General features: G+C 44.2%; 70 protein-coding genes and 2 other annotated features. Of the genes, 2 read left to right on the forward strand and 68 right to left on the reverse strand.

The window, feature by feature from the left end; genetic code table 11:
* Positions 1-219: 219 nt before the first annotated feature.
* On the forward strand, positions 220-912 hold the full coding sequence (locus TY49_RS13795) for a hypothetical protein (protein WP_041966503.1): 693 nt from the start codon (positions 220-222) through the stop codon (positions 910-912).
* A 409-nt stretch (positions 913-1321) separates the two neighbouring features.
* Here the strand turns inward: TY49_RS13795 and rpsI are convergent, their stop codons facing one another.
* From rpsI to rplA, 47 genes are all read right to left on the reverse strand, one after another.
* A complete protein-coding gene (rpsI, locus tag TY49_RS13800; RefSeq protein WP_023626399.1) occupies positions 1322-1714 on the reverse strand; it encodes a 30S ribosomal protein S9 in 393 nt (130 codons plus the stop codon).
* A gap of 19 nt (positions 1715-1733) precedes the next feature.
* Positions 1734-2171, reverse strand: coding sequence for a 50S ribosomal protein L13 (rplM, locus tag TY49_RS13805; protein WP_041966504.1), 438 nt, complete (start codon positions 2169-2171; stop codon positions 1734-1736).
* A 175-nt stretch (positions 2172-2346) separates the two neighbouring features.
* Positions 2347-3111, reverse strand: a complete 765-nt coding sequence (gene truA / locus TY49_RS13810) for a tRNA pseudouridine(38-40) synthase TruA (protein ID WP_041966505.1) — start codon at positions 3109-3111, stop codon at positions 2347-2349.
* Positions 3112-3116: 5 nt separating this feature from the next.
* Entirely contained in the window at positions 3117-3914 is a 798-nt protein-coding gene (locus tag TY49_RS13815) for an energy-coupling factor transporter transmembrane component T family protein (RefSeq protein ID WP_041966506.1), read from the reverse strand.
* Entirely contained in the window at positions 3911-4780 is an 870-nt protein-coding gene (locus TY49_RS13820; RefSeq protein ID WP_041966507.1) for an energy-coupling factor ABC transporter ATP-binding protein, read from the reverse strand. The genes TY49_RS13815 and TY49_RS13820 overlap by 4 nt, the downstream gene beginning before the upstream one ends.
* Positions 4756-5595, reverse strand: a complete 840-nt coding sequence (locus TY49_RS13825; protein ID WP_041966508.1) for an energy-coupling factor ABC transporter ATP-binding protein — start codon at positions 5593-5595, stop codon at positions 4756-4758. The genes TY49_RS13820 and TY49_RS13825 overlap by 25 nt, the downstream gene beginning before the upstream one ends.
* A gap of 423 nt (positions 5596-6018) precedes the next feature.
* Positions 6019-6381 (reverse strand): 50S ribosomal protein L17, encoded by a 363-nt coding sequence (gene rplQ, locus TY49_RS13830; protein WP_041966509.1) that lies wholly within the window; start codon positions 6379-6381, stop codon positions 6019-6021.
* A gap of 79 nt (positions 6382-6460) precedes the next feature.
* A complete protein-coding gene (locus tag TY49_RS13835) occupies positions 6461-7405 on the reverse strand; it encodes a DNA-directed RNA polymerase subunit alpha (RefSeq protein ID WP_041966510.1) in 945 nt (314 codons plus the stop codon).
* A 176-nt stretch (positions 7406-7581) separates the two neighbouring features.
* Positions 7582-7971 carry a 30S ribosomal protein S11 gene (gene rpsK, locus TY49_RS13840; protein WP_041966511.1) on the reverse strand — a complete coding sequence of 130 codons (390 nt, stop codon included), beginning with the start codon at positions 7969-7971 and terminating at the stop codon, positions 7582-7584.
* A gap of 24 nt (positions 7972-7995) precedes the next feature.
* Complete coding sequence (gene rpsM / locus TY49_RS13845) at positions 7996-8361, reverse strand: 30S ribosomal protein S13 (RefSeq protein WP_041966512.1); 366 nt, start codon at positions 8359-8361, stop codon at positions 7996-7998.
* A 23-nt stretch (positions 8362-8384) separates the two neighbouring features.
* Positions 8385-8498, reverse strand: coding sequence for a 50S ribosomal protein L36 (rpmJ, locus tag TY49_RS13850; protein WP_003156543.1), 114 nt, complete (start codon positions 8496-8498; stop codon positions 8385-8387).
* Positions 8499-8532: 34 nt separating this feature from the next.
* Complete coding sequence (gene infA, locus TY49_RS13855; protein ID WP_019157108.1) at positions 8533-8751, reverse strand: translation initiation factor IF-1; 219 nt, start codon at positions 8749-8751, stop codon at positions 8533-8535.
* 226 nt (positions 8752-8977) lie between these two features.
* Entirely contained in the window at positions 8978-9724 is a 747-nt protein-coding gene (map, locus tag TY49_RS13860; protein WP_041966513.1) for a type I methionyl aminopeptidase, read from the reverse strand.
* Complete coding sequence (locus TY49_RS13865) at positions 9724-10374, reverse strand: adenylate kinase (RefSeq protein WP_041966514.1); 651 nt, start codon at positions 10372-10374, stop codon at positions 9724-9726. The genes map and TY49_RS13865 overlap by 1 nt, the downstream gene beginning before the upstream one ends.
* A gap of 58 nt (positions 10375-10432) precedes the next feature.
* Positions 10433-11728 (reverse strand): preprotein translocase subunit SecY, encoded by a 1296-nt coding sequence (gene secY / locus TY49_RS13870; protein WP_041966515.1) that lies wholly within the window; start codon positions 11726-11728, stop codon positions 10433-10435.
* The gene (gene rplO, locus TY49_RS13875) at positions 11728-12168 is read right to left on the reverse strand and encodes a 50S ribosomal protein L15 (RefSeq protein ID WP_041966516.1); all 441 of its coding nucleotides are present in this window, start codon (positions 12166-12168) and stop codon (positions 11728-11730) included. Before rplO ends, secY begins: the two co-directional genes overlap by 1 nt.
* Positions 12169-12199: 31 nt before the next feature.
* Complete coding sequence (rpmD, locus tag TY49_RS13880; RefSeq protein ID WP_023626413.1) at positions 12200-12382, reverse strand: 50S ribosomal protein L30; 183 nt, start codon at positions 12380-12382, stop codon at positions 12200-12202.
* A 13-nt stretch (positions 12383-12395) separates the two neighbouring features.
* Positions 12396-12896: a 30S ribosomal protein S5 gene (gene rpsE / locus TY49_RS13885; protein WP_041966517.1), complete on the reverse strand. Its 501-nt coding sequence runs from the start codon at positions 12894-12896 to the stop codon at positions 12396-12398.
* 24 nt (positions 12897-12920) lie between these two features.
* The gene (gene rplR, locus TY49_RS13890) at positions 12921-13280 is read right to left on the reverse strand and encodes a 50S ribosomal protein L18 (protein WP_023626415.1); all 360 of its coding nucleotides are present in this window, start codon (positions 13278-13280) and stop codon (positions 12921-12923) included.
* Between the two features lie 32 nt (positions 13281-13312).
* Positions 13313-13849: a 50S ribosomal protein L6 gene (gene rplF, locus TY49_RS13895; protein ID WP_041966518.1), complete on the reverse strand. Its 537-nt coding sequence runs from the start codon at positions 13847-13849 to the stop codon at positions 13313-13315.
* A gap of 32 nt (positions 13850-13881) precedes the next feature.
* Positions 13882-14280 carry a 30S ribosomal protein S8 gene (gene rpsH / locus TY49_RS13900; RefSeq protein ID WP_023626417.1) on the reverse strand — a complete coding sequence of 133 codons (399 nt, stop codon included), beginning with the start codon at positions 14278-14280 and terminating at the stop codon, positions 13882-13884.
* 30 nt (positions 14281-14310) lie between these two features.
* Complete coding sequence (gene rpsN, locus TY49_RS24285) at positions 14311-14496, reverse strand: 30S ribosomal protein S14 (protein WP_009499044.1); 186 nt, start codon at positions 14494-14496, stop codon at positions 14311-14313.
* Between the two features lie 25 nt (positions 14497-14521).
* Positions 14522-15061, reverse strand: a complete 540-nt coding sequence (gene rplE / locus TY49_RS13905) for a 50S ribosomal protein L5 (RefSeq protein WP_041966519.1) — start codon at positions 15059-15061, stop codon at positions 14522-14524.
* A 26-nt stretch (positions 15062-15087) separates the two neighbouring features.
* Positions 15088-15399 carry a 50S ribosomal protein L24 gene (rplX, locus tag TY49_RS13910; RefSeq protein WP_041966520.1) on the reverse strand — a complete coding sequence of 104 codons (312 nt, stop codon included), beginning with the start codon at positions 15397-15399 and terminating at the stop codon, positions 15088-15090.
* Positions 15400-15433: 34 nt separating this feature from the next.
* Positions 15434-15802: a 50S ribosomal protein L14 gene (rplN, locus tag TY49_RS13915; RefSeq protein WP_023626420.1), complete on the reverse strand. Its 369-nt coding sequence runs from the start codon at positions 15800-15802 to the stop codon at positions 15434-15436.
* A 40-nt stretch (positions 15803-15842) separates the two neighbouring features.
* Positions 15843-16106 (reverse strand): 30S ribosomal protein S17, encoded by a 264-nt coding sequence (rpsQ, locus tag TY49_RS13920; protein ID WP_041966521.1) that lies wholly within the window; start codon positions 16104-16106, stop codon positions 15843-15845.
* Between the two features lie 19 nt (positions 16107-16125).
* On the reverse strand, positions 16126-16326 hold the full coding sequence (gene rpmC, locus TY49_RS13925) for a 50S ribosomal protein L29 (RefSeq protein WP_023626422.1): 201 nt from the start codon (positions 16324-16326) through the stop codon (positions 16126-16128).
* Positions 16316-16750 carry a 50S ribosomal protein L16 gene (gene rplP / locus TY49_RS13930; RefSeq protein ID WP_023626423.1) on the reverse strand — a complete coding sequence of 145 codons (435 nt, stop codon included), beginning with the start codon at positions 16748-16750 and terminating at the stop codon, positions 16316-16318. The genes rpmC and rplP overlap by 11 nt, the downstream gene beginning before the upstream one ends.
* Position 16751: 1 nt before the next feature.
* Positions 16752-17408, reverse strand: coding sequence for a 30S ribosomal protein S3 (gene rpsC, locus TY49_RS13935; protein WP_023626424.1), 657 nt, complete (start codon positions 17406-17408; stop codon positions 16752-16754).
* A 3-nt stretch (positions 17409-17411) separates the two neighbouring features.
* Positions 17412-17753, reverse strand: coding sequence for a 50S ribosomal protein L22 (gene rplV / locus TY49_RS13940; protein ID WP_023626425.1), 342 nt, complete (start codon positions 17751-17753; stop codon positions 17412-17414).
* A gap of 18 nt (positions 17754-17771) precedes the next feature.
* Complete coding sequence (gene rpsS, locus TY49_RS13945) at positions 17772-18050, reverse strand: 30S ribosomal protein S19 (RefSeq protein WP_023626426.1); 279 nt, start codon at positions 18048-18050, stop codon at positions 17772-17774.
* A 57-nt stretch (positions 18051-18107) separates the two neighbouring features.
* Positions 18108-18938, reverse strand: coding sequence for a 50S ribosomal protein L2 (rplB, locus tag TY49_RS13950; protein WP_041966522.1), 831 nt, complete (start codon positions 18936-18938; stop codon positions 18108-18110).
* A gap of 29 nt (positions 18939-18967) precedes the next feature.
* Positions 18968-19252 (reverse strand): 50S ribosomal protein L23, encoded by a 285-nt coding sequence (gene rplW / locus TY49_RS13955; protein ID WP_041966523.1) that lies wholly within the window; start codon positions 19250-19252, stop codon positions 18968-18970.
* On the reverse strand, positions 19252-19875 hold the full coding sequence (gene rplD / locus TY49_RS13960) for a 50S ribosomal protein L4 (protein WP_041966524.1): 624 nt from the start codon (positions 19873-19875) through the stop codon (positions 19252-19254). The genes rplW and rplD overlap by 1 nt, the downstream gene beginning before the upstream one ends.
* Before the next feature lie 26 nt (positions 19876-19901).
* Entirely contained in the window at positions 19902-20531 is a 630-nt protein-coding gene (gene rplC, locus TY49_RS13965; protein WP_041966525.1) for a 50S ribosomal protein L3, read from the reverse strand.
* 37 nt (positions 20532-20568) lie between these two features.
* The gene (rpsJ, locus tag TY49_RS13970; RefSeq protein WP_009791329.1) at positions 20569-20877 is read right to left on the reverse strand and encodes a 30S ribosomal protein S10; all 309 of its coding nucleotides are present in this window, start codon (positions 20875-20877) and stop codon (positions 20569-20571) included.
* A gap of 862 nt (positions 20878-21739) precedes the next feature.
* Positions 21740-22927 (reverse strand): elongation factor Tu, encoded by a 1188-nt coding sequence (gene tuf, locus TY49_RS13975; RefSeq protein WP_041966526.1) that lies wholly within the window; start codon positions 22925-22927, stop codon positions 21740-21742.
* Positions 22928-23050: 123 nt separating this feature from the next.
* Positions 23051-25129 (reverse strand): elongation factor G, encoded by a 2079-nt coding sequence (gene fusA / locus TY49_RS13980; protein ID WP_041966527.1) that lies wholly within the window; start codon positions 25127-25129, stop codon positions 23051-23053.
* Positions 25130-25177: 48 nt separating this feature from the next.
* Positions 25178-25648 (reverse strand): 30S ribosomal protein S7, encoded by a 471-nt coding sequence (gene rpsG, locus TY49_RS13985; RefSeq protein WP_041966528.1) that lies wholly within the window; start codon positions 25646-25648, stop codon positions 25178-25180.
* Between the two features lie 40 nt (positions 25649-25688).
* Positions 25689-26111, reverse strand: a complete 423-nt coding sequence (gene rpsL, locus TY49_RS13990) for a 30S ribosomal protein S12 (protein ID WP_023626436.1) — start codon at positions 26109-26111, stop codon at positions 25689-25691.
* Positions 26112-26211: 100 nt separating this feature from the next.
* On the reverse strand, positions 26212-26460 hold the full coding sequence (locus tag TY49_RS13995; protein WP_041966529.1) for a 50S ribosomal protein L7ae-like protein: 249 nt from the start codon (positions 26458-26460) through the stop codon (positions 26212-26214).
* A gap of 182 nt (positions 26461-26642) precedes the next feature.
* Positions 26643-30245 (reverse strand): DNA-directed RNA polymerase subunit beta', encoded by a 3603-nt coding sequence (gene rpoC, locus TY49_RS14000; protein WP_041966530.1) that lies wholly within the window; start codon positions 30243-30245, stop codon positions 26643-26645.
* 113 nt (positions 30246-30358) lie between these two features.
* Positions 30359-33922, reverse strand: a complete 3564-nt coding sequence (gene rpoB / locus TY49_RS14005; RefSeq protein WP_041966531.1) for a DNA-directed RNA polymerase subunit beta — start codon at positions 33920-33922, stop codon at positions 30359-30361.
* 245 nt (positions 33923-34167) lie between these two features.
* The gene (locus TY49_RS14010; RefSeq protein WP_041966532.1) at positions 34168-34770 is read right to left on the reverse strand and encodes a class I SAM-dependent methyltransferase; all 603 of its coding nucleotides are present in this window, start codon (positions 34768-34770) and stop codon (positions 34168-34170) included.
* A gap of 158 nt (positions 34771-34928) precedes the next feature.
* Entirely contained in the window at positions 34929-35291 is a 363-nt protein-coding gene (rplL, locus tag TY49_RS14015) for a 50S ribosomal protein L7/L12 (protein ID WP_041966533.1), read from the reverse strand.
* Between the two features lie 58 nt (positions 35292-35349).
* Positions 35350-35850, reverse strand: a complete 501-nt coding sequence (rplJ, locus tag TY49_RS14020) for a 50S ribosomal protein L10 (RefSeq protein WP_041966534.1) — start codon at positions 35848-35850, stop codon at positions 35350-35352.
* 32 nt (positions 35851-35882) lie between these two features.
* Positions 35883-36020: a sequence feature (ribosomal protein L10 leader region), on the reverse strand.
* 50 nt (positions 36021-36070) lie between these two features.
* Positions 36071-36763 (reverse strand): 50S ribosomal protein L1, encoded by a 693-nt coding sequence (rplA, locus tag TY49_RS14025; RefSeq protein ID WP_041966535.1) that lies wholly within the window; start codon positions 36761-36763, stop codon positions 36071-36073.
* A gap of 98 nt (positions 36764-36861) precedes the next feature.
* Between rplA and TY49_RS25425 the strand changes: the two genes are divergently transcribed.
* On the forward strand, positions 36862-36990 hold the full coding sequence (locus tag TY49_RS25425) for a hypothetical protein (RefSeq protein WP_269745746.1): 129 nt from the start codon (positions 36862-36864) through the stop codon (positions 36988-36990).
* 80 nt (positions 36991-37070) lie between these two features.
* Here the strand turns inward: TY49_RS25425 and rplK are convergent, their stop codons facing one another.
* The 21 genes from rplK to TY49_RS14135 all read right to left on the reverse strand — a co-directional run bounded on the left by rplK (position 37071) and on the right by TY49_RS14135 (position 56916).
* Positions 37071-37496 carry a 50S ribosomal protein L11 gene (gene rplK / locus TY49_RS14030; protein ID WP_023626445.1) on the reverse strand — a complete coding sequence of 142 codons (426 nt, stop codon included), beginning with the start codon at positions 37494-37496 and terminating at the stop codon, positions 37071-37073.
* Positions 37497-37669: 173 nt separating this feature from the next.
* A complete protein-coding gene (gene nusG / locus TY49_RS14035; protein ID WP_041966536.1) occupies positions 37670-38203 on the reverse strand; it encodes a transcription termination/antitermination protein NusG in 534 nt (177 codons plus the stop codon).
* Positions 38204-38479: 276 nt separating this feature from the next.
* Positions 38480-38662, reverse strand: a complete 183-nt coding sequence (secE, locus tag TY49_RS14040; RefSeq protein ID WP_041966537.1) for a preprotein translocase subunit SecE — start codon at positions 38660-38662, stop codon at positions 38480-38482.
* A 51-nt stretch (positions 38663-38713) separates the two neighbouring features.
* The gene (gene rpmG, locus TY49_RS14045; RefSeq protein ID WP_439646171.1) at positions 38714-38908 is read right to left on the reverse strand and encodes a 50S ribosomal protein L33; all 195 of its coding nucleotides are present in this window, start codon (positions 38906-38908) and stop codon (positions 38714-38716) included.
* Between the two features lie 110 nt (positions 38909-39018).
* A complete protein-coding gene (gene sigH / locus TY49_RS14050; RefSeq protein ID WP_041966538.1) occupies positions 39019-39669 on the reverse strand; it encodes an RNA polymerase sporulation sigma factor SigH in 651 nt (216 codons plus the stop codon).
* Between the two features lie 68 nt (positions 39670-39737).
* Entirely contained in the window at positions 39738-40247 is a 510-nt protein-coding gene (locus tag TY49_RS14055; protein ID WP_041966539.1) for an NYN domain-containing protein, read from the reverse strand.
* Between the two features lie 2 nt (positions 40248-40249).
* Complete coding sequence (gene rlmB / locus TY49_RS14060) at positions 40250-40978, reverse strand: 23S rRNA (guanosine(2251)-2'-O)-methyltransferase RlmB (protein ID WP_041966554.1); 729 nt, start codon at positions 40976-40978, stop codon at positions 40250-40252.
* Positions 40979-41274: 296 nt separating this feature from the next.
* The gene (locus TY49_RS14065) at positions 41275-41679 is read right to left on the reverse strand and encodes a Mini-ribonuclease 3 (RefSeq protein WP_041966555.1); all 405 of its coding nucleotides are present in this window, start codon (positions 41677-41679) and stop codon (positions 41275-41277) included.
* A 3-nt stretch (positions 41680-41682) separates the two neighbouring features.
* Positions 41683-43080 (reverse strand): cysteine--tRNA ligase, encoded by a 1398-nt coding sequence (gene cysS / locus TY49_RS14070; RefSeq protein ID WP_041966540.1) that lies wholly within the window; start codon positions 43078-43080, stop codon positions 41683-41685.
* Positions 43070-43756: a serine O-acetyltransferase gene (cysE, locus tag TY49_RS14075; protein WP_041966541.1), complete on the reverse strand. Its 687-nt coding sequence runs from the start codon at positions 43754-43756 to the stop codon at positions 43070-43072. The genes cysS and cysE overlap by 11 nt, the downstream gene beginning before the upstream one ends.
* A 243-nt stretch (positions 43757-43999) precedes the next feature.
* Positions 44000-44233, reverse strand: a binding site (T-box leader).
* A 68-nt stretch (positions 44234-44301) separates the two neighbouring features.
* On the reverse strand, positions 44302-45759 hold the full coding sequence (gltX, locus tag TY49_RS14080; protein ID WP_041966542.1) for a glutamate--tRNA ligase: 1458 nt from the start codon (positions 45757-45759) through the stop codon (positions 44302-44304).
* Between the two features lie 85 nt (positions 45760-45844).
* Positions 45845-46327, reverse strand: coding sequence for a 2-C-methyl-D-erythritol 2,4-cyclodiphosphate synthase (gene ispF, locus TY49_RS14085; protein ID WP_041966543.1), 483 nt, complete (start codon positions 46325-46327; stop codon positions 45845-45847).
* A 42-nt stretch (positions 46328-46369) separates the two neighbouring features.
* Positions 46370-47065 carry a 2-C-methyl-D-erythritol 4-phosphate cytidylyltransferase gene (gene ispD, locus TY49_RS14090; RefSeq protein ID WP_041966544.1) on the reverse strand — a complete coding sequence of 232 codons (696 nt, stop codon included), beginning with the start codon at positions 47063-47065 and terminating at the stop codon, positions 46370-46372.
* Positions 47066-47534: 469 nt separating this feature from the next.
* Entirely contained in the window at positions 47535-48632 is a 1098-nt protein-coding gene (locus TY49_RS14095) for a PIN/TRAM domain-containing protein (RefSeq protein ID WP_041966545.1), read from the reverse strand.
* Between the two features lie 250 nt (positions 48633-48882).
* On the reverse strand, positions 48883-49956 hold the full coding sequence (gene disA / locus TY49_RS14105) for a DNA integrity scanning diadenylate cyclase DisA (protein WP_041966547.1): 1074 nt from the start codon (positions 49954-49956) through the stop codon (positions 48883-48885).
* A gap of 4 nt (positions 49957-49960) precedes the next feature.
* The gene (radA, locus tag TY49_RS14110; RefSeq protein ID WP_041966548.1) at positions 49961-51340 is read right to left on the reverse strand and encodes a DNA repair protein RadA; all 1380 of its coding nucleotides are present in this window, start codon (positions 51338-51340) and stop codon (positions 49961-49963) included.
* A 364-nt stretch (positions 51341-51704) separates the two neighbouring features.
* Positions 51705-54143: an ATP-dependent protease ATP-binding subunit ClpC gene (gene clpC / locus TY49_RS14115; protein ID WP_041966549.1), complete on the reverse strand. Its 2439-nt coding sequence runs from the start codon at positions 54141-54143 to the stop codon at positions 51705-51707.
* A gap of 4 nt (positions 54144-54147) precedes the next feature.
* A complete protein-coding gene (gene mcsB, locus TY49_RS14120; RefSeq protein WP_041966550.1) occupies positions 54148-55230 on the reverse strand; it encodes a protein-arginine kinase McsB in 1083 nt (360 codons plus the stop codon).
* 3 nt (positions 55231-55233) lie between these two features.
* Positions 55234-55779 (reverse strand): protein-arginine kinase activator protein McsA, encoded by a 546-nt coding sequence (gene mcsA, locus TY49_RS14125; RefSeq protein ID WP_041966551.1) that lies wholly within the window; start codon positions 55777-55779, stop codon positions 55234-55236.
* Positions 55780-55806: 27 nt separating this feature from the next.
* Complete coding sequence (locus TY49_RS14130; RefSeq protein WP_041966552.1) at positions 55807-56268, reverse strand: CtsR family transcriptional regulator; 462 nt, start codon at positions 56266-56268, stop codon at positions 55807-55809.
* Between the two features lie 363 nt (positions 56269-56631).
* Positions 56632-56916 (reverse strand): hypothetical protein, encoded by a 285-nt coding sequence (locus TY49_RS14135; protein ID WP_041966553.1) that lies wholly within the window; start codon positions 56914-56916, stop codon positions 56632-56634.
* Positions 56917-57154 lie beyond the last annotated feature (238 nt).

The following is a 57154-nucleotide window of genomic DNA, read 5'->3' on the forward strand; positions in this document are numbered from 1 at the left end:
CTTCCTTCCCACATTTTCGGGCAATGCAGACGCTCTCCTTTTACCGTTTTCGCTTCTTTTCCTCATTTCATTCCCTCGTTTTCGGGCAATGTAGTATGTTCTTCCTCTTTGGCGGAGTACAGCAACCTTTCACATATGATTTTCCTCTAATTTACTAACACAGAAAATGTTCGTATTAGGGCAAGCTATTCGAGAATACAGAGGAAGGGATGGATTTCTATGTCTATGGAATGGTTTGATCGTGTAGTTGGAGAGCTGCAGGACCATCTTGAGTCTATTTGCGAAAAATATGATCAGGAAGGCCAGATGGCGGTTGAGAGAGGATCGAAGCATCCAAGGATACAGTTCTTTGTGGATTATGATGATGGTGAAAGAGACTATTTCTATATATTATATTTTGATCCGCATAATGAAGAATTCTATACGGAAACCATTGATGAGGATCTGGAGCAGCCTGCGCGTGTCATTCTTTCGGATATTGATGACATTGTCGATGCGGTTCATGAAGGTTTCCACGATTACATAAACGATGATGAGGATCAGCTTGATGTCGTTTATGCAACGGAAGAGGATGAAACGGTATATTATGAAGACGACGGAATCGATGAAGATGATGAGCTATATGTTGCGGAGCTTATAGACGAAGACGATATCCTTGAGGAAATCGATGTTGAGTGGGAGACACCTGAGGTTACAGCATTTTTAAAAGAGGATGAGGTTGAGGTTACCTACCAGTTCGGCCTTGTTGAGGAGACAGGTGACGGGGTCCTTCGCCGCATCAACCGGATTTGGACCGAGGATGATGAAATGATTAAAGACGAAACGAACTTTATTTTCACTAAGGAAGAGGCTCCAACTATCATCGCGATGATCGCAAGCCATATGGATTCCATGCAGGGATATGAGGATTAAATAGTTTAGGCGGGGGCATAGAATGATGCCTCCGCTTTTTTCGGCTAGTTTCTCACCGATTTTTGCATTTCGGACAACAAAATAACCAATCTACTCATGGATCCGAATTACTTTTATTATGATAACAACAATAATTACGTTTTAAACAGCTCGTCAACGACTGTTTTTAACACTTGAAAAATTTTATTGGCGATTTTCACAATTTTATTGGCGATTTCTTCATTTTATTGGCGATTTTAAATTTTTATTGGCGAAAATCACCCACTTATTGGCGAAAATCAAAATATATTGGCGAACTGGAAATTCAGCCGGTTTTTTCCCAGTTGGAGATCCTCCCTCCCCGCACCTCCCTGCAATAATAAAAAAAGACCCCCAACCAGAGGTTGAGAGCCTTTCCGAAGCGTAAAGATTAACGCTTTGAGAACTGAGGTGCACGACGAGCGCCTTTAAGACCGTATTTCTTACGTTCTTTCATACGAGCGTCACGAGTCAGTAGTCCAGCACGCTTAAGTGTTGGACGGAATTCTGGGTCAGCTTGAAGTAACGCACGAGCGATACCGTGGCGGATTGCGCCAGCCTGGCCAGTGTATCCACCGCCATTTACGTTAACGTGGATATCGTAGCTTCCTACAGTTTCAGTAGCAACAAGTGGCTGCTTAACTACTTCACGTAGAGCTGCGAATGGGATATAGTCTTCAATTTCACGATCATTGATTGTAATTTTTCCAGTGCCTGGTACTAAACGAACTCGCGCAACGGAGCTCTTACGACGACCGGTACCGATATATTGAACCTGTGCCAAGTTAATTACCTCCTCTTAATTATCCGCGAAGTTCGTAAACTTCAGGTTGTTGTGCTTGATGTGGATGCTCGTTTCCAGCATATACATGAAGCTTTTTAAACATTTGGCGTCCAAGAGAGTTCTTTGGAAGCATGCCTTTGATTGCAAGTTCAAGCATCTTTTCAGCGTAGTTAGTACGCATTTCAAGAGCTGTTCTTTGCTTCAATCCACCTGGGTGCATTGTGTGGCGGTAGTAGATTTTATCTGTAAGTTTTTTACCAGTAAGTTCGATCTGTGAAGCATTGATGATGATTACGTGATCACCAGTGTCAACATTTGGTGTGAAAGTTGGTTTATGTTTACCACGTAGAATAGCTGCAACTTCAGTTGAAAGGCGACCAAGAGTCTTGCCTGCAGCGTCAACTACGTACCATTTACGCTCGATATTGTTGGCATTTGCCATAAACGTTGTACGCATGAGTTTCCCTCCTAAATAGTCAAAAAAAAATCAAGTTCATTGTTGGTATATTTTCAAACACGATAAAGCTCTTCCGGGGCTGATCGTGGGTTTAAAATACATACATATGATATCTTAACCTGTGGTTGAGAGATTGTCAACACCAGGATTAGTTGTCATATCATTTTTTTAAAATTTATTTTCGAATTGCTAAAACTTCTTCGTCATAAAAAACCTTCCACAAGTAAAGTCCGTGACCAGGAGCGGTCTTGCCGGCGAGAGTTCGGTCCTGGTTAGCAAGCAGCTGAAGCATGCTGTCAGCGGCTCTCCTGCCTGTCCCTACCTCCAGTAATGTTCCTACAAGTATCCTGACCATATTGTACAGAAAGCCATCACCGACAAACCTGAATACCAGGAACCCGTTCTCCTCGTAAAAATCGATTTCCTTCAGCGTCCTGACCCGGTCTTCTACTTCTGTTTTGGCTGAGCAAAAACTAGTGAAGTCATGTGTCCCTAGCAACTGTTTGCTAGCTTTCCTCATTGCGTCATGATCGAGTTCATACTGGAACTGGTAGGCATAGTTCCGCTGGAAAGGGTCCCGATGCTTGGATAGCAGCAAGAAATAACGGTACTCCTTGCCAACTGCGTCAAAGCGTGCATGAAAATCTGGTTTCGCTAAGTCTACTGAAAGAACGAAAATATCATCAGGCAATAATGAATTTAGCGCTATGTGCCACCTGGCAGGCTCAATTTCAAGCGTTGTGTCGAAATGGATAACCTGGCCGCGGGCATGTACTCCTGCGTCTGTACGGCCAGATGCACTGACCCTGATGCTTGTACCCTTGTTCATCTTTTCCAAAGCCTTTTCCAACTCACCCTGGACAGTCCTTTTGCCAGGCTGCACCTGGTAGCCGGAAAAACCAGTGCCATCGTATGAAATTGTGCATTTGATTCGCGGCATAATGATTACCCTCTTAAAACTATTAATAGAACCGTGACTGCAGCCAGGAACAGAATCATCATAGTATCCGGCATACCCCATGTCAGCAGGCGGTATTTGGTGCGTCCTTCGCCACCCTTGTAGCCTCGTGCCTCCATTGCGACTGCCAGTTCCTCCGCCCGCTTAAACGAACTGATGAACAACGGAATTAGCAATGGAACAATCGCTTTGATTCGGTCTTTGATCGGACCGCTGTTATACTCCACTCCCCTGGCAGTTTGAGCCTTCATGATTTTGTCTGTTTCCTGCATGAGCGTAGGAATGAATCTCAGGGAAATCGACATCATCAAAGCCAGCTCATGGACGGGGAATTTTAATTTCTTTAAAGGATTCAGCAATGTCTCCAGTCCGTCCGTGATTTCGATTGGCGTAGTGGTCAAGGTCAATAGTGACGTGATTAGAATCAGCAGTAGGAACCTTAGAGAAATGAAGATACCTTGCCTGAGACCTTCTTCATATATTTGCAGCCATCCCAATTCGAAGATGACATCGCCTTCTTTTGTCATGAAGATATGGAGTAGGAACGTGAAGATCACCAGAAAAAATACTGGCTTGAGTCCGCCGTATAAGAACCTCAGCGGAATCCTCGACAGACTGACCATAATAAGCGTATAAGCAGCTAACACTCCGTACGTCAAAACATTGTTTGCGATAAATACGACAATCACAAAAAGGAATACGATGATCAGCTTGGAACGCGGATCCATCCGATGAAGGATAGAGTCTCCCGGCACATAACGGCCAAAGATCATTTTTTCCATCATTTTGGACCGCCCCCTTCCATCAACTCTGCCACCATTTCGGCGAGTTCTTCCTCGGAAAGGCTGATTTTGCTGAACTTAGTATTGAAGGCTTCTTCGATCTTCAACTGCAAGCCAACTACTTCCGGTACATCCAGTCCCAATTCCAATAAAGCCTTAGGATCCGAGAAAATCTGTTCAGGCGTCCCTTTTGTAAAAACCTTTCCCTGATGCATGACGACTATATCATCCGCATAGCGGGCAGCATCTTCCATGCTGTGGGTAACAAGTACAGTAGATAGATTTCTTTTTTTATGAAGTGAATAAAATAAGTCCATTATTTCTTTGCGTCCGCGTGGATCCAGACCTGCAGTAGGCTCGTCCAATACAATGACCTCTGGCTCCATTGCCAGCACTCCGGCAATGGCTACACGGCGCATTTGTCCGCCTGAAAGATCGAACGGTGATTTTTCAAGGATTTCTTCCGGTAAACCGACAAGATTGATTGCGGATCTTGCCCGTGCCTTCGCTTCTTTTTCTGTAACGCCAAAATTCATCGGGCCAAACATAATATCCTTTTCGACCGTCTCCTCGAATAACTGATGTTCGGGAAATTGAAAGACAATACCCACCTTCTCGCGGACACCCTTTAAGTTCTTCTCTTTCCGGCCAGCCTTGATTTCCCTGCTTCCGATCAGAACAGAACCTTTTGTCGGCTTCAAAAGCGCATTCAAGTGCTGCAGCACAGTTGACTTGCCTGATCCTGTATGGCCAATAACCGCAAGATACGTTCCTGAAGGTACATCTATGGATACATCTGAAATCGCGAGACGCTCGAATGGGGAATCAGCCTGGTAACGATATTCTACATTTTTGAGTGAGATGTCCATAGTTCCGTCACCAGCTCTTCTTCTGTCAAATATGATTTCGTAAGTGTAATTCCTTTTTCACGCATGATTTTGCTCATTTTTACAGGGAAGGGAATATCCAGACCCAGCTTAATCAGCTCTTCATCCATTTCAAAAATTTCCTCAGGAGTTCCTTCACGGTATAGCTCCCCTTTGTTCATGACGATAATCCTGTCCGCTTTCGCAGCTTCTTCAAGATCATGGGTTATCGAAATGACCGTTATGTTCTCACGATCCTTCAACTCACGAACCGTTTTGATTACCTCTGCACGGCCTTTTGGATCAAGCATGGATGTTGCTTCATCCAAAATAATGATCGACGGCTGCAGTGCAAGCACACCAGCAATGGCAACACGCTGTTTTTGGCCGCCAGACAGATGGTGCGGCTCTTGATTTAGAAAGGTTCCCATATTGACTTTATCAAGTGAAGTCTGCACGCGCTCTACCATTGTTTCTCTAGGTATGCCGTGATTTTCCAGACCAAAAGCCACATCATCGCGAACCGTTGTTCCAACGAATTGGTTATCAGGATTTTGAAAAACCATTCCTACATTTTCTCTTACATCCCATACAGTATCCTCTGACAAAGTGACTCCACAAACCTCAATCGAACCTTGCTGCGGAAATTGCAGGCCGTTTAAAAGCTTTGCAAGCGTAGATTTACCAGATCCGTTATGCCCGACAATCGCAAGCCACTCACCTTCAAATATATCAAAACTGATATTTTTTAACGCGGGAGTATGCTGCCCTACATAACTGAAAGATACATTTTCTATTCTAACTAAGGGTTTGCTCATCTCCGCCCTCCTCTCAACTCTTCTTAACTGGCTCTTCTCTATGTTTTTACTTTTTTATAATATGAAAATTCTTTGTATATAAAAAAAGCCTGCACCTCTCCCCGGGCGGAAGCGATCCGCAACTGCAGGTCCTATTAGGACTGGGGAGAGGTACATGAGCTAGACGAGACAGGCAGAACAGCTCCGGTTATAAATAGATGAAGCATCTATCGCTAACCGATTCAGGAGAGTCCTGAAGTAACCGGCCGATGGGGCCAGTGAACTCTTCTTTCCAAGTGGCCTGCTCATCATAACGCTCGTTTTGGCTTGTGCTGCTTTTTTCAGTTTTCGACAGGGGCTTTTGGCCTCAGTATAAGAAAAAAAGGGGATGAAACAAGTTTGTATAAACTGTCCATCGCCCTTGTTTGAGTGTGTTTAATGGTATTAAACTAACTCGATAATTACCATTGGCGCACCATCACCGCGACGTGGTCCAAGTTTCATAATACGAGTGTATCCACCTTGGCGCTCAGCATAGCGTGGAGCGATGTCAGCGAATAATTTTTGAACTGCATCCTGGTTTGTTTCAGCGTTTGCAACTTCGTTACGAACCCAAGCAGAAGCTTGACGGCGAGCATGAAGATCTCCGCGCTTTCCAAGAGTAATCATTTTCTCAACAACTGAACGAAGCTCTTTCGCACGTGTTTCAGTAGTTTCAATACGCTCATTGATAATCAAATCAGTTGTTAAGTCACGAAGCATTGCTTTACGCTGGGCACTTGTGCGTCCTAACTTTCTGTATCCCATGAGTGTTTCCCTCCTTTGTTGAAGTCATAAACCGGCAGTTTTAGTACTGACAGCAAAATGCCTAGTTAATCTGCATTAACTAGTCATCTTTGCGTAAGCCTAAGCCTAGCTCTTCTAGTTTTGCTTTTACTTCTTCTAGTGATTTTCTGCCAAGGTTGCGAACCTTCATCATATCTTCCTCTGTCTTGTGAGCAAGCTCCTGGACAGTGTTGATACCGGCACGCTTTAAGCAGTTATATGAACGAACAGAAAGGTCAAGTTCTTCAATTGTCATTTCCAGAACTTTTTCCTTTTGGTCTTCTTCTTTCTCTACCATGATCTCAGCATTTTGAGCTTCGTCAGTCAAACCAACAAAAATGTTCAAGTGCTCAGTCAGGATTTTAGAACCTAGTGCAATAGCTTCCTTAGGACCAGTGCTGCCATCTGTCCATACGTCAAATACCAGCTTGTCATAATTCGTCATTTGCCCTACACGAGTGTTTTCTACTTGATAAGTTACGCGTGAAACCGGCGTATAGATTGAGTCGATTGGAATGACACCGATTGGCTGGTCTTCCCGCTTGTTTTGGACAGCAGGATTGTATCCACGGCCTCTTCTTGCAGTGAGGCGCATACGCAATGAACCTTTGCTTGAAAGAGTAGCGATATGAAGATCCGGATTAAGGATTTCAACATCACTATCGTGCGTTATTCCAGATGCAGTTACTGGACCCTCGCCCTGTATGTCGATTTCAAGTGTCTTCTCTTCATCAGAGTAGATTTTCAACGCTAATTTCTTAACGTTTAGAATGATTGATGTTACATCTTCTACGACGCCTTCAATTGTTGAGAACTCATGAAGTACTCCATCGATTTGAATCGATGTGACAGCTGCACCTGGGAGTGAGGATAATAGGATACGACGTAAGGAGTTACCCAAAGTTGTACCATATCCACGCTCAAGCGGTTCTACGACAAACTTGCCGTACTTGGCATCATCGCTGATCTCAACCGTTTCGATTTTTGGTTTTTCTATTTCGATCATCAAATATACCCTCCTTCAAAACGTCGAAACCCCGGCAGGTTCTTTACCTTACCGAAATTCCCCCATGTATACGTTCCCGTTTGTGCACAACAACTGGATTAATGATTTCTGTATACCTAGAAAATATTTGTATCATATCCCATTATAGACAGGACTACAAATTCTATACAGAAAAATTAAACACGGCGACGTTTTGGCGGGCGGCAGCCGTTATGTGGAACCGGAGTTACATCTCTAATAGCTGTAACTTCAAGACCTGCAGCTTGAAGAGCACGAATTGCTGCTTCACGACCTGCACCTGGTCCTTTAACAGTTACCTCTAAAGTTTTCAAACCATGTTCCATGGAAGTTTTAGCTGCAGCTTCGGCTGCCATTTGTGCTGCGAATGGAGTGGATTTACGTGAACCCTTGAAACCAAGCGCACCTGCACTAGACCATGATAATGCATTACCATGTACGTCTGTAATAGTTACGATAGTATTGTTGAAAGTTGAACGAATATGCGCAACTCCACTTTCAATATTCTTTTTGACGCGGCGTTTGCGTGTATTAGTTTTACGAGCCATTTAAATGTTACCCTCCTTTACGTATTATTTTTTCTTGTTAGCTACAGTCTTACGTGGGCCTTTACGAGTACGTGCGTTGTTCTTCGTGTTTTGTCCGCGAACAGGCAATCCACGACGATGACGCAAGCCACGATATGAACCAATCTCCATTAGACGCTTGATGTTTAATGAGATTTCACGGCGAAGGTCACCTTCAACCTTTAACTTGTCGATGATATCACGGATTTTGTTAAGTTCTTCTTCAGTAAGATCGCGAACACGAGTGTCTTCAGAAACACCAGCCTCAGCTAGAACCTTTTCAGCAGTTGGTCTGCCAATTCCGTAAATGTATGTTAAAGCAATAACTACACGCTTTTCACGTGGAATATCTACACCAGCAATACGTGCCATCTAGATGCGCACCTCCTTTAAAATTATCCTTGTTTTTGTTTATGTTTAGGGTTTTCACAGATCACCATAACTTTGCCTTTTCTGCGAATAACTTTACATTTTTCGCAAATCGGCTTAACAGATGGTCTCACTTTCATTACTCTAACCTCCTTGATAGTACGGAGTCACGGTTTATTTAAAGCGGTAAGTAATTCTTCCGCGAGTCAAATCATATGGAGAAAGCTCGACTGTTACTTTATCTCCAGGCAGGATCCGAATGAAGTGCATTCTAATTTTACCGGAAACATGAGCCAACACTGTATGACCATTCTCTAATTCTACCTTAAACATTGCATTAGGCAAAGTTTCTAATACTGTGCCTTCAATTTCAATTACATCATCTTTCGCCATAAACTGGTCTCCCTTCTTTATTCAAATCGTATTAAATCATATACTCCGCGTTGACGGAATGTAGCTCCCTATTTGTGACACGTTCTAAGCAGCAAGCAATTGAGAATAACATTGAGAAATACTCAACCTTATGATTATATCATAAAGCTGGCATCCCGTCCGCATAGAAATCACATTTCCGCCTATTTAAAGACTAACAACAGAGCCAGACGGCCAATCACTTTACTCAGGCTTGGGTTAATATCTCAAAACCAGTTTCTGTGATCGCGATTGTATGCTCAAAATGGGCACACATTTTACCGTCAACCGTTACAACAGTCCAATCATCGGCTAACGTATTAACATAGCGGCTTCCTGCATTCACCATCGGTTCTATACATAGAACCATACCAGGCTTCAGCCTAGGTCCTCTGTTAGGAGGTCCGTAATGAGGAATTTGCGGGTCCTCATGCAATTCTTGCCCAATTCCATGGCCGACATACTCACGAACAATAGAAAAGCCTTCTGATTCCACATACGTTTGAATCGCATGGGAGATGTTCGAAAGACGTTCTCCTGGTTTGGCTTCTTTCAAGCCTCTGAACAAAGACTCTTCAGTAACGTCCAATAGACGCTGGGCTTCCTCATCAATCTTTCCTACCGGGTAAGTCCATGCAGAGTCCCCGTGGTATCCGTTGTACTTTGCTCCGATATCAATACTGATGATGTCGCCTTCATTAAGAACCCGTTCGCCAGGAATCCCGTGAACTAGTTCGTTATTAACTGATGCACAGATGCTGCCGCGAAAACCATTATAACCTTTAAAAGAAGGAGTTGCATCTTGTTTGCGGATGAAATCCTCGGCAATTGCATCCAGTTCTTTAGTTGTAATGCCAGGAGCAATATGCTTTTTCAACTCCTGGTGAGTCATCGCTACAATGCGACCTGCTTCTCGCATAATCTCTATTTCACGAGAGGTTTTACAAACGATCATTAATTTAAGCCCCCAAGCAATTCTTCGATATCAGCAAATACGACATCAATGTCTTGCTGACCGTTAATATTGCGTAAGTAGCCTTTATCTTCATAGAAGTTCAACAGAGGCTTTGTTTGCTGGACATTTACATCCAGACGGTTTTGAACAGTTTCGGCGTTGTCATCAGCGCGCTGGTAAAGCTCGCCGCCACAACGGTCACAAACGCCTTCCTTTGCAGGAGGGTTGAACACAAGGTGGTAGGTAGCGCCGCAGTTCTTACAAATCCTGCGTCCTGTCAGACGTTCCATTAAGATGCTTTGATCAACATCAATGTTGATGACAAAATCGATTTTTTTGCCAAGATCAGCAAGCATAGTATCCAGAGCTTCAGCCTGCGCTACTGTGCGTGGGAATCCATCTAAGAGGAATCCATTTTCACAGTCAGCTTTGCTTAAGCGCTCACGGACTATCCCGATTGTTACTTCATCAGGAACTAGCTCTCCTTTGTCCATAAATGATTTCGCCTGTAATCCAAGTTCCGTTCCTTCTTTGATAGCTGCACGGAACATATCTCCTGTTGAGATATGAGGGATGTTGTATTTACCAACAATTTTATCGGCTTGCGTGCCCTTCCCGGCACCCGGAAGCCCCATCAGAACCAAATTCACAAGATTTCCCCCCTCAGTCTCTATTAAAGATTCAGGGAACTAGAGAGTCCCCTAAATCTTATTTTATAAAGCCTTTATAATGGCGTTTTACAAGCTGAGCTTCAAGCTGCTTCATCGTTTCAAGCGCAACGCCGACCACGATCAGCAAGCTTGTTCCGCCAATCTGTACGGATTGAGGCAGACCAGCAAATTGAATGAAAAATACTGGCAGCACAGAGATTACCGAAAGGAAAATCGCGCCAACGAATGTCAGACGGTATAGAACCCTAGTCAGGTACTCCTGTGTGTTTTTGCCCGGACGGATGCCTGGGACATATCCACCTTGCTTCTTCAGGTTTTCGGCAACCTGTTCAGGATTCACCTGGATGAACGCATAGAAATACGTGAACGCAATGATCAATGCCACATATACGATCATGCCGATCGGCTGTGTATAATCAAACGTCTTCTGGATCCAAAGTGTCACATCATTAGTGCCGAAGAACTGAGCGATTGTCGGAGGTGTAACGATAAACGAAATCGCAAAGATGACTGGGATGACACCAGCAGCATTCACTTTCAATGGAAGGTGAGTGTTCTGGCCGCCAACCGCGTTGTTTCCTGCGCTCATGCGTTTAGCGTACTGGATTGGTATTTTACGTGTTGCCTGCTGGATGAAGATAACACCCACTACGATTGCGATAACAGCCAATAGAATAAGCAGCATAGTCACAATGCGAAGGAACAATGCGTCCCCTGCATCAGAGAATTGCTGTGCATAGATCTGGTTGGCCATTGTCGGAATACCAGCAACGATACCTGCAAAGATAATGATTGAAATACCGTTTCCTACGCCTTTTGCTGTGATTTGCTCACCGAGCCACATAAGAAATGCAGTTCCAGCAGTCAAAACCGTAGCAATCAGCAAGTAAGTATCGATACCGGCATTCTGGATCAATAATCCGCCTGCCATATTGTTAAAGCCATAAGACATACCGAGGGCCTGGATGAAACCGAGAACGATCGTGAAATAGCGGGTAAACTGAGCTAATTTACGGCGACCGACTTCTCCTTGTTTCGACCATTCAGTAAACTTTGGCACAACATCCATCTGCAAGAGCTGGATGATGATTGAAGCAGTGATGTACGGCATGATTCCCATCGCGAAGATGGAGAAGTTCTGCAGCGCACCGCCACCGAAAGTATTCAGCACACCGAAGACACTCATGTCATCCTGTGCTTTCAAAATATCTGCATTTACGCTTGGTACAGGAATAAATGTACCAAGTCGAAATACAATCAACATTAAAAGGGTGAAGAGAATTTTATTTCTAATTTCACCCACGCGCATAAAATTGGAGATTGTCTGGAACATTAAATCACCTCAGTTTGACCGCCGGCAGCTTTGATCGCTTCTTCGGCTGCAGAGGAGAACTTATGAGCTTTAACAGTTAGTTTCTTTTCAAGGCTTCCTTTAGCAAGTACTTTAATACCCGCTAATTCTTTCCTGACAAGACCTGTTTCAATTAAAAGTTCTGGAGTCACTTCAGTTCCATCTTCGAATACGTTCAAAGCATCAAGGTTAACGACTGCGTACTCTTTGCGGTTGATGTTCGTGAAACCGCGTTTCGGCAAGCGTCGGAATAAAGGAGTTTGACCACCTTCAAAACCAGGGCGTACACCGCCGCCAGAACGAGCGTTTTGACCTTTATGACCTTTACCAGCAGTTTTACCTTGACCAGAACCGATACCACGTCCAAGACGTTTGCGTTCTTTACGGGAACCTTCTGCAGGCTTTAATTCATGAAGTTTCATGTTGGCACCTCCTTATTTTAAAAAGGATAAATTATTTTTCGTTTACAGTAACAAGGTGAGAAACTTTGTTGATCATGCCGCGGATTGCTGCATTATCTTGTTGCTCAACTGTTTGGTTCATTTTACGTAAGCCAAGAGCCTTAACTGTTTCGCGCTGATCTTGCGGACGACCGATCAGACTGCGAGTGAGGGTAATTTCTAATTTGTTAGCCATTTGATTTCCCTCCTTATCCTAACAGTTCTTCCACAGATTTACCGCGAAGTTTTGCTACGTCTTCTGCACGCTTAAGTTGAGATAGACCTTCAAGAGTTGCACGAACCATGTTGATTGGAGTGTTAGTTCCAAGTGACTTAGACAGAATGTCAGCAACACCTGCTAATTCTAGTACCGCACGAACTGGTCCGCCAGCGATAACTCCTGTACCTTCAGAAGCAGGCTTCAGAAGGATTTCACCAGCACCAAAGTGTCCGATAACCTGGTGTGGAATTGTAGTACCAACCATAGGTACTTGGATTAGGTTCTTCTTCGCATCTTCGATAGCTTTGCGAATCGCTTCAGGTACTTCTTGTGCTTTACCAGTACCCATCCCGACATTACCGTTTTTATCTCCTACTACTACAAGAGCAGAAAAACGGAAACGGCGTCCACCTTTAACAACTTTAGCAACACGGTTAATCGTAACTACGCGTTCTTCAAGTTCAAGTTTGTTTGGATCAATACGACGCATCTTTGTATGTCCCTCCTTTTTTTATTAAAATTCTAAGCCGTTTTCGCGGGCAGCATCAGCAAGTGCCTGGATGCGGCCATGATAGAGGTATCCGCCACGGTCAAATACTACTGACTTATAACCTTTTTCCACAGCACGCTTAGCGATCAATTCACCAATTTGCTTTGCTGCTTCCAGGTTATTGCCTTCAACATTAACTTCTTTATCTAAAGTAGAAGCACTCGCTAGAGTTACTCCCTTTACATCGTCGATTAGTTGAGCATAAATGTGCTTGTTTGAACGGAACACATTTAGACGAGGACGAGCTTCAGTTCCGCTAAGTTTCGCACGGACACGACCGTGTCTTTTACGGCGAGTAGCGTTTTTATCAGCCTTCGTAATCATTTACGTCACTCCTTTCGTTAACCTATGCGGCATTACTTACCTGTTTTACCTTCTTTGCGGCGTACATATTCGCCTTCATAACGAATACCTTTGCCTTTGTAAGGCTCTGGTGGACGTACGTCACGGATGTTAGCAGCCAATGCGCCAACACGCTCTTTATCAGTTCCCTTTATAATCACCTTAGTGTTTGAAGGAACTTCGATCTCAAGGCCTTTTTCTGCCTCGATTTCAACTGGATGAGAGTATCCTACGTTAAGTACAAGCTTGTTACCTTGCTTAGCTGCACGGTAACCGACACCTACTAGCTCAAGACCTCTTTCGAATCCTTTAGATACACCCTCAACCATGTTAGCAAGAACCGCACGAGTCGTTCCGTGCAATGCACGATGTTCTTTGTTATCAGTTGGACGAGAAATGTTGATTACGTTCTCTTCAATCTTGATTTCGATGTCAGAGTGAAAAGTACGAGACAATTCACCTTTTGGTCCTTTTACTGTTACGTGATTGTTATCAAGAGTAACAGTAACACCAGCTGGAATTTCAATTGGTTTTTTACCTACGCGTGACATTTGTTGCACCTCCATTCATTCAGAAAAATCTATTACCAAACGTATGCTAGAACTTCTCCGCCCACTTGCTTAGCGCGAGCTTCTTTGTCAGTTAAAACGCCGTTTGAAGTTGATACTAGAGCGATACCTAAACCGTTAAGTACACGTGGTACTTCAGTTGATTTTGCATAAACGCGAAGTCCTGGCTTACTGATTCTCTTAAGACCAGTGATAACACGCTCATTGTTTGCACCGTACTTCAAGAAGATACGGATGATACCTTGCTTATTGTCTTCGATATATTCAACGTCACGCACGAAACCTTCACGCTTAAGGATCTCAGCGATTTCTTTTTTAATGTTAGAAGCAGGTACTTCTAGTTTTTCGTGACGAACCATATTCGCGTTACGAATACGAGTTAGCAAATCTGCAATCGGATCTGTCATGACCATTTAATTTACCTCCTTCCAGAGCTTTCAGTTTTACCAGCTAGCTTTTTTCACACCAGGAATTTGTCCTTTGTATGCTAATTCACGGAAACAAATACGGCAAAGCTTAAATTTGCGGTATACAGAGTGCGGACGGCCGCAGCGCTCACAGCGAGTGTACTCTTGTACTTTATATTTAGGCGTGCGTTTTTGTTTCGCAATCATTGATTTCTTAGCCACGTTTTCGCCTCCCTCTTATTAGAGATTACTTTTGAAATGGCATTCCGAATTGTGTTAATAGTTCACGAGCTTCTTCATCAGTGTTAGCAGTCGTTACAATAACAATGTCCATGCCACGTACTTTATTTACTTTATCGTAATCAATTTCAGGGAAGATTAACTGTTCTTTAACACCAAGTGTGTAGTTACCGCGACCGTCGAAAGACTTCTTAGAAATCCCGCGGAAGTCACGTACACGTGGTAAAGATACTGAAATTAACTTGTCGATGAATTCGTACATGCGCTCACCGCGAAGTGTTACTTTCGCGCCGATTGGCATACCTTCACGAAGACGGAAGCCAGCGATTGATTTCTTAGCACGAGTCACGACTGGCTTTTGGCCTGTGATTGTAGCTAATTCCTCAACTGCAACATCAAGAGCTTTAGCGTTGGCAACAGCGTCACCTACACCCATGTTGATTACGATCTTTTCAAGTTTAGGAACTTCCATGATTGACTTATAGTTAAACTTGCTCATAAGAGCAGGAGTAATTTCATTGTTGAACTTTTCTTTTAGGCGGTTCATCGATTGTACCTCCCTTCTTCAATAGACTATTTATCTAGAACTTCACCGGATTGTTTAGCAACGCGTACCTTCTTGCCGTTCTCGACAGTGTAACCAACTCGGGTTGGCTTGCCGGATTTCGGATCTACAGGCATTACGTTTGATACATGGATAGGTGCTTCCTGGTTCAAGATTCCACCTTGTGGATTTACTTGAGAAGGCTTAGCGTGTTTTTTCACGATATTGATTCCTTCAACAAGAACACGGCTTTGCTTTGGATAAGCTTCAAGGATGATCCCTGTTTTGCCTTTGTCCTTACCAGAGATGACCATTACTTTGTCACCTTTTTTTACATGCATCTGTGTGCACCTCCTTAAAGGCATTTGAAATAGATTATAGTACTTCTGGAGCTAATGAAACGATCTTCATGAAGTTGTTGTCACGAAGCTCACGTGCAACTGGTCCGAAGATACGAGTACCACGAGGACTCTTATCGTCACGGATGATTACACAAGCATTCTCGTCAAATTTGATGTAAGAACCGTCTGTACGGCGCATACCAGTTTTTGTACGAACGATAACTGCTCTGACAACGTCACCTTTTTTAACAACGCCACCTGGTGTTGCTTGTTTTACTGTGCAAACGATAACGTCTCCAATATTAGCAGTCTTACGGCCAGAACCGCCCAAAACTTTAATAGTAAGAACCTCACGAGCACCTGAATTGTCAGCAACTTTTAAACGTGTTTCCTGTTGGATCATGCGAGTAACCTCCCTTCGGAATAAACCTTAATCCGAACAATTAGATAATAACAGCTTTTTCCACCACTTCTACAAGGCGGAAACGTTTTGTGGCAGATAGCGGACGAGTTTCCATGATACGTACTACGTCGCCGATTTTTGCCTCGTTTTGCTCATCATGAGCTTTGAATTTCTTAGAGTATTTTACACGCTTGCCGTATAATGAATGCTTTTTGTATGTTTCAACAAGAACAGTAACAGTTTTGTCCATCTTGTCAGATACAACGCGTCCAGTATAAACTTTGCGTTGGTTGCGTTCACTCATTGTGAGAACCTCCTCTCAATTATCTGTTAACGCCGATCTCTCGTTCACGAATTACAGTTTTCATGCGAGCAATCGCTTTGCGTACTTCACGAATGCGAGCTGTGTTTTCAAGTTGTCCAGTCGCTAATTGAAAGCGCAGGTTGAATAGCTCTTCTTTTAATGATTTAACTTTTTGTTCAATTTCAGCAGTGGTAAGGTCACGAATGTCATTAGCTTTCATTAGATTCACCACCAATTTCTTCTCGTTTAACAAACTTGCACTTTACAGGAAGTTTGTGTGCAGCAAGGCGTAATGCTTCACGTGCGATCTCTTCAGAAACGCCAGCAACCTCAAACATTACTTTGCCTGGTTTAACAACTGCTACCCAACCTTCAGGAGCACCTTTACCAGAACCCATTCGGACTTCTAGAGGCTTTGCAGTATATGGCTTGTGAGGGAAAATCTTGATCCAGACTTTACCGCCACGTTTCATGTAACGAGTCATTGCAATACGGGCAGATTCGATTTGACGGTTCGTGATCCAAGAAGCTTCAAGAGCTTGCAAACCGAATTCACCGAAGTTTACTTCAGTACCGCCTTTGGCTTGACCGCGCATCTTGCCACGGTGTTGACGGCGATATTTAACGCGTTTAGGCAATAACATATTATTTGCCTCCTTCCTCTTTTTTCTTCTTCGTAGGAAGGACCTCTCCACGATAAATCCATACTTTAACGCCTAGCTTACCGTAAGTTGTATCTGCTTCAGCAGTAGCATAATCGATATCGGCACGAAGAGTATGAAGTGGAACTGTTCCTTCGCTGTAATGTTCTGAACGAGCGATGTCTGCACCGCCAAGACGGCCGGATACCATAGTCTTGATACCTTTAGCGCCAGCACGCATTGCACGTTGGATAACTTGCTTCTGTGCGCGACGGAAAGATACGCGGTTTTCCAATTGGCGTGCGATGTTTTCAGCAACCAATTTCGCCTCGATATCAGCTTTTTTGATTTCAAGAATGTTTATATGAACACGTTTGCCTGTAAGTTCGTTTAGCGCTTTACGAAGTGCTTCAACTTCTGTACCACCCTTACCGATAACCATTCCTGGCTTCGCTGTGTGGACAGTTACATTCAAGCGGTTTGCAGCGCGCTCGATTTCTACTTTAGAAAGAGATGCATCGCGTAAACGCTTAGTGATGTACTCACGAACCTTAAGGTCTTCGTGTAAAAGATCAGCGTAGTCTTTGCCTGCGTACCATTTTGATTCCCAATCACGGATGATTCCGACACGCAAACCGACTGGATTTACTTTTTGACCCACTGATTATCCCTCCTTCTTTTCTGATAAAACGATAGTAATATGGCTAGTACGTTTGTTAATAGCACTTGCACGGCCCATAGCACGTGGACGGAAACGTTTCAACGTTGGTCCTTCGTTAGCGTAAGCTTCCGATACGACAAGGTTATTAACATCCATCTCATAGTTGTGCTCTGCGTTTGCTAATGCAGATTTTAACACTTTATCTACGATTGGAGAAGCTGCCTTAGGGGTAAGGTTTAAGATAGCTACCGCTTCACCAACTTGCTTTCCTCGAATTAAATCTAGAACTAGTCGAGCTTTACGAGGAGCAATACGAACTGTTCTTGCAACAGCTTTAGCTTGCATTTGGATGCCCTCCTCTCATTAACGTCTTGTTTTCTTATCGTCATTACCATGTCCTTTGTAAGTACGAGTTGGAGCGAATTCTCCAAGCTTGTGGCCTACCATGTCTTCAGTGACATAAACAGGTACATGTTTGCGACCATCGTAGACAGCAATCGTGTGTCCGATGAATTGTGGGAAGATCGTTGAACGGCGAGACCAAGTCTTAACAACTTTCTTCGCTTCAGTTTCATTTAACTTTTCGATCTTTGTGATTAAGTGCTCATCAACAAAAGGTCCTTTTTTTAAGCTACGACCCATGATTGAACCTCCCTTCGTGATTGCCCTACGGTTCCCGCGAACCGTAGCTCAATCCCGTTATTTTTTACGACGACGTACAATAAACTTGTCGGATTTGTTCTTCTTCTTGCGAGTCTTGAAACCAAGAGTCGGCTTGCCCCATGGTGACATTGGTGATTTACGTCCGATTGGGGAGCGTCCTTCACCACCACCGTGTGGGTGATCGTTAGGGTTCATTACAGATCCACGAACTGTTGGGCGCTTGCCTAACCAGCGTGAACGACCTGCTTTACCGATGTTGATCAATTCGTGTTGTTCGTTACCAACTTGACCTACAGTTGCACGGCACTCAGAAAGGATCATACGTACTTCGCCTGAGTTCAAACGAATCAATACATATTTGCCTTCTTTACCAAGAACCTGTGCAGAAGTACCTGCAGAACGAACTAATTGTCCGCCTTTGCCAGGCTTCAATTCGATGTTGTGTACTACTGTACCAACTGGGATGTTTGCTAGTGGAAGAGCGTTACCTACTTTAATGTCAGCTGTTGGGCCAGACATAACTTCCATACCTACTACTAGGTTTTTAGGAGCTAGGATGTATCTCTTTTCACCATCCACATAATTAATTAACGCAATGTTTGCTGAACGGTTTGGATCATACTCAATTGTGGCAACGCGTCCTGGAATGCCATCTTTTGTACGTTTAAAGTCGATGATTCTGTACTGACGCTTATGGCCGCCACCTTGATGACGAACAGTTAACTTACCCTGGTTGTTACGACCGCCTTTTCTGTGCAACGGAGCAAGCAAGGATTTTTCCGGCTTGTCAGTTGTAATCTCAGCAAAATCAGATGCTGTCATATTACGACGACCGTTGGAGGTAGGTTTGTACTTTTTAATCGCCATTTCGTTTCCCTCCTCTTCTTATTGGATTATTATACTTCGAAGAATTCGATTTCTTTGCTGTCTTGAGTAAGTTTAACGATCGCTTTACGACGCTTATTTGTGTAACCGCCGAACTTGCCCATACGCTTGAACTTACCTTTGTAATTCATGATGTTAACTTTTTCAACGTTTACGCCGAAAATAGTTTCAATCGCGTCTTTAACTTGAGTTTTGTTAGCTCTAGTGTCAACTTCGAAAGTGTACTTCTTTTCAGTCATTAGATCAGAAGAACGTTCTGTTATAACGGGGCGCTTAATGATATCGCGTGCATCCATTATGCAAGCACCTCCTCTACTTTTTCAACAGCTGCTTTTGTCATGATCAGCTTATCATGATTTAGAACATCCAATACGTTGATTCCATCAGCAGTAACAACAGTTACTCCAGGAATGTTACGTGCTGAAAGTGCTACGTTCTCTTCAAGACCTGCTGTTACGATCAGGACTTTCTTATTAACAGAAAGACCGCTAAGTACAGTTTTGAATTCCTTTGTCTTTGGAGCTTCAAAAGCAAGGCTTTCAAGAACAAGGATGTTTTCAGAATGTACTTTTGATGATAAAGCAGATTTGATTGCTAAACGACGAACTTTTTTAGGTAATTTATAGCTGTAGCTGCGTGGAACAGGACCGAATACAGTACCGCCACCGCGCCATTGTGGAGAACGGATAGAACCCTGACGCGCACGTCCAGTTCCTTTTTGTTTCCACGGCTTACGTCCACCGCCCGCTACTTCAGAACGAATTTTAGTTTTATGAGTTCCTTGACGTAATGAAGCTCTCTGCATTACTACTGCTTCGAACATTACGTGGTTGTTAGGCTCAATACCAAATACTGAATCGTTAAGTTCGATATCTCCAACTTGTGAACCAGCTTGGTTAAATAATGCTACTTTAGGCATTCTTGTTTCCTCCTTTCCTGTAAAAATTACTTAGCTTTTACAGCAGCTTTGATTTTTAGAAGGGCTTTTCTAGCGCCAGGAACGTTTCCTTTGATTAGAAGAAGGTTACGCTCTGCGTCAATTTTAACGATTTGCAGGTTTTGAACAGTGATCTGCTCTCCACCCATGCGTCCAGGTAGAAGTTTACCTTTGAATACGCGGTTTGGAGCAACAGGACCCATTGAACCAGGGCGGCGGTGGTAACGAGAACCGTGAGCCATTGGTCCGCGAGATTGTCCGTGGCGCTTGATTACACCTTGGAAACCTTTACCCTTTGAGATTCCTGTAACATCTACGATATCGCCTTCTGCGAAAATATCAACTTTGACTTCCTGACCAACTTCATATCCTGCTACATCGACTCCGTTTAATTCTTTTACGAAGCGCTTAGGAGCAGTGTTTGCTTTTGAAACGTGGCCTTTTTCAGGTTTGTTAGAGAGCTTTTCGCGCTTGTCTTCAAAGCCAAGCTGAATTGCTTCGTAGCCATCTGTCTCAGCAGATTTCACTTGAAGCACTACGTTTGGAGAAGCTTCTACAACAGTAACCGGGATAAGGTCGCCGTTTTCAGCAAATACTTGAGTCATACCAATCTTTCTTCCTAAGATTCCTTTGGTCATTTCAGTCACACCTCCTGTGAATTATAATGTTTATTTATTAAAGTTTGATTTCGATATCTACACCTGATGGCAGGTCTAAACGCATTAGTGAATCGACCGTTTGCGGAGTCGGATTGATGATGTCAATCAGACGCTTATGCGTACGCATTTCGAACTGCTCACGGGAATCCTTGTACTTATGCACCGCACGAAGAATTGTGTAGATTGACTTTTCTGTAGGTAGTGGGATTGGACCAGACACCGCCGCACCAGAACGTTTTGCAGTTTCAACAATTTTCTCTGCAGATTGATCAAGAATCCTGTGATCATAAGCTTTCAAACGGATACGAATTTTTTGTTTTGCCATTACTTTCCCTCCTTTTCGCCTATTTTAAAATAGACATTCTCCGCGAAAATTTCCCACACACTCGCCATGGCAAAGCGGCCGGGTGTGTCAGCAACCTTTCGCATCATCGCAGTCAAAGACCAACATTGTCTATTATACATAAAACATAACCCAAATGCAAGAAGTATTCCGCTTTTTAATTATGTTTAACACACTTTTACTATTATAGCGGTCGCTACTGCATTTTACAAGTAGGGAAAGAGATTTCTAACTATTTGGACGTGAAGAAAATAATTCCTGTAGTGCGTGGGGTGATTAAGTTGGTGAAAACATGCGGCGTTTTGGATTGAAGATATATTGAAGATATATTATAGAAGAAACTGATTTGAGTTTTGGTTTGGATATTATTAATTTGTGTGCGAGGAGTAAGGTGATTCCTAGCTCATTTAACTCAAATTGAAGTCTGGTGATCTAAAAGTACAGAATCTGATGAAGATCGCATAATTATTGACGATAAACTCTCTGGTTTCCTTCTTATCCGCACATTATTGGCCTTAATGTGACGATAAACTCTCTGGTTTCCTTCTTATCCGCACATTATCGGCCTTAATGTGACGATAAACTCTCTGTTTTCCTTCTTATCCGCACATTATCGGCCTTAATGTGACGATAAACCTGCTTGATGCTTCTTTATACGCACATTGTTACATTTGATGAAACCAAGATTTGTTTGTTTCTCCAACAACGGACTATATTCTATTACCAATATCATAAATACTCTTTTCTGAAATATTTAACCAGAATTCTTTCAACTTCTACTACAAAAGATAAATAAAAAAGCAGCTGGATCGTCATCCAGCTGCTTGCATTGTTATTATTAAAATTACTCTTGAATAGAAGCTACAACGCCAGCGCCTACAGTACGGCCGCCTTCACGAATTGAGAACTTAGTTCCTTCTTCGATAGCGATTGGAGCGATTAGTTCAACAGTCATTTCGATGTTGTCGCCAGGCATAACCATTTCTACGCCTTCAGGAAGGTTACAAATACCAGTTACATCAGTTGTACGGAAGTAGAACTGTGGACGGTAGTTTGTGAAGAATGGAGTGTGACGTCCACCTTCTTCTTTTGAAAGAACGTATACTTCAGCAGTAAACTTTGTGTGTGGCTTAACAGAACCTGGCTTAGCAAGTACTTGACCACGTTGGATATCTTCACGAGCTACCCCACGAAGAAGTGCACCGATGTTGTCTCCAGCTTCTGCATAGTCAAGAAGCTTACGGAACATTTCTACTCCTGTTACAGTAGTAGATTTTGGCTCTTCAGTCATACCGATGATTTCGATTACGTCACCGACTTTAACTTGTCCACGCTCAACACGACCAGTAGCAACTGTTCCACGGCCAGTGATTGAGAATACGTCCTCAACAGGCATCATGAATGGCTTGTCAGTGTCACGTGTTGGTGTTGGGATGTACTCATCAACTGCAGCCATAAGCTCAGTGATTTTTTCTTCCCATGCAGCATCGCCTTCAAGAGCTTTAAGAGCAGAACCTTTGATAACTGGAATGTCATCGCCAGGGAAGTCGTATTCAGAAAGAAGGTCACGTACTTCCATTTCTACTAATTCAAGAAGTTCTTCGTCGTCAACCATATCACACTTGTTCATGAATACAACAAGGAAAGGTACGCCTACCTGACGAGAAAGAAGGATGTGCTCACGAGTTTGTGGCATTGGGCCATCAGCAGCAGAAACAACAAGAATTCCGCCATCCATTTGAGCAGCACCAGTGATCATGTTCTTAACATAGTCAGCGTGTCCTGGGCAGTCAACGTGTGCATAGTGACGAGTTTCAGTTTCATACTCAACGTGTGCAGTTGAGATTGTAATTCCACGCTCGCGCTCTTCTGGAGCAGCGTCGATTTGGTCATATCCGCGTGCTTCACCGCCGCCTACTTTAGAAAGTACAGTAGTGATAGCAGCAGTTAGAGTAGTTTTACCATGGTCAACGTGACCAATTGTACCAATGTTAACGTGTGGCTTAGAACGATCGAATTTAGCTTTTCCCATTAGAAAAATCCTCCTTTAATATATGAAAATTAAGTATATTTAATGTGCCGTGGAACAGGAGCACCTATTCCACAGCGTTATGCTTACATTAGTAGTTATACTTGATTAATAGGTGAAAATCAATTATTCACCTTTATTTTTTTTGATGATTTCTTCAGAAACAGATTTAGGAACTTCTTCGTAGTGGTCGAAGTGCATTGAGAACACACCACGTCCTTGTGTACTTGAACGAAGGGCAGTTGCATATCCGAACATTTCTGAAAGTGGAACCATCGAACGGACAACTTGAGCGTTACCACGAGCATCCATACCTTCGACGCGTCCGCGACGAGCAGTAATCATACCCATGATATCTCCAAGATATTCTTCAGGGATAACAACTTCAACCCTCATGACAGGCTCAAGGATAACTGGCTTACACTTGGAAGCCGCATTCTTAAGTGCCATTGAAGCAGCGATTTTAAACGCCATTTCAGAGGAGTCAACATCGTGGTAAGAACCGTCAAACAGTCTTGCCTTGATGTCAACAAGTGGATATCCTGCAAGAACTCCGCGATCTAGAGCATCTTCAAGACCAGCTTGAACAGCTGGGATGTATTCACGTGGAACTACACCACCGACGATGCCGTTTACGAATTCAAAGCCTTTTCCTTCATCGTTTGGAGAGAACTCGATCCAAACGTGTCCGTATTGACCACGTCCACCGGACTGACGAGCAAATTTACCTTCAACGTTAGCTGATTCGCGGAAAGTTTCACGGTATGCAACCTGAGGTGCACCTACGTTTGCTTCCACTTTAAATTCGCGCTTCATACGGTCAACGATGATATCAAGGTGAAGTTCACCCATTCCAGCGATGATAACCTGTCCAGTTTCCTGGTCAGTGTGTGCGCGGAATGTAGGATCTTCTTCTTGAAGCTTTTGCAATGCAGTTGTCATCTTGTCCTGGTCAGCTTTTGACTTAGGTTCAACTGATAACTGGATTACTGGTTCAGGGAACTGCATGGATTCAAGAATAACTAGATTCTTTTCATCACATAGAGTGTCACCTGTAGTAGTATCTTTCAAACCTACAGCTGCAGCGATGTCGCCTGCGTAAACCGTTGAGATTTCCTGACGGCTGTTCGCGTGCATCTGAAGGATACGTCCAATACGCTCACGCTTTCCTTTGGTAGAGTTCTGGACATATGAACCAGAATCAAGAGTACCAGAGTAAACGCGGAAGAATGTTAATTTACCAACATAAGGGTCAGTCATAACTTTGAACGCAAGTGCTGAGAATGGTTCGCTATCATCAGAGTGACGCTCAACTACGTCTTCTGTGTCCGGAAGATGGCCCTGGATCGCAGGTACATCAAGCGGAGATGGTAGGTAGTCAATAACAGCGTCAAGCATTAGCTGAACACCTTTATTTTTGAATGCTGAACCACAGATAACTGGGTAGAATTCAACATTTGTTGTACCTTTACGGATTGCAGCTTTGATCTCTTCGACTGTAAGCTCTTCTCCACCAAGGTATTTTTCCATTAACTCTTCATCAAGCTCAGCTACCGCTTCAACTAACTTTTCACGGTATTCTTCAGCTTTAGCCATATATTCTTCTGGAATTTCCCCAACAGTGATTTCTGTACCAAGGTCATTACCGTAGAAGATTGCTCTCATTTCAACTAGGTCGATGATTGCTTCGAACTCATCTTCAGCACCGATCGGAAGTTGGATCGGGTGAGCATTAGCTTGTAGACGATCATGAATAGTTGATACAGAGTATAGGAAGTCCGCGCCTAGTTTATCCATTTTGTTAACGAATACTACACGTGGAACTCCATAAGTTGTAGCCTGGCGCCAAACTGTTTCTGTTTGAGGCTCAACACCTGACTGTGCGTCAAGTACTGCTACTGCACCATCAAGTACACGAAGTGAACGTTCAACTTCAACAGTGAAGTCTACGTGTCCTGGTGTATCGATGATGTTTACGCGGTGTTCTTTCCAAGAAGCTGTTGTTGCAGCAGAAGTGATCGTGATTCCACGCTCTTGTTCCTGCTCCATCCAGTCCATTTGAGAAGCACCTTCGTGTGTTTCGCCGATTTTGTGAATACGGCCAGTATAATAAAGAACACGCTCAGTTGTTGTTGTTTTACCAGCATCAATATGAGCCATGATCCCAATATTACGAGTTTTTTCTAAGGAGAACTCTCTTGCCATTTGGTCTTTCTCCTTCCTAGTATAAGTGTTTTTAGATTGAAGGTAAGATTACCAACGATAGTGAGCGAATGCTTTGTTTGCTTCCGCCATTTTGTGTGTATCTTCGCGCTTCTTAACAGAAGCACCAGTGTTGTTAGCAGCATCTAGAATTTCGTTAGCAAGACGCTCTTCCATTGTCTTTTCCCCACGAAGACGTGAGTAGTTTACCAACCAGCGAAGACCAAGAGTTGTACGGCGGTCTGCACGCACCTCGATTGGTACTTGATAGTTAGCTCCACCTACACGGCGTGCTTTTACTTCTAGAACAGGCATGATGTTTTTAAGAGCTGCATCGAATACTTCGATTGGCTCTTTGCCTGAACGCTCACGAATGATATCAAAAGCTGAATAAAGGATCTTTTGTGATTTACCTCTCTTGCCATCGATCATCATCTTGTTGATCAAGCGAGTGATAAGCTTTGAGTTATAAATCGGATCCGGCAATACGTCTCTTTTTGCAACTGGACCTTTACGTGGCATGTTATTTCCTCCTTTCAAAAAGGCTAATTAGTTTTGTTTATTATTTTTTAGCTGCTTTTGGTCTCTTAGTTCCGTACTTAGAACGGCCCTGCATACGGTTGTTTACTCCAGCAGTATCAAGAGCACCACGAACGATGTGGTAACGTACACCCGGTAAGTCTTTTACACGTCCTCCACGGATAAGAACAACACTGTGCTCTTGAAGGTTGTGCCCGATACCAGGGATATAAGCTGTTACCTCGATTCCGTTAGTCAAACGTACACGAGCGTATTTACGCAACGCTGAGTTTGGCTTCTTAGGAGTCATAGTACCAACACGAGTACATACACCACGCTTTTGTGGAGATGAAACGTTAGTTTGAGCTTTCTTGAAGCTGTTGTAACCTTTATTAAGCGCTGGAGATTTTGACTTCTCCTCTTTAGAGCTACGCGGCTTGCGCACTAATTGGTTAATAGTAGGCATGATCATTTTCCTCCCTTCACATTTTTGTAAGCCCACACATCCAGGTGGTTCATTTTTTAACAAAAAACAAAGTTCTTGCAGTCCACTGCAAAAACAGTTTTTACTTGGTTATCGCTACAGCTGAAGCTCCTACGGCAATCCCGCATGCCTTCCCCAATTTTTTCATAGAGTCGACATAGGTGATGGCGGTGTTCATTTCCCTGGCAGTCTGCAATAGATTCGCTGTCACTTTCATGTCAGCATCCTTCGCAATGACCAGTTCGATTACTTCGCCAGCCTTCAGTGCTTTCACTGTTTGCTTTGATCCTACTATAATCTTTTTAGCCTGAGCTACTTTTTCATAAGACATGATATCCTCCAAAGTAACCGGTAAATAGGAGCACCTTTGAAATATTAACATTTAGCTCAAGGGATGTCAACAGCATTAAAAAACTTTTTTCGCTAGATTAATGTTTTTATTCATAGATCGTTTCTTTTTTCTTTAAAAAGGCGGCACTTTCTGCCGTGGCAGAGAGCACCGCGCTTCTTATTTTATTCTACAGTGATTACATCTTCGGCATTTTCTTCTTCCATTGAGATTGGCTCAGCTCTTCTGTAGCGCTGCATGCCTGTTCCTGCTGGAACGAGTTTACCGATGATAACATTTTCCTTCAGGCCAAGAAGCTCATCGCGCTTGCCTTTGATCGCAGCATCTGTAAGCACTCTTGTTGTTTCCTGGAAGGATGCTGCAGACAGGAATGAATCCGTCTCAAGTGATGCTTTTGTTATACCAAGCAATACTGGACGTCCTGTTGCTGGCATTTTGCCTTCAAGAAGTGCTTTGCGGTTAGCGTCAGTGAACTGGTGGATCTCAAGCAATGTACCTGGTAGTACATCTGTTTCACCAGCGTCGATAACCCTGATCTTGCGCATCATCTGGCGCACCATTACTTCTACGTGCTTGTCGCCGATTTCAACACCCTGCATTCGGTATACCTTTTGAACTTCTTTCAACAGGTATTCCTGCACGGATTGAACGTCTTTGACTCTTAAAAGTTCCTTAGGGTCGATGGAACCTTCTGTGAGTTCCTGACCTCGTTCTACATGGTCATTTATAGCAACCTTTAGGCGTGCTGTATATGGCGCATTGTATGTGCGGCTTTCGATTTCACCCTGAATGACGATTTCCTGCTGACGATCTTTTCCTTCGTTGATGCCGACTACGACACCTTCCAATTCAGAGATGACAGCTTGCCCTTTAGGATTACGTGCTTCGAACAATTCCTGGATACGCGGAAGACCTTGTGTGATATCGTCTCCTGCAACACCGCCCGTATGGAACGTACGCATTGTAAGCTGTGTACCTGGCTCACCGATTGACTGGGCAGCAATGATACCGACTGCTTCGCCAACTTCGACTTCCTGGCCGGTCGCAAGGTTGCGTCCGTAACACTTCTTACATACGCCATGGCGTGTATTACATGTGAATGCAGAGCGGATCCATACTTCTTCGATCCCTGCTTCTATTACTTCAACAGTCAAGTCTTCTGTAATCAACCCGTTTTCAGGTACAATCACTGCCTTTGTTTCAGGATGCTTGATTGCCTTTCTTGCATAACGGCCAATTAAACGCTCATCTAGAGGTTCGATTACTTCAGTACCATCTTTAAGCGATTTGATAAATAAGCCTCTGTCTGTACCGCAATCGTCTTCGCGCACGATGACATCCTGTGCTACGTCTACGAGACGGCGAGTCAGGTAACCTGAGTCAGCAGTCTTAAGTGCTGTATCGGCAAGACCTTTACGAGCACCGTGAGTGGAGATAAAGTACTCCAATACTGTCAGACCTTCACGGAAACTTGATTTGATCGGCAACTCGATGATTCGTCCAGCCGGGTTGGCCATCAGACCACGCATACCAGCAAGCTGCGTGAAGTTAGACGCGTTACCACGGGCACCGGAGTCACTCATCATGAAGATAGGGTTTGAATTATCTAGTGATTTCATCAGCTTAGCCTGGATATTATCCTTCGCCTGGCTCCAGATAGAAATTACGCGATCATAACGCTCATCCTCGGTAATCAAACCACGTCTGAACTGCTTAAGAACATTATCTACCTTTGTTTGTGCTTCTGAAATGATTTCCTGCTTCTCTTTAAGAACCACGATATCAGCCACACCAACCGTAATACCCGCTTTAGTCGAGTATGTGAATCCAAGACCCTTCATACGGTCAAGCATTTTTGATGTTTCTGTGATTTTGAACTTCTTGAACACTTCAGCAATGATGTTTCCAAGAATTTTCTTCTTGAACGGATCCACCAATGGCATAGACTTGATGACTTCCTTCACATCTGCGCCTTTTTCCACAAAATACTTCTCTGGAGTCTTCTCCTCAAGATTTTGCTTGGAAGGCTCATTGATGTAAGGGAATGACGCTGGAAGGATTTCATTGAAAATCAGCTTTCCAACTGTCGTGATCAAGAGCTGACCATTTTGCCCTTCATTGAATGTCTGGTTGCCAAGTGATGAAGCGGCAACAGCAATACGAGTATGAAGATGTACATAGCCATTCTGGTATGCGATCAATGCTTCATTCGCATCTTTAAAGACCATACCTTCACCAACAGCCTCTTCTCTTTCCAGAGTCAGGTAATAGTTACCTAAAACCATATCCTGTGAAGGAGTAACAACCGGCTTTCCATCCTTAGGGTTCAGGATGTTCTGAGCAGCAAGCATCAATAGGCGTGCTTCTGCCTGTGCTTCAGCAGAAAGTGGAACGTGAACCGCCATCTGGTCACCGTCGAAGTCAGCGTTGTAAGCTGTACATACGAGCGGGTGAAGACGGATTGCGCGTCCTTCGACCAATGTTGGCTCGAACGCCTGGATTCCAAGTCTGTGAAGTGTCGGGGCACGGTTCAGCAATACTGGGTGTTCCTTGATTACATCTTCTAGAACATCCCAAACCTCAGGGCTAACGCGCTCAATTTTACGTTTAGCAGACTTAATGTTGTGCGCTAAACCTTTTTGCACTAATTCTTTCATTACGAATGGCTTGAACAGCTCAAGTGCCATTTCTTTAGGTAGACCGCACTGGTACATTTGCAGGTTAGGACCTACGACGATAACCGAACGGCCTGAGTAGTCAACACGCTTACCAAGAAGGTTTTGACGGAAACGGCCTTGCTTACCCTTCAGCATATGAGAAAGGGACTTCAATGGACGGTTACCTGGTCCAGTTACCGGACGACCGCGGCGGCCGTTATCGATCAACGCATCAACAGCTTCCTGCAGCATACGCTTTTCGTTCTGGACGATGATGCTAGGAGCACCAAGGTCAAGAAGACGCTTAAGGCGGTTGTTACGGTTGATTACACGGCGATACAGGTCATTCAGGTCGGAAGTTGCGAAACGACCACCGTCAAGCTGTACCATCGGGCGAAGTTCCGGCGGGATGACAGGGAGGACATCAAGGATCATCCAAGATGGCTCATTGCCTGAACCACGGAACGCTTCAACTACTTCAAGACGCTTGATCGCACGAGTACGACGCTGGCCTTGTGCTGTTCTTAATTCTTCCTTCAGCATGTCGGCTTCTTTATCAAGGTCGATATCTGAAAGCAGCTTTTTGATTGCTTCTGCTCCCATTGCTGCCTGGAATTTGTTACCGTATTTTTCACGATAAGCGCGGTATTCTTTTTCTGACAACAACTGCTTCTTCTCAAGGGCAGTGTCGCCAGTTTCCGTAACAACGTAAGAAGCAAAGTAAATAACCTCTTCAAGTGCGCGCGGAGACATATCAAGGATAAGTCCCATACGGCTAGGAATACCTTTGAAATACCAGATGTGAGAAACAGGAGCTGCAAGCTCGATGTGTCCCATTCTTTCACGACGGACTTTTGCACGTGTTACTTCAACACCGCATCGGTCACAGACAACGCCTTTGTAGCGAACTCTTTTGTACTTTCCGCAGTGACATTCCCAGTCCTTCGTCGGTCCGAAGATACGCTCACAGAATAAGCCGTCTTTTTCTGGTTTTAAAGTACGATAGTTGATTGTTTCCGGCTTTTTAACCTCACCGAAAGACCATGAACGGATCTTGTCTGGTGAAGCGAGGCCAATTTTCATGTACTCGAAATTATTAACATCTAGCAAGGGGCCTACCTCCCTTTTAATCTAGGGTTTTACCCTTATGGCCACACAAAAAGGAACACACGTGGACAATACTGTTATTCAACTGTTTGTTCACGTGTGCCAATTAGATGGACCTATTCTTTCATTCCTACTTTTTCAGAATTCATTTCTTCTGTTTCAGGAGCAATTGTCAATGTTTCTGCATGCTGCAATTCTTCTTCATCATCAAAATCGCGCATTTCTATTTCTTTTTCATCGCCTGATAGGATCTTGACGTCCATACCAAGACTCTGAAGTTCTTTCATCAATACTTTGAATGATTCAGGAACGCCTGGTTCTGGTACGTTTTCACCTTTTACAATTGCTTCGTATGTTTTAACACGTCCAACAACATCATCGGACTTGACGGTTAAGATTTCCTGCAATGTGTAAGCAGCGCCGTAAGCTTCAAGCGCCCAAACCTCCATCTCCCCGAAACGCTGTCCGCCGAACTGAGCTTTACCGCCTAGTGGCTGCTGCGTAACAAGTGAGTATGGTCCAGTAGAACGAGCATGAAGCTTATCGTCTACCATGTGAGCAAGCTTGATCATGTACATGACACCGACAGATACACGGTTATCGAATGGTTCACCTGTACGTCCATCATATAGGACAGTTTTCGCATCTCTGGCCATACCAGCTTCCTGGATTGTTGACCATACATCTTCCTCACGAGCACCATCGAATACCGGTGAAGCAACATGGATTCCAAGGTAGCGCGCTGCCATACCAAGGTGAAGCTCAAGAACCTGACCGATGTTCATACGTGATGGTACCCCTAGTGGGTTAAGCATGATATCGACTGGTGTTCCGTCCGGCAGGAAAGGCATATCCTCTTCCGGAAGAATTTTCGAGATAACCCCTTTGTTACCGTGGCGTCCCGCCATCTTATCACCTTCAGAAATCTTACGCTTCTGAACGATGTAAGCACGGACCAGCTGGTTCACTCCAGGAGGAAGCTCGTCGCCATCTTCGCGGTTGAACACTTTGACGTCAAGGACAATCCCGCCGCCGCCGTGTGGAACACGCAATGATGTATCACGGACTTCCCTTGCTTTTTCACCAAAGATTGCATGCAAGAGGCGTTCTTCAGCTGTCAATTCAGTAACCCCTTTAGGTGTTACCTTACCGACAAGGAGATCTCCGTCTTTTACTTCGGCACCAACACGGATGATTCCGCGCTCGTCAAGGTTTCTCAATGCATCTTCCCCAACGTTAGGGATATCGCGTGTAATTTCTTCAGGTCCAAGCTTAGTATCTCGGGACTCTGATTCGTATTCTTCTATATGGATTGATGTATAAACATCATCTTTAACAAGGCGCTCACTCATGATGATGGCATCTTCATAGTTATAGCCATTCCATGTCATGAACCCAACAAGAACGTTACGTCCTAGTGCCAGTTCACCTTTTTCCATTGATGGTCCGTCAGCAAGGATTTCTCCTTTAACTACACGGTCACCAAGGCTTACGATTGGGCGCTGGTTATAGCAAGTACCCTGATTGGAACGAATGAACTTAAGCATGAGGTATTTATCAAGGTCACCCTTAACTTCCTGGCCGTCTACTTCAGTAACACGGCGAACCCATACTTGACGCGCTTCAACGTGTTCTACAATTCCTTCATGCTTACAGATTACTGCAGCACCGGAATCCTTTGCGTTCACGTGCTCCATTCCCGTACCTACGATTGGTGCTTCCGGCTGCATTAACGGAACAGCCTGTCTTTGCATGTTCGCACCCATTAGTGCACGGTTGGAGTCATCGTTTTCCAAGAACGGGATACACGCAGTCGCTGCAGATACAACCTGCTTAGGTGATACGTCCATATAATCGACGCGGTCACGTTTGACGACTGTGTTTTCACCACGGAAACGGGCTATTACTTCATCATCAATGAAAGAACCATCATCAGCAAGACGAGCATTCGCCTGTGCAACTACATAGTTATCTTCTTCATCAGCTGTTAAGTAATCAAAATGGCTTGTCACTTTACCTGTTTCAGGATCAACGCGGCGGTACGGAGTCTCAATGAATCCGAAGCGATTAACCTTAGCGAAACTTGAAAGTGAGTTGATCAAACCGATGTTAGGACCTTCCGGCGTTTCAATCGGGCACATACGTCCGTAGTGGGAATAGTGAACGTCACGCACTTCGAAACCAGCGCGTTCACGTGTAAGACCACCAGGTCCCAATGCAGATAGACGCCTTTTATGTGTCAATTCAGCCAGCGGATTTGTCTGGTCCATGAACTGTGAAAGCTGGGAGCTTCCAAAGAACTCTTTAATGGACGCAATTACCGGGCGGATATTGATTAATTGCTGTGGTGTAATCGTATTTGTATCCTGGATGGACATTCTTTCACGGACTACACGCTCCATTCTGGACAAACCAATACGGAATTGGTTCTGCAACAGTTCACCAACAGAACGAAGGCGTCTGTTTCCTAAATGGTCGATGTCATCCGTATCGCCAACACCATGCAACAAGTTAAAGAAGTAGCTGATGGATGAAATGATATCAGCAGGCGTGATGTTTTTGATCGGTTCAGGGACATAGGCGTTTCCTAAAACATTAATTTCTTTCTCGCCCTCAACATCGTTCGGAGAGTAGATCTTAATGCTTTGAAGCGTTACGTCCTCTTCAACCACGCCGCCATATGGGCTGAAATCCTTGAAGCCAACATTCTTCTCCAGTGCAGGTATGATCTTATCGAGTGTACGGCGGTCTAAAGTGACGCCTTTCTCGGCAATGATTTCTCCTGTTTCTGGGTCTACTAATGTTTCAGCAAGCTTTTGCCCGAATAAACGGTTTTTAATATGAAGCTTTTTGTTGATTTTATAACGCCCTACATTTGCAAGGTCATAGCGCTTTGGATCAAAGAATCTTGATACCAGAAGGCTTTTTGCGTTGTCAACTGTAGGCGGTTCGCCTGGACGGAGACGCTCATAAATTTCAAGAAGCGCTTTTTCCGTACTTTCCGTATTGTCTTTTTCAAGAGTATTACGGATATATTCGTTATCACCGATCAGATCAATGATTTCTTGATCAGAACCGAACCCTAATGCACGCAAAAGAACCGTAACAGGGAGTTTCCTCGTACGATCGATCCTTACATATACAACATCCTTGGCATCTGTTTCATACTCTAACCAGGCGCCACGGTTAGGAATAACGGTCGCAGTGAACCCTTTCTTCCCGTTCTTATCAAGCTTTCCGCTGTAGTACACACTTGGTGAGCGCACTAACTGGGAAACGATAACCCTTTCAGCACCGTTAATTACAAACGTGCCAGTTTCTGTCATAAGCGGGAAATCGCCCATGAAGACATCCTGGTCCTTTACTTCACCTGTTTCCTTATTCACAAGGCGGACCTTTACTCGCAATGGTGCGGAGTAAGTAACGTCTCTTTCTTTCGATTCTTCCACTGGATATTTCGGTTCGCCAAGACTGTAATCGATAAACTCTAACGATAAGTTACCAGTAAAGTCTTCAATCGGTGAAATGTCCTGGAACATTTCACGGAGGCCCTCATCAAGAAACCACTGATAGGAAGAGGTTTGAATTTCAATCAAATTCGGCAATTCCAAAACTTCACTGATGCGAGCATAACTTCTACGTTGGCGGTGTCGTCCATACTGAACTAGTTGACCTGTCAACTGATTCACCCCTCAAATCAAGCGTTATTATTCATCTATCCCTGTCTTGTCCATGAAGTTTCCTCCATTTCAAAAGACAAAAAGAAAAAGGGTTTTCACCTAAAAACCACATTTCCTGCAACGAACAATTATTTTGTTAGTTTTCCCTTAATGCCCAAAATTATACAACTTTCGATGAAAATAGCAATTGAAAAGAAAACTAATATATTGGCATTTTATAATATTAACATAGCGGTTTTCTCACGTCAACATTTAACAGATTTGAGAATAAAGTATCCTTTACTTTTTGCCGCAATGTCTACTTCGCCAAATAACTCTTTCATTTTTTCCATCGCGGATGGCGCACCTTGTTTCTTCTGGATAACCACCCAAAGCTCTCCACCTTCAGCTAAATGCAGAAAACTTTGTTCGAAAATATCATGCACGACCTTTTTTCCGGCACGGATCGGCGGGTTCGTTAGAATTGCATCGAATTCTTTTTCCTCCACTCCAGTCAGCCGGTCACTTTCATAGATTTTCACGTTGGTCACTTTATTTTCGGACGCATTTTCCTCAGCAAGCATAATCGCTCTTTCATTGACATCCACCATGTGGACCATCACTTCTGGAAAAGCCTTGGCTAACGAAAGGCCGATCGGTCCATAGCCGCAGCCGACATCAAGAATCAATCCACCAGCTTTATTCAACTCGAAAGTGTCGATCAATAACCTTGACCCAAAATCGACTTCCTTCTTCGAAAAAACTCCATTGTCAGTCTTAAAGCGGAAGCTATTCCCCTTTAATTCAATTTGCCATTTCGCAGGATTGCTTTCGGTACTGGGTTTGCGGGAGTAATAATGTTCAGACAAAATCTTTCACCTCCACGGGGACTCATTTGAAGAATGCGATCGCGGATTGCATTGCTACTGCGGTATTATAAATCACTTAAAACCAAAAAGCAAAATTCGAAACTAATAAAGCGAAAAAAAAGCCCGCTTTAGCAGCGAGCTTTTTATTGTAAGGTTGATTACTTAACTTCGACGTTAGCTCCAACTTCTTCAAGCTTAGCTTTGATTTCTTCAGCTTCTTCTTTAGAAACGCCTTCTTTAAGAGCTTTAGGAGCGTTGTCAACAACTTCCTTCGCTTCTTTAAGACCAAGACCTGTGATTTCACGTACAACTTTGATAACCTTGATCTTCTGGTCGCCAGCAGATGCAAGTACTACGTCAAATTCAGTTTGTTCTTCAGCAGCAGCTCCAGCAGCTCCACCCATCATAGCAACTGGTGCAGCAGCAGTTACGCCGAATTCTTCTTCGATTGCTTTTACTAGATCGTTAAGTTCTAAAACAGTCATATTTTTAACTGCTTCAATGATTTGTTCTTGAGTCATGATTTGTTTCCTCCTAATAGGTTAGTTTTTTTATTGTTAAACGGTAATTATTTTTAACTTACGCGCCTTGCTCTTCTTTCTGTTCTGCAACAGCTTTTGCAGCAAGAGCAAGATTGCGGATTGGAGCTTGAAGTACGCTGAGTAGCATAGAAAGTAGACCTTCGCGAGACGGTAGGTCTGCAAGTGCCTTGATTTCCTCTACTGTAACGATGTTGCCTTCAACTACGCCCGCCTTGATTTCAAGCGCTTCGTGCTTTTTAGCGAATTCGTTTAGAATCTTCGCTGGCGCTACTACATCTTCAGTACTGAACGCGATTGCGTTAGGACCTGTTAAAGATGTGTTTAAGTCAGCAAGTTCAGCAGCTTCAGCAGCACGGCGTGTCATAGAGTTTTTGTAAACTTTGAATTCTACGCCAGCTTCACGAAGCTCTTTACGAAGTTCTGTTACTTCAGAAACTGTAAGTCCGCGGTAATCAACAACGATTGTTGATTTGCTTTCTTTTAGTTTGCCAGCAATCTCGTCAACGATTTGCTTTTTCACTTCGATGATATTGCTCATCCTTACACCTCCTGTAGATTATTGCATTTATACCGATCAAATAAAAACCTCCGCATCTATGACAGACACGGAGGAAGTATACAATAGTAAAAGTGTTGCTCTATCGTATGACCTCGGCAGGTTATTAAGCTATAAGCCCCTGCTGTCTGCGGTACAAATGTTATTTTATTTTCACAACAAGAAGAATTATATCTAATGCTTCTTTGATTGTCAAATACTATTATTTTACAGTTGAAGGATCTACTTTAACGCCAGGTCCCATTGTAGTAGAGATCGTAACGTTCTTCATGTAAGTTCCTTTAGCTGCAGCTGGCTTAACCTTCATCATAGTTTCGAAGATTGTGTTGAAGTTTTCAACAAGCTTTCCGTCTTCGAAAGAAACTTTTCCGATAGGTACGTGGATGTTACCAGACTTATCAACGCGGTATTCTACCTTACCAGCTTTGATTTCGTTAACTGCTTTCGTTACATCGAAAGTAACTGTGCCAGTCTTAGGGTTTGGCATTAAGCCTTTAGGTCCCAATACGCGGCCAAGCTTACCAACTTCACCCATCATGTCAGGTGTAGCTACGATTACATCAAAGTCGAACCAGCCTTGCTGGATCTTAGTGATGTATTCAGCATCGCCAACATAGTCTGCGCCAGCAGCTTCTGCTTCTTTTAACTTTTCGCCTTTAGCGAATACTAGAACACGTTGAGTTTTACCAGTACCGTTTGGAAGCACAACTGCTCCACGGATTTGCTGGTCAGCTTTCTTAGGGTCTACGCCCAAACGGAAAGCAGCTTCAACTGTAGCGTCGAATTTCACAGTGCTTGTCTTCTTAGCAAGCTCAACTGCTTCTGTAACTGTATATGCTTGAGAGCGATCTACAAGCTTTACAGCTTCTAGATACTTTTTACCTTTTTTAGCCATTTTAATTTCCTCCTATATTGTGGTTTTAACGGAATAACCTCCCACGATGAAAAGCGCAGGCGCCTCGACCAGCCTGACAGGCACTGGAGGGCCGACCGATGAAGTCGTTCTTTGACTTCAACGGGCGAACCGAAGTGACCGAGGGGCTAGGCGCCGCAGCTAGACAACGAAAAGCGGAGGTGCTTTTTAAACAAAGCACCAGAGCTCGAAAAGCGAAGGCGCCATAAAGGCGCCGTATCAGACAGATAAAAGGTTGCGAGTGAAATCAAATTCAGCTACGCAACCTGTCAATCCCCTGCAGCAGAAATTAATCTTCGATTGTGATTCCCATGCTGCGTGCAGTACCTTCAACCATGCGCATTGCTGCTTCAACGCTAGCTGCGTTCAGGTCAGGCATTTTCTGTTCAGCAATCTCACGTACTTTATCACGCTTGACTGTTGCTACTTTATTACGGTTCGGTTCACCAGAACCAGACTGGATTCCAGCTGCTACCTTCAAAAGAACTGCAGCAGGAGGAGTTTTCGTAATAAATGTAAATGAACGGTCTTCAAAAACCGTAATTTCAACAGGAATGATTAATCCAGCTTGATCAGCTGTACGAGCGTTAAACTCCTTACAGAATCCCATGATATTAACACCGGCTTGACCTAGTGCAGGTCCAACTGGTGGTGCCGGATTGGCTTTACCAGCAGGGATTTGCAACTTAACCATCTTAATTACTTTTTTAGCCACGAGACACACCTCCTTAAAGTCCGTGATGTGGTAATAGGGGATTTTCCCCTCCCACTCATTTTAAAAGTCTTTATATAAAATAAAGAACTTGACATATAATCTGTCAATCGTCCAAGACATACTGACCTATGAAATATTAACACTTTTTAAATTTGATTTCAAGCTATTTCAGATTATATTTTTTCAATCTGCGAAAATTCGAGCTCTACCGGAGTATCGCGGCCGAACATATTGACAAGAACTTTAAGCTTCGCCTTGTCCTTATCGATTTCTTCGATTGTCCCTGTGAAGTTGGCGAACGGCCCTTCGCTTACCTGGACAGTTTCACCAAGTTCGAAGTTGATATCAACCTTCTTCTCCTCAACTCCCATGCGCTTGAGGATAAACGTTACTTCTTCAGGCAATAATGCGGTTGGTTTTGAGCCTGCACCAGAAGAGCCAACGAATCCAGTTACACCAGGCGTGTTGCGGACAACATACCAGGAATCATCCGTCATTACTATTTCTACCAGGACATAGCCAGGGAACGTCTTTCTCTTAACAACTTTCTTTTTACCATTTTTGAAATCTGTTTCTTCTTCTTCAGGTACGATAACCCGGAAGATCTTATCTTGCATGCCCATTGTTTCAACGCGCTTTTCAAGATTTGTCTTGACCTTGTTCTCGTAGCCTGAGTAAGTATGCACTACATACCAATTCTTTTCCATTATCGAGGACTAAATCGTCCGTCCCTCCCCATTTCCAAATGTCATTAGAAAAGCGCAAGTGCCTTGTTCAGCCCCGACCAGCGCTGGAGGGCCAGGCAGTGAAGTCGTTCTTTGACTTCATTGACTGGACCGAAGCGACCTCGAGGGGCTAGGCACTGGAGCTATACAACATCTAATGTATAGGTGAATTTTTTCAAGCAAATAAAAAACCCGTTATCCGGGCTTTTAAACTTGTCCTGCGTTTATATTTTCCATTATACCATGAGTGCGTAGTGGTTATTCAAGAATTAAGCGAATCAATTCAGAAATACCAAGGTCTAACACTGCGAAGAATAGAGCAGCAAAAGCAACTGTAGACAGAACTGTAATCGTATAGCGAGTCAGTTCTTTACGTCTAGGCCAGCTGACCTTTCTCATTTCACGTCCAACTTCACTGAAAAAATTAGTGATGCGCTGCATTTTGTAACCTCCAACTTATCGGGATTCCATATGATGATCTATCTGAAAACCTTATTTCGTTTCCTTATGAACTGTATGGGCACCGCAGTTGCTGCAGTACTTTTTCAGCTCCAGCCGTTCTGTTTGCGTTTGCTTGTTGCTTGTCGTGGAATAATTACGGGAACCGCATTCCTTACAAGCAAGAGTCACTTTGTTGTTCATTGACACTACACCCGCTTCAAAAGGCTGATTCCAATCTGATGTCATGAAACCGCCATCTATTATATCTTTAAAAAGATATCATGGCTGATAGCTTGTGTCAATAAGCGGTTGCGAGATTAAAAGTCAGTTTTGTGGCTATTTTTCAGCAATTCAACTTATACCGACAGCTCTCTCAGCTCAAGATACCTCTCCAGCTTCCGCTTCACGCGCTGAAGCGCATTGTCGATTGACTTGACATGGCGATTCAGCTCTTCAGAGATTTCCTGGTATGATTGTCCGTCCAAATATAATGCGAGCACTTTTCGTTCAAGGTCACTCAGCAGCTCTGACATTTTCACTTCAATCTGGTCAAACTCTTCCTGGTTGATAAATAACTCTTCGGGGTCCATCACTTTGGCTCCGGATAAAACATCCATCAGCGTCCGGTCCGATTCTTCATCATAAATCGGCTTGTCCAGGGAAACATAGGAGTTAAGCGGGATGTGTTTTTGCCTTGTGGCCGTCTTGATGGCCGTAATGATCTGACGGGTAATGCATAGTTCTGCAAATGCTTTGAATGATGTTAGCTTGTCCTCTCGGAAATCACGGATCGCTTTATATAAGCCGATCATTCCTTCCTGCACGATGTCCTCTTTATCTGCTCCAATCAGGAAATATGACCTTGCTTTCGCACGAACAAAATTCCTGTATTTGTGAATCAGAAAATCAAGTGCATCACTTTCTCCTCTGTGCACTGCTTCTACAATTTCTTCATCTTCCATCAACAAATAAGCTTCATTTAAACGATTCCCGATGTCAGCACTCATTTCGATCCCCCCGCCCGCACATACAGTTAGAAATATTATACAGCAGGCTTTTTTAAGGCGTCAACAGGTCAATGTTCACCTCTGCGCCATTTTTCAAAAATTTCTGCCACTTCTTTTGTAAGCGGAATCTTGGCACTTGGCTTCTTTTCCTGGATCACTTTCACGCTTTTCTCGATTTTTTTGCTGATTAAATTTGTTTCGTTAAGCAGCTCCCTTGCTGATTTCCTTAGTGCTCCCTGTCCAAAAATTGCCCATTGCTCGGTGTAGTCTGAGGTGGCTACATGAATCTGCGTCTTGCGGTTACTGAGGTCGATGGCCAGCCTTTCAATCCGCTCATCCGCAGTTTCATTTTCTTTTGTAAAAATAACTTCCACCTTATAATTTTTATATTTCTTTTGGGTTCCCGATACAAAATGGGCGTCAAAAACAATGATGACGTGATAGCCGGTATATGCCTGGTATTCAGCCATGATTTCTACCAGCCTGTCCCTGGCGGCAGAAAGCTCTCTCTTCTTCAAACTGACCAGCTCCGGCCATGCGCCAATGATGTTATAACCGTCAACAAGCAGGATATCCATTCCTATTCCCCTAGCGGATGACGTTTGCGGTGAACTTCATACATCAAGAGTGCCGCGGCAACTGATGCATTCAAGGAAGTAACATGTCCAACCATTGGAAGACTTAAAAGAAAATCACACTTGTCCCTGATCAACCTGCCCATTCCTTTACCCTCGCTGCCGATCACCAGGCCAAGAGGCAAAGTTCCATCGATTTGACGAAAATCCTGTTTTGCCGATGCATCCGTTCCAGCGATCCAGACACCGCGTTCCTTCAACTCATCGATTGTCTGCGCCATATTCGTGACTCTCGCAACCGGGATATATTCGATGGCACCAGTTGATAATTTTGCAACTGTAGTTGTCAGCCCAACAGCTCTTCTTTTAGGAATGATAATCCCGTGAGCCCCTGAGGCATCAGCTGTCCTCATGATGGAACCAAGATTGTGTGGATCCTCAATTTCATCGAGGAGCAAAAAGAAAGGAGCCTCATTTTTCTTTTCCGCTGCCGCGAACAAATCATCGATCTCCGCATATTCATAGGCTGCGACCTGGGCGATGACACCCTGGTGATTTCCATCGGCAAGGTGGTCGATTTTCTTTTTCGGGACGAATTGGACGATGACATTGGCTTCCTTCGCCATCCCGATTACCTGTTGCATTTGTCCGCTCTGAGAGCCCTCCGCTATCAAGATTTTGTTAATGTCACGCTCCGATTTCAAGGCTTCGATTACCGGGTTTTTTCCGATTATGTAATCCTGGTTTTCGTTTTGTTCTTGAAGTTGGTCAGGTTTTTGCCCATGTTTCTGGTCGCGCCTTGGCTCATGTTTGCGGTCGCGTCTTTGCTCGTTTTTCAGGTCACGTCTTTGCTCATGTTTCTGGTCACGCCTTGCCTCATGTTTCTGGTCCTGGCCTCTGGCTGGTCTGTTCTTTGGCTTATCATCCTGTCTTTGATCCTGGTTCCGAGCTGGTTTGCGCTTCTTGTCAGCAACTGGTTTTTCACTATTGTTCCGGCTTTGTTTCTGGCTCATGGAATCTTTCCTCCCTTCTATTCTTCAGCAAGTGCAAATATTGTAGTAATCAGTTCTTCGATCCGTTTCTCATTACCTGCCAGATATAGAGAACCGATCAATGCCTCAAATGCTGTGCTGTACCGGTAAGTTTGCACGTCGGTGTTTCTCGGTACGGATCCTGACTTCGCATTCCGGCCCCTTTTTACAATCGTCATTTCCGCTTCGGACAGCTTCTCCATTTCGATCAGCTTGTGGAGGTATTTCGCCTGCGATTTTGCCGATACATAAGCGGTTGCTTCTTTATGCAGCTTATTTGGCCGAACCTTGCCGCTTTGCAGCAGGTGATGCCGGACATACAGTTCATATACGGCATCACCCATGTAGGCAAGCGCTAGGCTATTCAGTTGTTTTTCATCTACTTTTTGTTCGTAATGCAGCATCATTTAGCCTCTTTTCCATCTGATGCCTTGCGGAGTGTCTTCGATGATGATATTCATTTCCTTCAACTGGTCACGGATTTCATCTGCCAGCTGGAAGTTCCTGTCCTTGCGAGCCTGAGTTCTTTTTTCGATCAAGGCTTCGATTTCTTCATCAAGCAATTCCTCATCTTTAAGCGACAAGCCGAGAACGCCAAACAAAATCTCGAATTCCTTCATGAAAGCGTTAATTACTTCCTCGGAAGTGTTTTTCTCCATCAAGTACAGATTAGATAGCTTTGAAAGTTCAAACAGAGTGGATACGCCATTTGCGGTGTTAAAGTCATCATCCATATCCTTGATGAACTGCTCACGGAGCCCAGCGATTTTATCCAGCCAACCCTGGTTGTCATCAGTAAGATTAGCGCTTGCTCCGAGTCGGTGCTTCAGATTTTGGTAAGATGTTTTCAAGCGCTCGAAAGCAGCCTTTGTCTTTTCAAGCAGCTCCTGGCTGTAATTGATCGGATTCCGGTAATGAACTGAAATCATGAAAAATCTTAATACCTGTGGGTCAATCTGCTTAATGATGTCATGAACTGTGACAAAATTGCCAAGTGACTTGGACATCTTTTCATTGTCAATATTGATGTATCCATTATGCATCCAGTAGCGGGCAAATGTCTGTCCTGTCAACGCCTCTGACTGAGCGATTTCATTTTCATGGTGCGGGAAGGCCAAATCCTGTCCGCCAGCATGGATATCGATCGTATCTCCAAGATATTCACGGGCCATCGCAGAGCACTCAATATGCCAGCCTGGACGGCCTTTGCCCCAAGGACTATCCCAAGAAATCTCGCCTTCCTTTGCCGACTTCCAAAGCACGAAGTCAAGCGCATCTTGTTTCTTTTCCCCAACCTGGATCCTTGCTCCAACCTTCAGTTCTTCAATGGATTGATGGGAAAGCTTGCCGTATTCTTTGAATTCTCTCGTGCGGTAGTACACATCTCCGCCTGATTCATAGGCAAAGCCTTTTTCAATCAGCGCGCTGATAAAGTCGATAATCAAATCCATTGTTTCCGTTACCCTTGGGTGTGCATCAGCTGTCTTGCAGCCGAGTGCATGGACATCCTCAAAGTAAGCATCGATGAATCGTTGCGCGATTGTCGGTACATCTTCCCCGAGTTCATTTGCTGCTTTAATCAGTTTGTCATCGACATCGGTGAAGTTCGAAACATAATTTACATCATAGCCGCGGAACTCAAGATAGCGGCGGACCGTATCAAAAACGATGGCCGGGCGGGCATTTCCGATGTGAATATAGTTATAAACGGTAGGACCACAAACATACATTTTCACTTTTCCCTCTTCTAGCGGGATAAACTCTTCCTTGTTACGAGTAAGTGTATTATAGATCTTAATTCCCATTTTCCATGCCCCTTCCTTGCTTCGCAACTTCAAGTACTTCATGTAATTTGACTAATTCTAGTTCTTTTTTCAATTTAACCAATTCCATTTCGATTTCCTTGCATCGATCTGCAACAGGATCAGGCAAATCGCGATGGTTAAAGTCCTTCTTGACTCTTACGCCATCCTGGATGACGATTTTTCCAGGGATGCCAACAACCGTGGAGTTTGGAGGTACATCCTTCAGGACAACCGACCCGGCGCCCACTTTAGAATTCTCCCCAATCGTGATCGAACCTAAAACCTTCGCGCCGGTCGCAATAAGAGCATTGTCGTTAACAGTCGGGTGGCGTTTGCCCTTTTCCTTGCCAGTACCGCCCAGGGTCACTCCCTGGAACACAGTCACATTATCCCCGATCTCACACGTCTCACCAATGACGACACCCATTCCATGGTCGATGAAAAAACGTCTGCCTATCTTGGCTCCCGGATGGATTTCAACTCCCGTGAAAAAACGGCTGATTTGCGAAATGGCCCTTGCGACAAAATAAAACTTCCGCTTGTAAAAAGCATGTGCCAAACGATGGGACCATATCGCATGCAGGCCTGCGTATGTCAAAACCACTTCCAGCACGCTCCTGGCAGCCGGATCTTGATCAAAAACAACATCTATGTCTTCCTTCATCATCTTAAACATGGTGAAATCCTCCTTCTTAATAAATTGTTATTGCCCTTTTGCTCAGTAGTGAGCACCCATAAAGCCGAAATTTAATTATTTAGCCTTATAAAATCCTTTATGTGACCGTAACGATGGCTTTCCTGCTTTTTCGGGCACATATTCCTAGTTTATGTGACCGTAAAGTGGCGGTCCCTCATTTTTCGGGCACATTATCCAACTTGCTCGCCAGACACCATATAAAAAAGCGCCCCTGTCGTATACGACAGAGACGCTTGATATGCGCGGTTCCACTCTGTTTAGGCTACCTTAAGCAATAGCCTCAACTTTCACCTGTTAACGGGAGGACCCGCCCGATACTACTCAGGCACTGATTGCCTTTTCGCAAAGGGACTCCGAGGCGCATTTCGAAAAATGAGAGGCCTGAACCACTTTCAGCCGGTGATGGTTCTCTCTAATAAGCGTCATTCTTCTACTTTTCCTCTTCAACACTTTGGTTATATAGAATTACTCTTACTATATTACATTTTTGTATTTCTGTTAACTAAAATAGCTTAAAAAAGTTATTAGCCTAAAAGCGTCTGGACTCTTTCCATCACTTTTTCTTTGCCGATCAGTTCCATTGCAAGCATCAGGTCTGGTCCATGAGTTTGCCCTGTGGCAGCCGCACGGATTGGCATGAACAGCTTCTGACCCTTATGGCCAGTTCCTTTTTGGACTGCCTTGACCGCTGCCTTGATTCCATCAGCCTTGAACTCTTCAAGCTTATCGATCTCCGCAAGGAAAGCATTCAGCACTTCTGGAACCTGTTCACCTGCAAGGACCTCTTTTGCTTCTTCATCATAGTCTACCTCAGCGCGGAAAAACAAATCCGACATCTCAACGATTTCCGCTCCGAAGCTCATTTTATCATGGTATAGGGAAATGAGGCCGCGAACCCAAGCATCTTCTTCCTCTGTACGATTCTCGCTGACCTTTCCAGCCTTAACTAGATGCGGAAGTGCTAGCTCGACAACACGGTCCAGATCAGCTTTTTTCATATATTGATTGTTCATCCATGCAAGCTTCTGCTGGTCAAAGAGCGCAGGAGATTTTGAAAGTCTTGCCGGGTCGAAAATCTCGATGAATTCATCCTTTGAATAGATTTCCTCTTCACCTGATGGCGACCATCCGAGCAAGGTGATGAAGTTAAACAACGCTTCAGGCAAGTAGCCAAGTTCTTCATACTGCTCAATGAACTGGATGATTGATTCGTCACGCTTGCTCAGCTTCTTGCGGCTTTCATTGACGATCAAAGTCATATGGCCAAATACCGGAGGCTCCCAGCCAAACGCTTCGTAAATCACAAGCTGCTTCGGTGTATTGGAAATGTGGTCATCCCCGCGAAGCACGTGGGAAATCTTCATCAAATGGTCGTCGATGACAACCGCATAGTTATAAGTAGGCGTGCCATCTTTCTTGACGATGACATAATCACCCATCCCGTCGGACTCAAAGCTAACCTCACCTTTTACCATATCATCGAATTTAAGGATTTTGCCTGCAGGCACCTTGAAACGAAGGCTCGGCTGGCGACCTTCAATTTCAAACTGTTCCTTCTGTTCTGCTGTAAGATTGCGGCAGCGTCCTGAGTATTGAGGAGTTTCATTGCGTGCAGACTGCTCCTCGCGCTCAGCTTCCAGCTCTTCCTCCGTGCAATAACACTTATAGGCAAAGCCTTTTTCCAAAAGCTCCTGATTGTACTTTTCATATATGTGGTTTCGTTCTGATTGGCGATACGGTCCATAATCGCCGCCAACATCGACACTCTCATCCCAGTCGATTCCAAGCCACTGAAGGTACTTCAATTGGCTTTGCTCTCCGCCTTCTATATTGCGTTTTTTATCTGTATCTTCAATGCGGATAATGAACTTTCCGCCCCTGTTGCGTGCGAATAGATAGTTGAATAGTGCTGTACGGGCATTCCCGATATGTAAATGTCCAGTCGGACTCGGCGCATAACGCACTCGGATATCTGATGACATAGTGAATCCTCCTCTAATATAGCTGTCCATTATTGTATCACTATCGATATATAAAGCGGAAGTGGCTTATCAAGCTGCCTGCGATTTATTTCTCAGTCTGCTTTAACAACACGGTTGCCTGGGAAGCGATACCTTCTCCCCGCCCCGGGAAACCAAGCTTTTCTGTTGTTGTCGCCTTGACGTTCACCTGGTCAGGGGCGCCTTCCAATAAGCCTGCAATCCTTTCACGCATGGCTTCGATATGCGGTGCCATCTTAGGCTGCTGTGCGATAATCGTGCAGTCAATGTTAACAAGCTCGTATCCTTTATCCTTCACAATCTTCCATACATGTTCAAGCAATTTAGCTGAATCAGCGTCCTTGAATTCAGGATCAGTATCCGGGAAATGTCTGCCGATGTCTCCTTCGCCGATTGCTCCAAGGCATGCATCAGCTACCGTATGTAAAAGCACATCGGCATCAGAGTGGCCAAGAAGCCCCTTTTCATATGGAATCGTGATTCCGCCAATGATCAGCGGCCTGCCCTCGGTCAATTGATGTACATCGAAACCTTGTCCAATACGAAACATAATGAATTACTCCTTTTAAAGTTGCTGGGTTTATATACTCTATCAAACACCTGATTCCTTCCGCTTGCGCAGAATCGCTTCGGCAAAATATAAATCTTCTGGTGTTGTCAGCTTAATATTATCATAGTCCCCTTCAATGATGCTGACATGATGTGGGATCCGTTCGACTAGGCTTGATTCATCTGTACCGATGAATTGCTCCCTCATTGCCTTGTTATGGGCCTCAAGCAATACGGAAGCACGGAAAGCCTGAGGGGTCTGGACTGACCACAAGCTTGAACGCTCAACTGTTTCAGCTACCCTGCCGTCGTCCGCTTTCTTGATGGTATCTTTAACAGGAACAGCCACGATTGCCCCGCCATCCTTGCTAGCGGCCTCCACGAGATTGCGGATGGTTTCTAGTCTGATGAATGGACGGGCAGCATCATGGACCAGCACGACCCCATCGATTGAATGGACTGCCCTCAGCCCGTTATATACACTGTCCTGGCGTTCCTTGCCGCCAGTGACAAGCGAAGATACTTTATGTATACCATATTCCTTCAATAAAGACTTAAACTCTTGCTCATCACTCGGGTTAATGGCTAGAATGATGCCTGAACATTCAGCATCTGCTTCAAACACCCTAAGTGTATGGATCAGGATCGGGACACCTTCCAAAGTGAGCAGCAACTTGTTTTTTCCTGCTCCCATTCTTTTTCCCTGACCCGCAGCCGGAATAATGACCTGATAAGGCATGACGAAAAACTCCTATCTCCATTGAAAAGCGCAAGCGCCTTGATCAGCCCCGACAAGCGCTGGAGGGCCTGACAGTAAAGTCGTTCTTGACTTTATTGGCAGGACCGAAATCGAAATGTGTAGCCGACTGCCCAGAAACGCAGAAACTGGAGACTCCGACAAAGAAGCGTTTTTTGCTTCTGCCGGCGGAGTTGAAGTTTCGGAGTTTCTAGGAGGCGAACTAGACAAGCGACTCGAGGGGCTAGGCGCTGGAGCTAGACACTAATCTAAGTTAAAAAAGTAATACTCTCTTATTTAGGTACGAAAAGCGCAAGCGCCTTGGTCAGCACACACAAGTGCTAGAGCTAGACATTTCTATAAGTGTAATACATATAAACGGGCAGTCGAGGCCCTGCTTCACGCCTTCAATGAGTCAATGAAGGAAGCGGGAATCAACTGCCCATAAAGGCTTGGTCCATCCGGGGATGGATCAACTGATTATGCTTTTTTCCAATAGTTTCGGCTTAGCGAAAATCATCCTGCCAGCTGATGTTTGCAGCACACTTGTTACAAGTACATCGATACGCTTTCCGATATAATCGCGGCCTTCTTCGACTACGATCATTGTGCCATCATCAAGGTACGCAATGCCCTGATTATGTTCCTTGCCATCCTTGATTACCTGAATGCTCAATTCTTCTCCAGGAAGGACAACTGGTTTTACCGCATTTGCGAGGTCATTGATATTCAGCACGGCAACCTTCTGCAATTCACATACTTTGTTCAGGTTGAAATCATTCGTGACGACAACACCATTTGTCAGCTTTGCCAGCTTTACAAGCTTGCTGTCGACTTCCTGGATGTCGTCGAAATCACCTTCATAAATCTCAACCTTGATCTTAAGTTCCTTTTGAATACGGTTAAGGATGTCCAATCCGCGTCGTCCGCGATTGCGCTTCAACACGTCAGAAGAATCAGCGATATGCTGTAATTCTTCGAGGACAAACTGCGGGATTACGATAGTGCCTTCAAGGAACCCAGTCTGGCAGATATCAGCAACCCTGCCATCAATAATCACACTTGTATCGAGTATCTTCCACTCTCTTGCACGAGTTTCTTGTTCTTTATCGGCTTCTTCTTCAGTGCCCTTCTTCTTTGACCTTGAAAATAAACCAAGCAGTTCATCACGCTTCTTGAAACCGACCTGGAATCCAAGATATCCAAATAAAAGTGTCAGAAGTGTCGGTGCGACTGTATTCACAACAGGCACCTGGATTGCATTAAGCGCAAATCCTACTAAAAATGCCACCAGCAAACCAAAGAAAAGTCCGACACTGCCAAAGAGGACATCTGTAATTGGTGCCTTGATCAGCGACTCTTCAGCCCACTTCACAAAATTGGTCACAGGATCTACGGCCCAAAAAGTAAGAAGATAAAAAATAAGTGCGCCCAAAACAGCAGTAACATAAGGATTATTGATGAGAGTCATGTCTCCCGCGTTCATTAATGATAATAAATCAGGAATTAAGAATATACCAAGCGTTCCCCCAATGATCAGGAAGCAGGCTTGAATGATACGTCTTAACATCCTTTCACCTCCTTTTACTCATTATAAACAACTTCCAAATTTTGAAACCCTCGTAATGAAAACATTTTCTTTAAATATAAACACCCAAATGATTATACGAATTTACCCTGGCAAAGGTTACGTATTTTGTACAATTAAAATGACAAAAATACAGCAAGATTGCCATAATCTCTATAGGAGTAAATCTCATCTTTAAAGTAGCATCGGGGCATGCATGTGTCAATTAAAAGCAGGCCGCCAATGTTTGGGATTACATTTGGCGGTCCGCCATCAGCTGGTCCCTGATGAGTTTAAAGCCTTCTTTGATTTTCCGGGCTCTTACTTCGCCAATGCCCTCTACATCATCCAGTTCTTCAACGGAAGCTGAAATCATATTCTTGAATTTGCTGAAACGTTTAATCAAATTCTCAGTAATGATCATTGGCAGCCGCGGGATTTTATTCAGCATCCGATATCCTCGAGGACAGATGAATTCATCCATATGCACATATCCCTGATGCCCGAGAAGCTTAAGGATGGTAGAATCCTCGATGACACCGGCCTTTGAAAGCTCCTGGAAACGAGCCATCACTTCTTCTGCCTTCACTTCTGATTCTGCTGAATAATCTTTGATGACAAGCAATGCTTCTTTTTCCATTTCAGATAATAGTTCCTGCATTTGCAGCCGGATCAGCCGGCCTTCGAGTCCGAGCTCACTCAAATATGTCAATAGCTCTGTCTTGATCCTTAATACCATTTCAAAACGATGGATAACCTGAAGCAAATCATTATATGTAACAAGGTCCTCAAATTCGAGGATTCCCAGATTGGTAATGCTTTGTTCAAGGACGACTTTATACTTTTCCAGCGTCTGGATTGCCTGGTTCGCCTTCGTCAAGATGACACCGATTTCCTTCAAGGCATAGCGAAGGTGTCCCTGGTACAGGGTAATGACATTCCTTCGCTGGGAAATTGCGATAACGAGTGCCTTCGTCTGCCTTGCTACACGTTCCGCTGTCCTGTGCCTCATCCCTGTCTCAGTAGAGGGTACTCCCGTATCAGGAGCTAACTGGGCGTTGGCGAATAAGATTTTGCTTCCCGTCTCATTCAGGATGATTGCGCCATCCATCTTCGCCAGTTCATAGAGATAGCTGGGACTGAACCTGCAGTTGATCTCAAAACCGCCGTCGACCAGGTTTTTCACTTTCTCATTGTATCCAAACACAATTAATCCACCTGTCTTGGCCCGGAGCACATTATCGATTCCATCCCTTAGAGGCGTACCTGGAGCGATAAATTGAAGGATTTCACCTAACCCTTTTTCTTCAAGCTCTTTGTGTTCCAATCCATCAACCTCCCAAGGTGACTTTTAATGCATGGCTGACAGATGATACCCCGATAAGCTCAACACCCCGTGGAGGAGTCCATCCGCCAAGATTATTCTCCGGTAAAATAATTCTTTCAAAGCCAAGCTTCGCCGCTTCCTGGACGCGCTGTTCAATCCTCGAGACTCTCCTTACTTCCCCAGTCAGACCCACCTCGCCAATGATACAATCAGTAGCGCGGGTCGGTTTATCCCTGAAGCTTGAAGCAATGCTAACAGCCACCGCAAGATCGATTGCCGGTTCATCCAGCTTCACTCCGCCGGCGACCTTCAAATAAGCATCCTGGTTAGCCAGCAGCAACCCTACACGCTTCTCCAGCACCGCCATCAGCAGCGACACGCGGTTATGGTCGATTCCGGTAGCCATCCGCCTTGGGTTCCCGAAGCTTGTTGGCGAGATCAACGCCTGGATTTCAACCAATACTGGTCGTGTTCCTTCCATCGAGGCTACAACCGTTGAACCTGAAGCTCCCTGGGATCTTTCCTCTAAAAAAATTTCCGAGGGGTTTGCCACTTCTTCAAGACCCATTTCCTTCATCTCGAAAATACCCATTTCATTCGTGGAGCCGAAACGGTTTTTGACAGCCCGGAGGATTCTGTACGTATGGTGCCTTTCCCCTTCAAAATATAGAACTGTATCGACCATATGCTCTAGCAGTCTTGGTCCGGCGATAGAGCCTTCCTTTGTGACATGGCCAACGATAAAAATCGCGATCCCCTTTGTTTTCCCAATCCTCATTAACTCAGCTGTACATTCCCTTACCTGTGACACGCTCCCCGGGGCAGAGGTCACTTCCGGGTGGAATATGGTCTGGATTGAGTCCACTATGACAAAATCCGGGTTTGTATTTTCAATTGTCAGGCTGATTTCTTGTAGATTTGTTTCCGAATAAACAAGCAGGTTATCCGATGTTACTCCAAGACGGTCTGCGCGCAGCTTCGTTTGCCTCATCGACTCCTCACCTGAAATATATAGGACTGAATGAGCCTTTTTCGCCAGCTGGTAAGATACCTGAAGCAAAAGCGTCGATTTACCGATACCAGGGTCCCCGCCAATCAACACAAGCGAACCCCTGACAACGCCGCCGCCAAGTACGCGGTTCAACTCATTCAAGTCTGTCGTAATCCGCGGCTCGCTGATTGTTTCAATACTGGTGATCGGAGTCGCCTTTGCGGCAACACCCGTATTCCCTGTGTTGGCAAACGCTCCTCTTCTTGTCGAGCCAGTGCTTTCCACTTCCTCGACCATCTTATTCCATTGCCCGCATCCCGGGCATTTCCCCATCCATTTCGGAGATTCATAGCCGCATTCCTGGCACATGAACTTTGTTTTTCTTTTTGCCATTTTCTTAGCCTCTCAATAAAAAAGTTATTATCTTTATAATAAAGCCAAACAAGTAATAAAAGAAATGATAGCGACTGAAGTACCTATGTATTTTTTTCTACTAGGCTTATTTGAGGTCATGAATCAACATGTATACTTCTTCAATTAAATTATGTTCATATCCAGATGCCGCAATTCCAACTTTTTTTTCAGAAAGGCTGTTTTCTTGCAAATCAGCTTCCGCAACCTAAATAGGCACCGGGATTCTTACGAGGGATTGTGCAAATAAAACTTGTGAAACCAAATTGAATAATAAGTTATTAGAAAAAAAGGGGTACACGTATTTTTAGTACGTATACCCCTTTTGATAACATGTTAAGCCATTTTAAACTTTTGTCGATCCTTCTGGAGTCTTGACGACGAATTCGCCATTTTCAACGTCAATGACGACATTTTGCCCGGTAAGGACAGTTCCTCTGAGCAATTCTTCAGACAGCTGGTCTTCGATATGCTTCTGGATCGCCCTGCGTAACGGACGTGCGCCGTATTCCGGATCGTATCCTTCCTCGGAAATCTTCTCTTTTGCTGCCTCTGTCAGCTCTAGTGTGATTTCCTGTTCTTTCAGGCGCTTCACAAGCTGATCGGACATCAATGTCACAATTTCCTTCAAATGTGGCTTTTCAAGTGCGTGGAAGACGATGATCTCATCGATACGGTTGAGGAATTCCGGACGGAACGCCTTTTTCAGTTCTTCCATCACTTTGCCCTTCATATCTTTGTAATCCTGTTCGCCATCCTGGATATTGAAACCAACATATTTATTCCGCTTCAACGCCTCAGCTCCGACATTGGATGTAAGGATCATGATTGTATTGCGGAAATCGACTGTCCGGCCCTTGGAGTCAGTCAATCGGCCATCCTCTAAGACCTGCAGCAAAATGTTGAACACATCTGGATGAGCTTTTTCAATTTCATCCAGCAGGATGACGGAATATGGCTTTCTGCGGACCTTCTCAGTCAATTGGCCGCCTTCATCATATCCGACATAGCCTGGAGGTGAACCGACAAGACGTGATGTCGAATGCTTCTCCATGTACTCGGACATATCGACGCGGATCATCGCATCTTCATCGCCAAACATGGACTCTGCCAATGCTCTTGCCAATTCTGTTTTACCAACACCTGTTGGTCCAAGGAAGATGAATGAACCAATAGGACGTTTCGGGTCCTTCAAGCCTGCACGAGCACGCCTTACTGCCTTGGATACTGCTTTAACTGCTTCATCCTGGCCAATAACACGGGAATGAAGGATTTCCTCAAGGTTCAGCAGTTTGTCTGTTTCGGTTTGCGCAAGCTTAGAAACAGGTATATTCGTCCAGCTGGACACCACATGAGCGATGTCTTCCACTGTCACTTCACTGTTTTCCTTGCCCTGCTTTTCTTTCCATGATTTCTTCGTATTTTCAAGCTGTTCGCGAAGACGCTGTTCTGTATCTCTTAATGAAGCAGCCTTTTCAAACTCCTGGCTTTGGACAGAAGCATCCTTCTCCTTGCGTACTTCCTCCAGCTTCACCTCAAGCTCCTTAAGGTTTGGCGGAGTGGTATAAGAGCGCAGGCGAACCTTCGAACCAGCTTCATCAATTAAGTCAATCGCTTTATCCGGCAGGAAACGGTCGGAGATGTAGCGATCAGATAATTTTACTGCCGCATCAATTGCCTCATCTGTAATTGATACTCTGTGGTGAGCTTCATAGCGGTCACGAAGCCCCTTCAAAATTTGCACTGACTCTTCCGCAGTTGGCTCATCAACAGTAATCGGCTGGAAACGTCGTTCTAGCGCAGCGTCTTTTTCGATGTATTTGCGGTATTCATCAAGTGTGGTCGCTCCGATACACTGAAGTTCGCCACGAGCCAATGAAGGCTTTAGGATATTGGACGCGTCAATCGCACCCTCTGCTCCTCCAGCACCGATCAGTGTATGAAGCTCATCGATGAAAAGAATGATATTTCCGGCCTGGCGAATTTCATCCATTACTTTTTTCAGACGGTCCTCAAATTCACCGCGGTACTTTGTTCCCGCAACAACAGTTCCCATATCAAGAGTCATGACTCGCTTGTCACGGAGGATTTCCGGTACCTCGTTATTCACAATTTGCTGTGCCAATCCTTCAGCAATCGCTGTTTTACCTACACCAGGCTCCCCGATTAATACAGGGTTGTTCTTCGTCCGGCGGCTTAACACTTCAATGACACGTTGGATTTCCTTAGCACGGCCGATGACCGGATCAAGGCTGCCTTCCCTAGCGATAGCTGTAAGGTCTCTTGCAAGGCTATCAAGTGTCGGAGTATTGGCATTAGCCGTTCCGCCTCCCTGATGACCTGAAGTTTCATTGCTTCCAAGCAGCTGTAGAACCTGTTGGCGCGCTTTGTTCAAGCTTACACCAAGGTTGTTCAGCACTCTTGCAGCCACGCCCTCTCCCTCACGGATCAATCCGAGAAGGATATGTTCTGTGCCGACATAGGAATGGCCCAACTTCCTTGCCTCATCCATGGAAAGCTCGATGACCTTTTTAGCTCTAGGTGTATAGTGGATTGTCTGGGAAGTTTCCTGGCCGCGGCCAATCAGGTTTTCAACTTCCTTCTGGATTTTCTCCGCTCCAAGCCCTAGTCCATAAAGCGCCTTTGCCGCAATGCCCTCTCCCTCACGCACAAGGCCAAGCAAGATGTGTTCTGTACCGATATTGTTATGTCCAAGGCGGATTGCCTCTTCCTGTGCGAGTGCCAATACTTTTTGTGCCCTCTCGGTAAATCGTCCAAACATCATAAGATCATCCTCCTGACTCGTCTTTTGTTTCCATTTTCAATCGTTCTCTTATTAAAGCAGCCCTGCGGATATCCCGTTCATTCGGTCTTAATGGTCCTCCCGCATATTGCTGCAAAAACCCAGGCTGAGTTAATATCATCAATTCATTCAGTATCGATTTTGATATATTTTTTATAAAGCCCATATCTATACCTAGCCTTAAATCAGAAAGGCAGCGGGCGGCTTCCTTCGTTTCGATGATTCTGCTATTGGCAAGTGTCCCATATGATCGAAACACTCTGTCTTCTAATTGTATGTTCGAAGTCTTCGCTAATGCTTCCCGCGCTGACCTTTCCTGAGATATAATCTGGCTTACGACACTTTTTAAATCGTCTACGATGTCCTCTTCCGATTTTCCGAGTGTAATTTGGTTCGAAATTTGAAAAATATTGCCGAGCGCTTCACTGCCCTCGCCGTAAATACCTCTTACCACCAAACCAAGCTGATTAATCGCCGGGACAATCCTGTTCATTTGCTGTGTCAAAACAAGACCAGGCAGGTGCATCATCACCGATGCCCTCAGGCCCGTACCCACATTAGTAGGACAACTGGTCAAATAGCCGAACTTCTCATCAAACGCATAATTGACATAGTCCTCAAGCCAGTCATCGATCTCATTGGCAGTCTTTAGTGCTTCACTTAGCTGGAAGCCAGGGAATAAACACTGAATCCTGATGTGGTCTTCCTCATTGATCATGATGCTCACTTCTTCATTTTCAGATAGAAGGACTGCACCATGAACGGAGTTTTCTGCCAGATTCGGACTGATCAGATGTTTCTCAACTAACACCCTTTTCTGCAAAGGCGGAATTTCATCCATTTTGATCATTTCCAACTGACCGAAGGCAGCTATTGATGTATTACTGGCACGCTCCATGATCGTACCTACCACTGCTTCCGCCTCTCCATTGGTGAACAGCGTCGGAAAGTTATATTCATCAAGATTCCTTGCAAAACGGATGCGAGAGCTAAGGACGATATCTGAATCAGGTCCATCATCACTCATCCAGGAGCTGACAGCCTGATTGATAAACTTCTCCAATGACAAAGGCTACTCCCCTCCCTCTTGACCTGCTGACAATTTCCTTTCAAGTTCCCTGATCTGGTCCCTTGTCTCAGCAGCCTTTTCAAATTCCTCTGCAGAAATCAGGCTTTTCATAGTTTGCTTAAGCTGATCGATTGTCTTCCTTACATGAAGGTCCCCGCCGACTCTTTTAGGGATTTTCCCATTATGCATGGAATTACCACTATGGAGCCTCCTTACAATCGGGGTCAACTGTTCGCGAAAAGCATCATAGCAAGTCGCACAGCCAAACCGGCCTACTTTCACAAACTGCGGAAACGACATCGAACATTGCGGGCACTGGGCAACTTGCTCAGCTTCAAATTCTTTTTTCTGTTCCGGAAAAGCAGGTTCCATATTCAATAATCCGGCAAGTAAGCTATTGATAGAAAAAGCAGGGCCGTTGTTCATCATAAACAGTTCGCCTTTTTCTTGTGCACATATTTCACACAAGTGCAATTCTGTTTTTTCACCATTTGAATAATTCGTGAAGTGCAGCGTTGCCGGCCTTTGATTACACTCTTGGCAGATCATGCCCTCACCTCTTTATCTGCTTTGATATTATTTATACTTCAACGCCATCAGCATGGCCTTCAACATTCTCGCACGCAGTTCATCACGCTGCGGCAGCTCTATATACAGGACAGACCTGTCGAGCACACTCAGCATGATTTTTGCCTCGCGGTCAGTCACTACATCTTCCTCTACTAGGCGGAAGATGACATGCTCAGCGCTGCTTTGCGAAATTCGAATCTGAATCAAAGACAGTAAGTCATCAATCAAATGTGCATGATCATAAGCCTGGACTTTGATGATACGGATGTAGCCGCCGCCACCCCGTTTACTCTCAACAAGATAGCCCCGTTCAATCGTGAACCTTGTATTGATGACATAATTGATCTGGGACGGCACGCACTGAAATTTATCGGCGATCTCACTTCGCTTAATTTCAACGATGTCTTTATCGCTCATTTCTAAAACCTGCTTAAGGTAATGTTCTATGATGTCCGATATATTCCTCACTAAACCTCCCCCAATCTGACTTTGACTATATTTGACTTTAATTATACAAAAAACTTTTTTTCGTTGCAATGAATGCATCCTGAATTATGTTCGTCAAAATTATGTATGCCAAAACATGACAATAAGGGGTGTGTTGGTTATTATACCCATTTTGTAACATGTGGAAACTTGTATCTGGACACATCAATGAAAAATTTGTTCAGGACCAGCTTTAATGCGAAGGAGTCGGTGCCTAATTGGTTAGATTGGCAATGTGACCAGCAATTTTCATCTATATTACGTAAGCATTCTTTCACGAAGATGCTAAATGCTGGTATATTTTATTTTCTGAGGAACTCAACTGTGCCTGTATAAGTGCTACCACTAACTTAATAAATTGCCAAAAAATATAACGATAGCTAAAAATGCAGATAACCCTAAAGTCAGGATGATCGTCGAAAAACTCCTGGCCATACTCTTCCACTCTTCCATACCTGCCATCCCTGTAAGCCCTGTTATAAAAGTCAGCAAGGTTACATATAAAAGCAGAACGAATGGATGCATGCCTAATATGTAGTAATCAATAGGCCCTGTGAAGGAAACTATAAAAAATAGTAAAATCAAGATTGTTGAAAAGATGAATGACCAGAAATTTAATTGCTTACTCATTTCGTTCCTCCTATTAGTCTTTTCATATCAATGAATCTGACCTGTTATCCCAATCACTCTTTAAAAAAACTAAAAAGTAATTAGATCTTTACAATGATCGCAGAGTAACTGGGAAGATAAGAAATGTGCTCTGATTGTTAAATAAATTCCACAAAAAAAGCGTTAATCCTTCTTGGATCAACGCACTAGGAGTTTAGAGGCAACAAGCACCTGCTTGTCTAAAGGTGCCACTACTTCT

It is taken from the genome of Mesobacillus selenatarsenatis SF-1, assembly GCF_000813125.1.
In the GTDB taxonomy this organism is placed as follows: domain Bacteria; phylum Bacillota; class Bacilli; order Bacillales; family Cytobacillaceae; genus Mesobacillus; species Mesobacillus selenatarsenatis.

Coding starts and splice junctions, on each gene's coding strand:
- TY49_RS13795 (WP_041966503.1), top strand. CDS start 220: ATGTCTATGGAATGGTTTGATCGTGTAGTTGGAGAGCTGCAGGACCAT.
- rplM (WP_041966504.1), bottom strand. CDS start 2,171: ATGCGTACAACGTTTATGGCAAATGCCAACAATATCGAGCGTAAATGG.
- truA (WP_041966505.1), bottom strand. CDS start 3,111: ATGCCGCGAATCAAATGCACAATTTCATACGATGGCACTGGTTTTTCC.
- TY49_RS13815 (WP_041966506.1), bottom strand. CDS start 3,914: ATGATGGAAAAAATGATCTTTGGCCGTTATGTGCCGGGAGACTCTATC.
- TY49_RS13820 (WP_041966507.1), bottom strand. CDS start 4,780: ATGGACATCTCACTCAAAAATGTAGAATATCGTTACCAGGCTGATTCC.
- TY49_RS13825 (WP_041966508.1), bottom strand. CDS start 5,595: ATGAGCAAACCCTTAGTTAGAATAGAAAATGTATCTTTCAGTTATGTA.
- rplQ (WP_041966509.1), bottom strand. CDS start 6,381: ATGGGATACAGAAAGTTAGGACGCACAAGTGCCCAGCGTAAAGCAATG.
- TY49_RS13835 (WP_041966510.1), bottom strand. CDS start 7,405: ATGATCGAAATAGAAAAACCAAAAATCGAAACGGTTGAGATCAGCGAT.
- rpsK (WP_041966511.1), bottom strand. CDS start 7,971: ATGGCTCGTAAAACTAATACACGCAAACGCCGCGTCAAAAAGAATATT.
- rpsM (WP_041966512.1), bottom strand. CDS start 8,361: ATGGCACGTATTGCTGGTGTAGATATTCCACGTGAAAAGCGTGTAGTT.
- rpmJ (WP_003156543.1), bottom strand. CDS start 8,498: ATGAAAGTGAGACCATCTGTTAAGCCGATTTGCGAAAAATGTAAAGTT.
- infA (WP_019157108.1), bottom strand. CDS start 8,751: ATGGCGAAAGATGATGTAATTGAAATTGAAGGCACAGTATTAGAAACT.
- map (WP_041966513.1), bottom strand. CDS start 9,724: ATGATCGTTTGTAAAACCTCTCGTGAAATAGAGATTATGCGAGAAGCA.
- secY (WP_041966515.1), bottom strand. CDS start 11,728: ATGTTCCAGACAATCTCCAATTTTATGCGCGTGGGTGAAATTAGAAAT.
- rplO (WP_041966516.1), bottom strand. CDS start 12,168: ATGAAACTTCATGAATTAAAGCCTGCAGAAGGTTCCCGTAAAGAACGC.
- rpmD (WP_023626413.1), bottom strand. CDS start 12,382: ATGGCTAACAAATTAGAAATTACCCTCACTCGCAGTCTGATCGGTCGT.
- rpsE (WP_041966517.1), bottom strand. CDS start 12,896: ATGCGTCGTATTGATCCAAACAAACTTGAACTTGAAGAACGCGTAGTT.
- rplR (WP_023626415.1), bottom strand. CDS start 13,280: ATGATTACGAAGGCTGATAAAAACGCTACTCGCCGTAAAAGACACGGT.
- rplF (WP_041966518.1), bottom strand. CDS start 13,849: ATGTCACGCGTAGGTAAAAAACCAATTGAAATTCCAGCTGGTGTTACT.
- rpsH (WP_023626417.1), bottom strand. CDS start 14,280: ATGGTCATGACAGATCCGATTGCAGATTTGCTAACTCGTATTCGTAAC.
- rplE (WP_041966519.1), bottom strand. CDS start 15,061: ATGAACCGCCTAAAAGAAAAGTTCAACAATGAAATTACTCCTGCTCTT.
- rplX (WP_041966520.1), bottom strand. CDS start 15,399: ATGCATGTAAAAAAAGGTGACAAAGTAATGGTCATCTCTGGTAAGGAC.
- rplN (WP_023626420.1), bottom strand. CDS start 15,802: ATGATCCAACAGGAAACACGTTTAAAAGTTGCTGACAATTCAGGTGCT.
- rpsQ (WP_041966521.1), bottom strand. CDS start 16,106: ATGAGTGAACGCAACCAACGCAAAGTTTATACTGGACGCGTTGTATCT.
- rpmC (WP_023626422.1), bottom strand. CDS start 16,326: ATGAAAGCTAATGACATTCGTGACCTTACCACTGCTGAAATTGAACAA.
- rplP (WP_023626423.1), bottom strand. CDS start 16,750: ATGTTATTGCCTAAACGCGTTAAATATCGCCGTCAACACCGTGGCAAG.
- rplV (WP_023626425.1), bottom strand. CDS start 17,753: ATGCAAGCTAAAGCTGTTGCAAGAACAGTTCGTATTGCTCCTCGTAAA.
- rpsS (WP_023626426.1), bottom strand. CDS start 18,050: ATGGGTCGTAGCTTAAAAAAAGGACCTTTTGTTGATGAGCACTTAATC.
- rplB (WP_041966522.1), bottom strand. CDS start 18,938: ATGGCGATTAAAAAGTACAAACCTACCTCCAACGGTCGTCGTAATATG.
- rplW (WP_041966523.1), bottom strand. CDS start 19,252: ATGGATGCACGCGATATCATTAAGCGCCCCGTTATAACAGAACGTTCT.
- rplD (WP_041966524.1), bottom strand. CDS start 19,875: ATGCCTAAAGTAGCATTATTTAACCAAGCTGGTTCACAAGTTGGAGAT.
- rplC (WP_041966525.1), bottom strand. CDS start 20,531: ATGACCAAAGGAATCTTAGGAAGAAAGATTGGTATGACTCAAGTATTT.
- rpsJ (WP_009791329.1), bottom strand. CDS start 20,877: ATGGCAAAACAAAAAATTCGTATCCGTTTGAAAGCTTATGATCACAGG.
- tuf (WP_041966526.1), bottom strand. CDS start 22,927: ATGGGAAAAGCTAAATTCGATCGTTCTAAGCCACACGTTAACATTGGT.
- fusA (WP_041966527.1), bottom strand. CDS start 25,129: ATGGCAAGAGAGTTCTCCTTAGAAAAAACTCGTAATATTGGGATCATG.
- rpsG (WP_041966528.1), bottom strand. CDS start 25,648: ATGCCACGTAAAGGTCCAGTTGCAAAAAGAGACGTATTGCCGGATCCG.
- rpsL (WP_023626436.1), bottom strand. CDS start 26,111: ATGCCTACTATTAACCAATTAGTGCGCAAGCCGCGTAGCTCTAAAGAG.
- TY49_RS13995 (WP_041966529.1), bottom strand. CDS start 26,460: ATGTCTTATGAAAAAGTAGCTCAGGCTAAAAAGATTATAGTAGGATCA.
- rplL (WP_041966533.1), bottom strand. CDS start 35,291: ATGACTCAAGAACAAATCATTGAAGCAGTTAAAAATATGACTGTTTTA.
- rplJ (WP_041966534.1), bottom strand. CDS start 35,850: ATGAGCAATATCATCGAAGTGAAAAAGCAAATCGTTGACGAGATTGCT.
- rplA (WP_041966535.1), bottom strand. CDS start 36,763: ATGGCTAAAAAAGGTAAAAAGTATCTAGAAGCTGTAAAGCTTGTAGAT.
- TY49_RS25425 (WP_269745746.1), top strand. CDS start 36,862: ATGAAGTCGTTCTTTGACTTCAACGGGCGAACCGAAGTGACCGAGGGG.
- nusG (WP_041966536.1), bottom strand. CDS start 38,203: ATGGAAAAGAATTGGTATGTAGTGCATACTTACTCAGGCTACGAGAAC.
- secE (WP_041966537.1), bottom strand. CDS start 38,662: ATGCAGCGCATCACTAATTTTTTCAGTGAAGTTGGACGTGAAATGAGA.
- rpmG (WP_439646171.1), bottom strand. CDS start 38,908: ATGACATCAGATTGGAATCAGCCTTTTGAAGCGGGTGTAGTGTCAATG.
- sigH (WP_041966538.1), bottom strand. CDS start 39,669: ATGAGTGCTGACATCGGGAATCGTTTAAATGAAGCTTATTTGTTGATG.
- TY49_RS14055 (WP_041966539.1), bottom strand. CDS start 40,247: ATGGATATCCTGCTTGTTGACGGTTATAACATCATTGGCGCATGGCCG.
- TY49_RS14065 (WP_041966555.1), bottom strand. CDS start 41,679: ATGCTGCATTACGAACAAAAAGTAGATGAAAAACAACTGAATAGCCTA.
- cysS (WP_041966540.1), bottom strand. CDS start 43,080: ATGGGAATTAAGATCTATAATACACTTACTCGTAACAAGGAAGAGTTT.
- cysE (WP_041966541.1), bottom strand. CDS start 43,756: ATGTTTAAGATGATGAAGGAAGACATAGATGTTGTTTTTGATCAAGAT.
- gltX (WP_041966542.1), bottom strand. CDS start 45,759: ATGTCATCAGATATCCGAGTGCGTTATGCGCCGAGTCCGACTGGACAT.
- ispF (WP_041966543.1), bottom strand. CDS start 46,327: ATGTTTCGTATTGGACAAGGTTTCGATGTACATCAATTGACCGAGGGC.
- ispD (WP_041966544.1), bottom strand. CDS start 47,065: ATGCCTTATCAGGTCATTATTCCGGCTGCGGGTCAGGGAAAAAGAATG.
- TY49_RS14095 (WP_041966545.1), bottom strand. CDS start 48,632: ATGTTAAGACGTATCATTCAAGCCTGCTTCCTGATCATTGGGGGAACG.
- radA (WP_041966548.1), bottom strand. CDS start 51,340: ATGGCAAAAAGAAAAACAAAGTTCATGTGCCAGGAATGCGGCTATGAA.
- clpC (WP_041966549.1), bottom strand. CDS start 54,143: ATGATGTTTGGACGATTTACCGAGAGGGCACAAAAAGTATTGGCACTC.
- mcsA (WP_041966551.1), bottom strand. CDS start 55,779: ATGATCTGCCAAGAGTGTAATCAAAGGCCGGCAACGCTGCACTTCACG.
- TY49_RS14135 (WP_041966553.1), bottom strand. CDS start 56,916: ATGAGTAAGCAATTAAATTTCTGGTCATTCATCTTTTCAACAATCTTG.